The 57,671-nt window shown below is 49.3% G+C and carries 53 protein-coding genes, 2 tRNA genes and 2 pseudogenes (1 of these 57 running past the window's edge); 28 read left to right on the forward strand and 29 right to left on the reverse strand.

Annotated features, from left to right (window positions below; genetic code table 11):
- Positions 1-455: 455 nt before the first annotated feature.
- On the forward strand, positions 456-1,874 hold the full coding sequence (locus CAG64_RS07195) for a DEAD/DEAH box helicase (RefSeq protein ID WP_161457334.1): 1,419 nt from the start codon (positions 456-458) through the stop codon (positions 1,872-1,874).
- Positions 1,875-1,896: 22 nt separating this feature from the next.
- On the opposite strand, the gene CAG64_RS07200 is transcribed toward CAG64_RS07195, so the two are convergent.
- Entirely contained in the window at positions 1,897-2,085 is a 189-nt protein-coding gene (locus CAG64_RS07200) for a hypothetical protein (RefSeq protein WP_202600963.1), read from the reverse strand.
- 126 nt (positions 2,086-2,211) lie between these two features.
- Positions 2,212-3,132 carry a DMT family transporter gene (locus CAG64_RS07205; protein ID WP_161457335.1) on the reverse strand — a complete coding sequence of 307 codons (921 nt, stop codon included), beginning with the start codon at positions 3,130-3,132 and terminating at the stop codon, positions 2,212-2,214.
- Between the two features lie 93 nt (positions 3,133-3,225).
- Between CAG64_RS07205 and CAG64_RS07210 the strand changes: the two genes are divergently transcribed.
- The 4 genes from CAG64_RS07210 to CAG64_RS07225 all read left to right on the forward strand — a co-directional run bounded on the left by CAG64_RS07210 (position 3,226) and on the right by CAG64_RS07225 (position 6,107).
- Positions 3,226-4,128 carry a LysR family transcriptional regulator gene (locus CAG64_RS07210; RefSeq protein ID WP_161454608.1) on the forward strand — a complete coding sequence of 301 codons (903 nt, stop codon included), beginning with the start codon at positions 3,226-3,228 and terminating at the stop codon, positions 4,126-4,128.
- 84 nt (positions 4,129-4,212) lie between these two features.
- Complete coding sequence (locus CAG64_RS07215) at positions 4,213-4,947, forward strand: AzlC family ABC transporter permease (protein WP_161454609.1); 735 nt, start codon at positions 4,213-4,215, stop codon at positions 4,945-4,947.
- A complete protein-coding gene (locus tag CAG64_RS07220) occupies positions 4,944-5,252 on the forward strand; it encodes an AzlD family protein (RefSeq protein WP_021705144.1) in 309 nt (102 codons plus the stop codon). Before CAG64_RS07215 ends, CAG64_RS07220 begins: the two co-directional genes overlap by 4 nt.
- A gap of 291 nt (positions 5,253-5,543) precedes the next feature.
- On the forward strand, positions 5,544-6,107 hold the full coding sequence (locus tag CAG64_RS07225) for a porin family protein (protein WP_021705143.1): 564 nt from the start codon (positions 5,544-5,546) through the stop codon (positions 6,105-6,107).
- 250 nt (positions 6,108-6,357) lie between these two features.
- Here CAG64_RS07225 and CAG64_RS07230 read toward each other — a convergent pair.
- A tRNA-Cys gene (locus tag CAG64_RS07230) sits at positions 6,358-6,431 on the reverse strand.
- Between the two features lie 441 nt (positions 6,432-6,872).
- On the opposite strand from CAG64_RS07230, the gene CAG64_RS07235 reads away from it, so the two are divergent.
- Positions 6,873-8,453, forward strand: coding sequence for a BCCT family transporter (locus CAG64_RS07235; RefSeq protein WP_161457336.1), 1,581 nt, complete (start codon positions 6,873-6,875; stop codon positions 8,451-8,453).
- Between the two features lie 99 nt (positions 8,454-8,552).
- Here CAG64_RS07235 and CAG64_RS07240 read toward each other — a convergent pair.
- The 3 genes from CAG64_RS07240 to CAG64_RS07250 form a co-directional block, all read right to left on the reverse strand.
- Positions 8,553-8,626 (reverse strand) — tRNA-Cys (locus CAG64_RS07240).
- 148 nt (positions 8,627-8,774) lie between these two features.
- Positions 8,775-10,220 (reverse strand): ATPase RavA stimulator ViaA, encoded by a 1,446-nt coding sequence (gene viaA / locus CAG64_RS07245; protein WP_161457341.1) that lies wholly within the window; start codon positions 10,218-10,220, stop codon positions 8,775-8,777.
- A gap of 9 nt (positions 10,221-10,229) precedes the next feature.
- Positions 10,230-11,891 carry an ATPase RavA domain-containing protein gene (locus CAG64_RS07250; RefSeq protein ID WP_021705140.1) on the reverse strand — a complete coding sequence of 554 codons (1,662 nt, stop codon included), beginning with the start codon at positions 11,889-11,891 and terminating at the stop codon, positions 10,230-10,232.
- Between the two features lie 330 nt (positions 11,892-12,221).
- Between CAG64_RS07250 and CAG64_RS07255 the strand changes: the two genes are divergently transcribed.
- The 9 genes from CAG64_RS07255 (at position 12,222) to guaD (ending at position 22,299) form a co-directional block, all read left to right on the forward strand.
- Entirely contained in the window at positions 12,222-12,737 is a 516-nt protein-coding gene (locus CAG64_RS07255) for an NUDIX hydrolase (protein ID WP_021705139.1), read from the forward strand.
- A gap of 9 nt (positions 12,738-12,746) precedes the next feature.
- A complete protein-coding gene (gene ltaE, locus CAG64_RS07260) occupies positions 12,747-13,751 on the forward strand; it encodes a low-specificity L-threonine aldolase (protein ID WP_161457337.1) in 1,005 nt (334 codons plus the stop codon).
- A gap of 78 nt (positions 13,752-13,829) precedes the next feature.
- Positions 13,830-14,138 carry a c-type cytochrome gene (locus tag CAG64_RS07265; RefSeq protein WP_161457338.1) on the forward strand — a complete coding sequence of 103 codons (309 nt, stop codon included), beginning with the start codon at positions 13,830-13,832 and terminating at the stop codon, positions 14,136-14,138.
- 133 nt (positions 14,139-14,271) lie between these two features.
- Positions 14,272-15,000: a class I SAM-dependent methyltransferase gene (locus CAG64_RS07270; protein WP_161457339.1), complete on the forward strand. Its 729-nt coding sequence runs from the start codon at positions 14,272-14,274 to the stop codon at positions 14,998-15,000.
- A gap of 159 nt (positions 15,001-15,159) precedes the next feature.
- Complete coding sequence (locus tag CAG64_RS07275) at positions 15,160-15,894, forward strand: GntR family transcriptional regulator (RefSeq protein WP_161457340.1); 735 nt, start codon at positions 15,160-15,162, stop codon at positions 15,892-15,894.
- A 306-nt stretch (positions 15,895-16,200) separates the two neighbouring features.
- The gene (xdhA, locus tag CAG64_RS07280; RefSeq protein ID WP_161488559.1) at positions 16,201-17,649 is read left to right on the forward strand and encodes a xanthine dehydrogenase small subunit; all 1,449 of its coding nucleotides are present in this window, start codon (positions 16,201-16,203) and stop codon (positions 17,647-17,649) included.
- The gene (gene xdhB / locus CAG64_RS07285) at positions 17,642-20,023 is read left to right on the forward strand and encodes a xanthine dehydrogenase molybdopterin binding subunit (RefSeq protein WP_161488560.1); all 2,382 of its coding nucleotides are present in this window, start codon (positions 17,642-17,644) and stop codon (positions 20,021-20,023) included. Before xdhA ends, xdhB begins: the two co-directional genes overlap by 8 nt.
- A 58-nt stretch (positions 20,024-20,081) precedes the next feature.
- A complete protein-coding gene (gene xdhC / locus CAG64_RS07290) occupies positions 20,082-20,933 on the forward strand; it encodes a xanthine dehydrogenase accessory protein XdhC (protein WP_021705132.1) in 852 nt (283 codons plus the stop codon).
- 28 nt (positions 20,934-20,961) lie between these two features.
- Entirely contained in the window at positions 20,962-22,299 is a 1,338-nt protein-coding gene (gene guaD / locus CAG64_RS07295; protein ID WP_021705131.1) for a guanine deaminase, read from the forward strand.
- A 129-nt stretch (positions 22,300-22,428) separates the two neighbouring features.
- On the opposite strand, the gene CAG64_RS07300 is transcribed toward guaD, so the two are convergent.
- The 10 genes and pseudogenes from CAG64_RS07300 to puuE all read right to left on the reverse strand — a co-directional run bounded on the left by CAG64_RS07300 (position 22,429) and on the right by puuE (position 30,427).
- Positions 22,429-22,620 (reverse strand): hypothetical protein, encoded by a 192-nt coding sequence (locus tag CAG64_RS07300; protein WP_161448242.1) that lies wholly within the window; start codon positions 22,618-22,620, stop codon positions 22,429-22,431.
- A 152-nt stretch (positions 22,621-22,772) separates the two neighbouring features.
- Positions 22,773-23,216, reverse strand: coding sequence for a hypothetical protein (locus CAG64_RS07305; protein ID WP_161449016.1), 444 nt, complete (start codon positions 23,214-23,216; stop codon positions 22,773-22,775).
- Positions 23,209-24,963 carry a hypothetical protein gene (locus tag CAG64_RS07310; RefSeq protein ID WP_161449014.1) on the reverse strand — a complete coding sequence of 585 codons (1,755 nt, stop codon included), beginning with the start codon at positions 24,961-24,963 and terminating at the stop codon, positions 23,209-23,211. Before CAG64_RS07310 ends, CAG64_RS07305 begins: the two co-directional genes overlap by 8 nt.
- Positions 24,964-25,096: 133 nt before the next feature.
- Entirely contained in the window at positions 25,097-25,312 is a 216-nt protein-coding gene (locus tag CAG64_RS07315; RefSeq protein WP_161449012.1) for a hypothetical protein, read from the reverse strand.
- Positions 25,313-25,969: 657 nt separating this feature from the next.
- Positions 25,970-26,215: pseudogene (locus CAG64_RS24075) on the reverse strand (urate hydroxylase PuuD); the annotation flags it as partial.
- A 144-nt stretch (positions 26,216-26,359) separates the two neighbouring features.
- Positions 26,360-27,253: pseudogene (locus CAG64_RS07320) on the reverse strand (urate hydroxylase PuuD); the annotation flags it as partial.
- Between the two features lie 15 nt (positions 27,254-27,268).
- Positions 27,269-27,832 (reverse strand): ureidoglycolate lyase, encoded by a 564-nt coding sequence (locus CAG64_RS07325; RefSeq protein WP_161449008.1) that lies wholly within the window; start codon positions 27,830-27,832, stop codon positions 27,269-27,271.
- 20 nt (positions 27,833-27,852) lie between these two features.
- Positions 27,853-28,839, reverse strand: coding sequence for an allantoicase (alc, locus tag CAG64_RS07330; RefSeq protein ID WP_161449006.1), 987 nt, complete (start codon positions 28,837-28,839; stop codon positions 27,853-27,855).
- 147 nt (positions 28,840-28,986) lie between these two features.
- On the reverse strand, positions 28,987-29,502 hold the full coding sequence (gene uraD, locus CAG64_RS07335) for a 2-oxo-4-hydroxy-4-carboxy-5-ureidoimidazoline decarboxylase (protein ID WP_021705123.1): 516 nt from the start codon (positions 29,500-29,502) through the stop codon (positions 28,987-28,989).
- Position 29,503: 1 nt separating this feature from the next.
- On the reverse strand, positions 29,504-30,427 hold the full coding sequence (gene puuE, locus CAG64_RS07340; protein WP_161449004.1) for an allantoinase PuuE: 924 nt from the start codon (positions 30,425-30,427) through the stop codon (positions 29,504-29,506).
- 349 nt (positions 30,428-30,776) lie between these two features.
- Here puuE and uraH point away from each other — a divergent pair, with 349 nt between their 5' ends.
- The 4 genes from uraH to CAG64_RS07360 all read left to right on the forward strand — a co-directional run bounded on the left by uraH (position 30,777) and on the right by CAG64_RS07360 (position 35,661).
- Entirely contained in the window at positions 30,777-31,127 is a 351-nt protein-coding gene (uraH, locus tag CAG64_RS07345) for a hydroxyisourate hydrolase (RefSeq protein WP_040902503.1), read from the forward strand.
- Positions 31,128-31,229: 102 nt separating this feature from the next.
- Positions 31,230-32,573: an NCS2 family permease gene (locus CAG64_RS07350; protein WP_021705120.1), complete on the forward strand. Its 1,344-nt coding sequence runs from the start codon at positions 31,230-31,232 to the stop codon at positions 32,571-32,573.
- Positions 32,574-32,739: 166 nt separating this feature from the next.
- The gene (locus tag CAG64_RS07355) at positions 32,740-34,149 is read left to right on the forward strand and encodes a nucleobase:cation symporter-2 family protein (RefSeq protein WP_161449002.1); all 1,410 of its coding nucleotides are present in this window, start codon (positions 32,740-32,742) and stop codon (positions 34,147-34,149) included.
- A 150-nt stretch (positions 34,150-34,299) separates the two neighbouring features.
- The gene (locus CAG64_RS07360) at positions 34,300-35,661 is read left to right on the forward strand and encodes an 8-oxoguanine deaminase (protein WP_161449000.1); all 1,362 of its coding nucleotides are present in this window, start codon (positions 34,300-34,302) and stop codon (positions 35,659-35,661) included.
- 79 nt (positions 35,662-35,740) lie between these two features.
- On the opposite strand, the gene CAG64_RS07365 is transcribed toward CAG64_RS07360, so the two are convergent.
- Positions 35,741-36,652: a LysR family transcriptional regulator gene (locus CAG64_RS07365; protein ID WP_161448998.1), complete on the reverse strand. Its 912-nt coding sequence runs from the start codon at positions 36,650-36,652 to the stop codon at positions 35,741-35,743.
- Between the two features lie 188 nt (positions 36,653-36,840).
- On the opposite strand from CAG64_RS07365, the gene CAG64_RS07370 reads away from it, so the two are divergent.
- Genes CAG64_RS07370 through CAG64_RS07380 form a run of 3 tightly spaced genes read left to right on the forward strand, consistent with a single transcriptional unit; the run spans position 36,841 to position 39,301 of the window.
- A complete protein-coding gene (locus CAG64_RS07370; protein WP_161448996.1) occupies positions 36,841-37,053 on the forward strand; it encodes a DUF1656 domain-containing protein in 213 nt (70 codons plus the stop codon).
- Between the two features lie 10 nt (positions 37,054-37,063).
- On the forward strand, positions 37,064-37,927 hold the full coding sequence (locus CAG64_RS07375) for an efflux RND transporter periplasmic adaptor subunit (protein ID WP_161448994.1): 864 nt from the start codon (positions 37,064-37,066) through the stop codon (positions 37,925-37,927).
- Positions 37,928-37,939: 12 nt separating this feature from the next.
- The gene (locus CAG64_RS07380) at positions 37,940-39,301 is read left to right on the forward strand and encodes an FUSC family protein (protein WP_161457713.1); all 1,362 of its coding nucleotides are present in this window, start codon (positions 37,940-37,942) and stop codon (positions 39,299-39,301) included.
- An 81-nt stretch (positions 39,302-39,382) separates the two neighbouring features.
- Here CAG64_RS07380 and CAG64_RS07385 read toward each other — a convergent pair whose 3' ends face one another.
- From CAG64_RS07385 to CAG64_RS07395, 3 genes are all read right to left on the reverse strand, one after another.
- Positions 39,383-40,051 carry a hypothetical protein gene (locus tag CAG64_RS07385; RefSeq protein WP_161457712.1) on the reverse strand — a complete coding sequence of 223 codons (669 nt, stop codon included), beginning with the start codon at positions 40,049-40,051 and terminating at the stop codon, positions 39,383-39,385.
- Complete coding sequence (locus tag CAG64_RS07390) at positions 40,038-41,219, reverse strand: hypothetical protein (RefSeq protein WP_161457711.1); 1,182 nt, start codon at positions 41,217-41,219, stop codon at positions 40,038-40,040. Before CAG64_RS07390 ends, CAG64_RS07385 begins: the two co-directional genes overlap by 14 nt.
- A 212-nt stretch (positions 41,220-41,431) precedes the next feature.
- Positions 41,432-42,013: a hypothetical protein gene (locus CAG64_RS07395; protein ID WP_161488968.1), complete on the reverse strand. Its 582-nt coding sequence runs from the start codon at positions 42,011-42,013 to the stop codon at positions 41,432-41,434.
- Between the two features lie 204 nt (positions 42,014-42,217).
- On the opposite strand from CAG64_RS07395, the gene CAG64_RS07400 reads away from it, so the two are divergent.
- Positions 42,218-42,697: an aminoacyl-tRNA deacylase gene (locus tag CAG64_RS07400; RefSeq protein ID WP_021705110.1), complete on the forward strand. Its 480-nt coding sequence runs from the start codon at positions 42,218-42,220 to the stop codon at positions 42,695-42,697.
- A 46-nt stretch (positions 42,698-42,743) separates the two neighbouring features.
- On the opposite strand, the gene CAG64_RS07405 is transcribed toward CAG64_RS07400, so the two are convergent.
- The 7 genes from CAG64_RS07405 to gcl all read right to left on the reverse strand — a co-directional run bounded on the left by CAG64_RS07405 (position 42,744) and on the right by gcl (position 49,421).
- Positions 42,744-43,124: a carboxymuconolactone decarboxylase family protein gene (locus CAG64_RS07405; RefSeq protein ID WP_021705109.1), complete on the reverse strand. Its 381-nt coding sequence runs from the start codon at positions 43,122-43,124 to the stop codon at positions 42,744-42,746.
- 58 nt (positions 43,125-43,182) lie between these two features.
- Positions 43,183-43,539: a MerR family transcriptional regulator gene (locus tag CAG64_RS07410; RefSeq protein ID WP_021705108.1), complete on the reverse strand. Its 357-nt coding sequence runs from the start codon at positions 43,537-43,539 to the stop codon at positions 43,183-43,185.
- A 34-nt stretch (positions 43,540-43,573) separates the two neighbouring features.
- The gene (locus tag CAG64_RS07415) at positions 43,574-44,185 is read right to left on the reverse strand and encodes a TetR/AcrR family transcriptional regulator (RefSeq protein WP_021705107.1); all 612 of its coding nucleotides are present in this window, start codon (positions 44,183-44,185) and stop codon (positions 43,574-43,576) included.
- A gap of 196 nt (positions 44,186-44,381) precedes the next feature.
- Positions 44,382-45,680: a glycerate kinase type-2 family protein gene (locus CAG64_RS07420; protein ID WP_161488969.1), complete on the reverse strand. Its 1,299-nt coding sequence runs from the start codon at positions 45,678-45,680 to the stop codon at positions 44,382-44,384.
- Between the two features lie 199 nt (positions 45,681-45,879).
- Positions 45,880-46,776: a 2-hydroxy-3-oxopropionate reductase gene (locus CAG64_RS07425; protein WP_021705105.1), complete on the reverse strand. Its 897-nt coding sequence runs from the start codon at positions 46,774-46,776 to the stop codon at positions 45,880-45,882.
- Between the two features lie 25 nt (positions 46,777-46,801).
- Complete coding sequence (hyi, locus tag CAG64_RS07430; RefSeq protein ID WP_021705104.1) at positions 46,802-47,578, reverse strand: hydroxypyruvate isomerase; 777 nt, start codon at positions 47,576-47,578, stop codon at positions 46,802-46,804.
- Between the two features lie 67 nt (positions 47,579-47,645).
- Positions 47,646-49,421 carry a glyoxylate carboligase gene (gene gcl / locus CAG64_RS07435; RefSeq protein ID WP_021705103.1) on the reverse strand — a complete coding sequence of 592 codons (1,776 nt, stop codon included), beginning with the start codon at positions 49,419-49,421 and terminating at the stop codon, positions 47,646-47,648.
- Positions 49,422-49,734: 313 nt separating this feature from the next.
- Between gcl and aceB the strand changes: the two genes are divergently transcribed.
- Positions 49,735-51,360: a malate synthase A gene (gene aceB / locus CAG64_RS07440; RefSeq protein WP_161488970.1), complete on the forward strand. Its 1,626-nt coding sequence runs from the start codon at positions 49,735-49,737 to the stop codon at positions 51,358-51,360.
- 21 nt (positions 51,361-51,381) lie between these two features.
- Positions 51,382-51,819 carry a GlcG/HbpS family heme-binding protein gene (locus tag CAG64_RS07445; RefSeq protein WP_021705101.1) on the forward strand — a complete coding sequence of 146 codons (438 nt, stop codon included), beginning with the start codon at positions 51,382-51,384 and terminating at the stop codon, positions 51,817-51,819.
- Positions 51,820-51,870: 51 nt separating this feature from the next.
- Here CAG64_RS07445 and CAG64_RS07450 read toward each other — a convergent pair whose 3' ends face one another.
- Positions 51,871-52,353, reverse strand: a complete 483-nt coding sequence (locus tag CAG64_RS07450) for a YbaK/EbsC family protein (protein WP_161488971.1) — start codon at positions 52,351-52,353, stop codon at positions 51,871-51,873.
- 245 nt (positions 52,354-52,598) lie between these two features.
- On the opposite strand from CAG64_RS07450, the gene CAG64_RS07455 reads away from it, so the two are divergent.
- The 3 genes from CAG64_RS07455 (at position 52,599) to CAG64_RS07465 (ending at position 57,176) form a co-directional block, all read left to right on the forward strand.
- Positions 52,599-54,341 carry a SulP family inorganic anion transporter gene (locus tag CAG64_RS07455; RefSeq protein WP_161488976.1) on the forward strand — a complete coding sequence of 581 codons (1,743 nt, stop codon included), beginning with the start codon at positions 52,599-52,601 and terminating at the stop codon, positions 54,339-54,341.
- Positions 54,342-54,617: 276 nt separating this feature from the next.
- Positions 54,618-55,625 carry an HlyD family secretion protein gene (locus CAG64_RS07460; RefSeq protein WP_161488972.1) on the forward strand — a complete coding sequence of 336 codons (1,008 nt, stop codon included), beginning with the start codon at positions 54,618-54,620 and terminating at the stop codon, positions 55,623-55,625.
- Positions 55,626-55,637: 12 nt separating this feature from the next.
- Positions 55,638-57,176 (forward strand): MFS transporter, encoded by a 1,539-nt coding sequence (locus tag CAG64_RS07465; protein ID WP_161488973.1) that lies wholly within the window; start codon positions 55,638-55,640, stop codon positions 57,174-57,176.
- Between the two features lie 60 nt (positions 57,177-57,236).
- Here the strand turns inward: CAG64_RS07465 and CAG64_RS07470 are convergent, their stop codons facing one another.
- On the reverse strand, positions 57,237-57,671 hold the 3' portion of the coding sequence (locus tag CAG64_RS07470; RefSeq protein ID WP_161488974.1) for a TetR/AcrR family transcriptional regulator. The gene runs 174 nt beyond the window's last position; 435 of the gene's 609 nt are visible here — the last part of the coding sequence; its start codon lies beyond the right edge, outside the window — the gene reads right to left on this strand; its stop codon occupies positions 57,237-57,239.

Consider the following 57,671-nt stretch of genomic DNA (forward strand, 5'->3'; position numbering starts at 1 on the left):
CTATAAAAGTATGAAATCAACACAATATGAGAAAAATCAGGCGCACTAAATCCTTCTTTTACTATGTGTAATCATTTACTTGTCATTTTACTGATAACAACCTGACGTTGATCTAACAGAAACCATCGATTCATTTTGTTACTATCGAGTCCTTTGTCTTCCCCCGCTTCCGCTGGACACCGACAAACAACGCTCACTGCCACATGATCATAAATTGTTACCAGCCCTAACTGATGTGTAACGAAGGTGTGTGTAAGACGTGTGTTAACCTTGTGAGTGTGACGCATAACGAGCGCAATTTTTTAGTCAGAAAGCCCTTTATATTGTCAATAAAACTCAATTATTGGTTGCCGCAGACTCATAAACCCATCAGAATGTCGCACTTTGTCAGTGATCGCTTATCGCGCTCAAGCAACTCGATCGCTGCGTTATATCTTCAACTGAGAATCAAATTTATGGGTTTTACCTCTTTAGGCCTCTCCGCTCCAATCCTTAAAGCCATTCAGGAAAAAGGTTACGACACTCCTTCCCCGATACAAGCTCAAGCCATTCCGGCAGTGATCGAAGGGAAAGACGTCATGGCAGCGGCTCAAACCGGCACCGGTAAAACCGCAGCATTTACACTACCAATTCTTCAGCGTCTGGATAACGGTCAGCGTGTCAAAGGGAATCACGTTCGTGCTTTGATTCTCACGCCAACGCGTGAACTGGCAGCACAGATTCAGGACAACATCGAGACATACAGTCGTCATCTATCTTTAAACTCCACCGTCGTATTCGGCGGTGTGAAAATTAACCCTCAGATGCTACGTCTGCGTAAAGGTGCAGATATTCTGGTGGCGACACCAGGTCGACTGATGGATCTGTACAATCAGAATGCCGTCAAGTTCGACCAACTGGATGTACTGGTTCTCGACGAAGCAGACCGTATGCTAGACATGGGCTTTATCCGCGATATCCGCAAAATTCTCGCGCTATTGCCTGAACAACGTCAGAACCTACTGTTTTCGGCTACCTTCTCCGATGATATTCGTGGGTTGGCGAAAGGGCTGGTCAACAACCCAATTGAAATTTCCGTCACGCCAGCAAACTCCACCGCAAAAACAGTAGAACAGTGTGTGTACCCGGCCGACGCTAAGAAAAAAGCACCGATGCTGGTGAAGCTGATCAAGGACGGAAATTGGCACCAGACGCTGGTGTTCAGCCGCACCAAACGTGGCGCTAACCGCCTGTCGCATTATCTGAACGAACAAGGTATTACCTCAGCCCCGATTCACGGTAACAAGAGCCAGGGCGCCCGTACTAAAGCGCTGTCCGAATTTAAATCCGGCGACATTCGTGTACTGGTCGCTACCGATATCGCAGCGCGCGGTATCGATATTCCGCAACTGCCACAAGTGGTGAACTTTGAACTCCCTAATGTAGCGGAGGATTATGTTCACCGTATCGGCCGGACCGGCCGTGCTGGTGAAGCAGGCAAAGCCATTTCGCTGGTCTGTGCTGCAGAAGCGGATGATTTGTTTGGTATCGAGCGTCTGATACAAACCGTGCTGCCCCGAATCGAGCTTGACGGTTACCAACCAACTAATACGGTTCCGGAATCCAAACTGGATACACGACCAATTAAGCCAAAGAAACCGAAGAAACCTAAAAAGCCAGCAGCGGCACACGCAAATAAGCCGTCGACTAACGAGGGCAACAAAGGTAACCCATCAGCGACACCAAATAAGCGTCGTCGTCGCAAGCCAAATAGCAACGCGTCCGGCAACAACGCCAACGCGACCAAAACAAACGGCAACTCTGGTAAGCCAGCAGGTAAACCCGGTCAGTCACGTCGCAGAGCGGCACCAAAGCCGGCTGTAAAAGCCAATTAAAACGGAAGGTGAGCCACTAGGCTCACCTTTTTTCTTCGTATTTCTTCGTACCCAAGTACAGCCATCCAGTGCCAATCAACATCCTGAGTGTCACTCCGATGCTGTACTCTTCATGCGCATGCTTTGCATAACTGAACTCTTTCATCCGTGCGGAAAACGCACTGATTCCTGCCAAGTGCTGACCGGGGCTGTCGTTGAATTTATCTTCCATGGCATCGGCCTGCGTTGCTCATTTATTGAGAACAGTATAGAAATACCACTGTTCAGCGAATAGAACAAAATGGCTCAGTGGGTTTGAAAAAACGTCGCCGGATGAGTTTCCCCATCCGGCGCTGGTTCAATTGGTCTGTGGCGTCCGGCGCAACATCGCAAGACGAGGCAGTAATAATCCCGCAATTACGACCGCAATCCCGACTAATTGAAGCTCTGTAACAGATTGCCCCATCAAAAATGCTGTCAATACAGCAAACACGGGGACAAAGTTAAAGAACAGAGACGCATTCGACGAACCTAAATGACGCACACCATTGAGCCACAATAGATACCCCGCCACAGTGCCGAACACACCAATATAGACCACCTCCGTTGTTTCTAACCAAGAACTGTTCCACAGCTCTGAAAAAGGATGTACTCCAGGCGTAACCACACACATCAGGCCAATTACGGCGGCGCCACTCAGCATGCCTAAGAAAGTGTATGGAATCACTGGCAACCAGCGGCTGATCCCCTGGCTGCAATAGGTATAGAAGCTCCAGGCCAGCATACCGGAGAACACCAGTTTGTCACCGTGGTTAAACTTCATGTTCACTAACGCTTCCAAATGACCGTTCGTGATCACAAGAAGTACGCCGGTAAGGCTGACGATCAGGCTGAAACATTGTGCCGCCGTCGGGAGTTTTCTGAGCATCAGGCAGGCGATCAACGATGTCATCAGCGGGCTCAACGCCATAATCAACGAACCGTTCGTCGCCTCGGTATATTGCAGACCAGTGAAAAGCCCCAGATTCAGCCCGCCGACGCCGACAGCACTGACCGCAATCACCCATGACCACTGGCCGATACTCAAGTCTGGTAACCGACTGCGAGAGGCTTTCAGATACACCGCCAAACAGGCCGCCGCGATCACAAATCGCCAGAAAACCAGCGTCAGCGCATGCACCTCATTCAGAGCATGTTTGCCAATGGGAAAGCAACTGCCCCAAAAGAAGGTGCAGATGATCAGCAAGATGACCGCTTTAATGGAAGAAGAAGAATTCATAGTCACTCCAGATGACTTGTAAAAGAATGTTTCATAGTGTATTGATTTCAAAATATGGATAAATAAGCATTATTAAGACGGTAAATACCAAAAATGAAACCTAGCTACTCTTTCGACGATTTGCGCTTTTTCTGCACAGTAGCGCGTTTGGGCAGTTTCAAAGAAGCCGCACAGGAGCTGGACATGCCATTGTCCACGTTGAGCCGGCGCATCCGTCAATTAGAAGAAGATTTACAACTCAGGTTGCTGAACCGCGACGCGCACCGAGTTTCGCTGACACATACTGGTGAACAGTACTTCCAGCGCTCCAATGCGCTGTTCGACGAACTGGGGGATATCAGCGAAGATCTGCACAAAGAGAAGCACCAGCCCAAAGGTAAAATCCGGATCAGCGCGCCGATTAACGCCGGTTCCCAGTTTCTTCGCGCTGTGTTCTATGATTTTCTGCTTACGCACCCGGATATACAGTTGGATCTACGCTTTTCAAATACGCTGATTGACATTGAAGCTGAGGGAATGGATGTGGTGTTTCGTGTCGGTAACCCAGTCGTGGATTACTGGATCGCACGCCCGCTGAAAGACATCCACTTTATTTTGTGTACCCGGCCAGACAGCTGCACGGACACCATTTTGCAACCCACTGACTTATGTGGACATCCTGTTATCGTTTGTCATCCGATGTCGGTCTGGCAACTGGTGAACCAACAAACAGGACAAGAGTTTGATTACCAGCCGCAAAAAGATATTCGCCTGGAAGTGGATGAAATTAAGATGCTTACGCACGGCGTAAAAACGGGTCTGGGAATCGGATACATTCCGGATTACTTTGCCAAACCCATGATAGACAGTGGTGAGCTAAAACGCGTATTGCCAGACTGGCACAGCAAAGCAAGGACGCTGTTTCTACTCTACCGGGACAGGGATAACCTGCCACTTCGTGTTCGCTTATTTATTGAATTCGTTATTGCACGTTTTGAAAAGACACCCATTTCGTGATAATGATAGCCTTTACATAATGATAACATTCATATTCTGACCCTAAATGTTTCTTCATCGGGGTTACTGGCTAGGAAAAAAATTATGCACAGTCATGCTCAAAACGCTGCGTTGCCAGACGACAGATTGCACGAATTTACGCGCAAAGATGTCTGGAACGGCTTTACTCATTTAGTGCCTTTATCCTTTTTTGTCGTCATTTTCGGTATTGCTTTTGGTGTGGCGGCCGTCCAAACCGGATTGGATCCTTTTTCCATTGTTTTAATGAGTACGCTGGTATTTGCGGGGGCCTCCCAATTCGCCACGCTCGATATGTGGGGCGCACAGGTACCACTGATTCCGGTATTGATTACGGTTTTTGCCATCAATGCCCGGCACCTGCTCATGGGCGCAACACTTTACCCCTGGCTTCGTCAGCTCTCTCCGATGAAGCGCTACGGCGTTATGTTGTTCGCGTCTGACGCAAACTGGGCGCTCTCAATGAATGCATTTGGCCGCAAAGAACCCGGATTGGGCCTTCTACTCGGGGGCGGCATCGCCCTGTGGTCTTTTTGGATCGTTGGAACCTGGCTGGGGTTTTATTTCGGTAACGCCATTCAAGATCCCGTCAGTCTGGGACTGGATATGGTTATGGGGTGCTTCCTGCTGTCTATGGTGGCTATCGGGCCTAAGAACCTGCGCATTTTTGTTATCTGGGCAGTGGCGGCTGGCTCTTCCCTGTTTGCCTACTGGTATCTGCCAGAAAACACACACGTCGTCGTGGGAGCACTAGCCGGAGGCACATTAGGCGCCTTCTGGACGGAGAAAAAGAAAGTATGAATATTGAAACCAGTTTTCACGGTACTTTATTGATCATCCTCGCGATGGCGGTAGTCACGTTGATCACCCGTTGGGGTGGCGTGTTCGTGATGTCATTTATTCCTATCGGTTACCGCGTACAACAATTTATCACCGCAATGTCCGGCTCTGTTCTGGTGGCCCTACTCGCCCCGTTAGCAGTGGAAGGCGACGCTGGCGCCAGATTAGCGCTGCTGTCGACGGCTGTCGTGATGCTGCTGTTCAAAAAGCCGCTGCCTGCCATTGCGGCCGGTATTCTTGCGGCAGCCCTTACTCGCGCTATATAACTCTCAGGAAGCAGAGCTTTCATCGGCTTTGCTTCCTTTGTCTTCACTATGAAAGATTTGCACCCGCCCAGAAGAATTTACACACACGCCCAAAATACCACGCCTTCCCCTTCAACTTAAGATTCACCCAAGCATGTCGCTCTGCTGACAACGTACCTGACCCGCTAAAATAAACCTGACAATTATCAGAATATTTTCAATTAGTTAACCTGAGCTTCAAGTAAAAAAGTTGGCATTGTTTTTGACTTATACATAGTGAATTTCAACAACCAAGTAACTCAGGAGAACACAATGAAAAGTACTATTCTCACTCTGACCGGCCTGCTTTCTTTAGCCACTTTCAGCACGCTGTCTTATGCGGCCGATTCAAATGACAATGGAGTATACGTGGGTGCCAACTACGGCTATTTAAAAGTTGATGGTCAAGACGATTTCGACGATGAAAACGACGTAATGCAAGGGCTGGTTGGTTATCGATTTAACCAGTATCTGGCGGTCGAAGGGGGTTATATCAACTTTGGTAAGTACGGAAGCAGCGTGGCCAATGCTAAAACCGATGGTTACACCGCCGGTTTGAAAGTCACCGCTCCAGTGATGGATCGAGTTGATGTTTACGCTAAAGGGGGCCAGTTGTGGTACACCACCGATTATGACGTCGCCGGATTGTCTGGTAGCGAAGATGATCAGGGCGTATTCGCGGGGGCTGGTGTCGGATTCAAAGTGACTAATAACCTTCTGGTCAACGTCGAATACACCTGGTATGACGTTGAGCTCAACGCAAAAGATGTCGCCAATGGCGCAGACACGGAAACCGACTTAAAACAAGCGAGTCTGGGTGTTGAGTACCGTTTCTAATCAGTGGTCAAACGGAGTGCGGAGCCATCGGGCTTCGCACATCTCTTCACTCGCTTTTCTCGCCCCAAATGCCTCCAACACAGCTTACCAAAACATTCACTTCTTTCTGGCATGCAACTAAAACGTGACATCGTAACTGAAAGCTAAGATATTGAAATAACATGGATGATAGTGAGCATATGGCTTTGGTAAACGAGGCAGGAGCAATTACTCGAGGGGGAGAAGCAGCGAGAAACAGTATTGTGTGAAATGGAGGCGCGTCCCGGAGTCGAACCGAGGTCCACGGATTTGCAATCCGCTGCATAGCCACTCTGCCAACGCGCCTTTTTGTTTGAGTCGATGTGGATTACGAGCGAAACGTACCGACCATCAACTTCAGAACGAAGCGTACTCTACCGGATATCCTGAGCCAGTCAACCAAAGAATGTATTCAGCTTGTCTGAATGAACAAAATTCCGCCGCTCGCACAGACTACCTGGCTTCTGGCTTCTGGCTTTTGGGCCTGCCAGTTATTCAGCACAACTCAAAACCAAATAAATGTTTAGTGCACATATCATTAGACCATCTCAATCGAATACCAACTGCCTGACAAGCACGTCCAAATCGGGCAAAAACTTGGCCACATTTGATTTTATCTTAATATTTCTGCTAATATACGCCCCTCACAAACACTTCGAACTCTAAATAACGAACAACTATTCGATGTGTTCCGGTGCATTAGGATGAAAAAATGCATCGACGACAAAACATTTTTGAGACTTTTTTATGGAAGACGCTTTAAAAAAATACAGTATTGATACAACTGACTATCAGGTAGGTCAGGATAACATTCAGAAGTGGGGATTCGATGTTCATAACCCCGTCTTCGGGATCAGCGCAGGACTTATTATTTTATTTCTCGCTTCTCTGCTGCTGGTTGATCCGATCACCGCACGCGACGCACTGAACACATTGAAAAACGGAATCATTGAAGACTTTGATGCGTTCTTTATGTGGACCACCAACTTCTTTTTGTTCTTCACATTGGCATTAATGTGTTCACCATTCGGCAAGATTCGTATTGGTGGTAAAGACGCGACACCGGATCATTCACGCGTTTCTTGGCTGGCAATGCTGTTTGCCGCAGGTATGGGTATCGGCTTGCTCTTTTGGAGTGTTGCGGAACCTACAGCGTATTACACCGATTGGTGGGGTACGCCAATGAATGTTGCTGCTAATACACCAGAAGCCAAATCGCTGGCAATGGGCGCCACCATGTTTCACTGGGGTATTCACGGCTGGGCGATTTACGCCATCGTAGCTCTGGCATTGGCTTTCTTTGCTTTCAATAAAGGGTTGCCTTTGTCCATCCGTAGTGTCTTTTACCCGGTATTCGGTGACCGCGCCTGGGGCTGGTTGGGCCACGTAATCGATATTATGGCGGTACTGGCTACCTTGTTTGGTTTAGCGACATCGCTTGGTCTCGGTGCTCAACAAGCCACCAGCGGCATCAATTATATTTTTGGTACCGATGGCGGCATTGGTATGCAGCTTGGCGTGATCGTCTTTGTCACTTTCATTGCGATTATCTCGGTGATCCGCGGTATCGACGGTGGTGTAAAGGTACTGAGTAACATCAATATGGCATTCGCGTTTGCGCTGCTGATTTTTATTGTCTGTGTGAGTTATGACATCGCATTGGAGTCTATTCCTGCGACCTTTATGGCGTACGCAGAAAACATCATTGGTTTGAGTAACCCTCATGGCCGTGAAGATGAAGTATGGATGCACGGCTGGACGGTGTTTTACTGGGCCTGGTGGATTTCATGGTCGCCATTCGTCGGTATGTTTATCGCGCGTGTTTCCCGCGGCCGTACCGTACGTGAATTTTTGTTTGCTGTTGTCTTTATCCCGACTCTGCTGACGCTGATCTGGATGGCTGTGTTTGGTGGTATAGCTCTGGATCAGGTGGCCAACAAAGTGGGTGAACTGGGAACGAATGGTTTGACAGATATTTCGCTAACGTTGTTCCACGTGTATGAGCAGCTGCCGTTTGGTAGCGCAATCTCCATCATCTCGATTGTCCTGATCCTCATCTTCTTTATTACGTCGTCGGATTCAGGATCGCTGGTGATCGACAGTATCACGGCTGGCGGCAAAGTTGACGCACCTATCCCTCAACGTATCTTCTGGGCAAGTGTCGAAGGTGCCATCGCAGCCGTCATGCTTTGGATTGGTGGTAAAGAAGCCCTTCAGGCCCTGCAGTCTGGTGTGGTGGCAACCGCCCTACCATTCAGCTTTGTATTGCTGTTGATGTGTGTGAGCCTGATTAAGGGATTGAAAACAGAGCAAGCCCTGTATTCATAATACTTAGCGCAAAGAATAGAAGGGTCAGCACTCGCTGGCCTTTTTTGTGCCCGAATTCCAGACACAAAAAAACCAGCTTTAAGCTGGTCATTTGTAAAATGGAGGCGCGTCCCGGAGTCGAACCGAGGTCCACGGATTTGCAATCCGCTGCATAGCCACTCTGCCAACGCGCCTTTTTTATCAACGCTTTAGTTACCCACCGCTGCGTTCGCTGCATACTTTACGGATTGAGGCGAGAGAGTCAAACAAAATTCTGTAATTTCATTCTGTTTGCCGGTTTTTAACTCATTTTGCACAACTATCGTTCCAACTTACGGTTTTCTACCATTTTTTCATCAGTCGCCCAACGAGACTCGGATGGTATGCCCAGCAGTGATCAAACATCGACATTAATTCAGGGTTACCATATTTGGACAAACTGACCGCATGAAAACGGTTTTTCTTCGCCTTCAATTGCGCCACGGTATCAAGCACTTCGTCCGTCTGTTTCGGTGCAATAAAGTCGGACAACACCACCAAATCGGCGTTTCTGTACTTTTCGCTTTGCATGAGTTGTATGCACTTAACGATTACGGGCTCAAAGTCCGTTCCGCCATGAAAGCTGTAACTGAGAAAATCAGCGGCTTCACGCAATCCATCCGGACGTGTCAATTCATAGGTGATCTGCTCGGTAGAAAATAAAATCACAAAGCAATCACGATCTTCGGCCAACGCAATTTGCATCAAGGCATACGCCATCGCTTTAGCGCACTGCTCCGGAAAACCACTCATTGAACCGGAAGCATCAACACACAAGATGAATGGCCCCTTTTCAACATCCACTTGCTTGTTGTCCGGACGATGCGCTCTGATTTTACGTAGTGTGCGGCTTTTCCCCTGCATGCGGTAATTCATCAGGCGTTTATCCACCAAATGTTTATAAAACACCACTTCCAGTTCAGGGTATGCGAGAAACATGGTTTCGTTTGGCAGCAGTTTGTTCAGATCGTCGCTTTCATGAACACCAACGATGTCATCGGTAGCTTCATCGGATTTTTCTTCGACCATTTGCAACTCTTCGGCTGGCGCCCGGTTGAGATCCGGATCATCGACCTGACCCGCCATCCGGCCCAGTTGTTCCGCAATCTCCTGCAACCCTTTATTCTTTTTGAGAAACTCGGCATAACGTTTCATGACACCAAGGTCCGTTTTGCTCAGTTTCGCAGCGGCCATATCCCAAAGCCGGCCAACGCTGCCCTCATCCCCCACTTCCGCCACTTTATCCATGTTCTTCATGGTTTCCATGCGTTGATAGAGATCTTTAAGCAGCTTTTCTTTGTTCGCCTCTAATTCTGAAAGCTGAGCCTGCTGAATGGCTTCTGACAAGGTTTTATACCATTGATCACAGAAGTAATGCGGAAACATGGGGTTGTGCACCCCTTTGTTTTTTTCCAGTAAACGACGAGCCGGTAAGTAGAATGCCGAATGCCATTCAAGCTGCTTGACCACATCGTTGATCTTGTCGAAAAATTCCTCTTCGTCCCAGTGAATGACTTCCTGGTACAGCCCCAGCTCTTGTTGAAAGCGTTCGGTCTCACACACCTTTGTGATGCGTTTCTTTACACTGCCGCGCCATTTAAGCAAATGATTTTTCACCGAGGCACGCACACCGCGGTTTTCTGTCATCATAATCACCTGAGAGCGCCCCATCAGATCGTTCACGGCGGTATCGATAATACCGGAATCCGCAATCATCAACGCTAAGTTAAGGCCATCAGCACCCAGCATCATTCACTCCTATGAGAAGAACTGATTGAGGTTTTTGAAACGGAAAACTGTACGCTCGCATTCTGTCTGCGTGCTCTCCAATTGTTGCTGTAAGCTCTGCAGACTGCTTTCCATAATTCTTGGCAGCTCAGGATCAACAAAGTTGTGTGGCAAAGCACCATGAAAATCGGATCGGACTTTGCGCAAATGGTGCTCCGCCTGCGTCAGTTGAGCCACCGATTGTTCCGCTTTAGTCAACCACTCCTGATACACGCTCTCGTCCAATCCCTTTTGAGTCACGACAGCGACCAGTACAGCACGATTAGCGATATCTTTGATCACCAAGTTGTTGGATGCATCGACGTCAAAACGCAGTCGACATAAATTGGTGTTCTGGTTGACGTACCCGTACACATCTCCGTGTCCTTCTTTAATCACCCGCTCCAGTTCGTTCTTCGGCACATATACCCAGCGACTGTCGCCTTTCTCAGACTCAGAGACCGACATATTGCTCTGCAAAAGCACCAGTTTCACCAAATCAAACGCACTGCCGACTTTGTATGATTTCGCACCCGAAATGTCGTAGTGGTTAATTTGCTTTTTCAGAATCCCGGTCGTCGATTCGGTAGATAACGTAATCGCAAACTCAGACTCAAGCGCATCCTGAATCTCTTGTAACTCTTCACGGCAGAGCGTGATCTGATGCTCTACGTCCTGTTGATCAAAGGCATGCTTAAGCGCAAACTCGCGAACCACACCTCGCACCACTTCCCGAGACTCCGGGCTATTCCATAAACAGTCCTGTAATAACAATAGATCAAGTGGATTGATCGCATCGCGGCCGTTAAAGAACGCACTGGCTTTGAGCAGCCGCACGGATTTCTTCCAGCGGCGGTCAGACACGTACATATCAGTGTCTGCTGCATTCACACCCTGGCTCTCTACGGTCTGCTCCAGTAACGTTTTGAGCTGGAACAGCTTTTCAAACACATTGTCGGTCAGGAGCAGTTTGTCCAGTTGGGTCTGCCACTCGTGATACTCCTGATCAGTGATCGCCAGACCATCCGGGATTTTCGCTTCCTGTGGGGTGCCTACCGTCAACATCGACTTGAAGTTTTGCTTGTTCTGAATACGGTTAACAAAAATTCGTACCAGCATACGGTCGTACAGAGCTTCGAGTCCGCTATCTTCATCCGGCAGTTCATTCGAGGCTGACACCAACAGGCGCATCGGTACCCGTTCAATATCACTGCCGTTTTTAAAGGTTTTCTCATTCACGACAGTGAGCAAAGTGTTAAGAATTGCCGGACCGGCTTTCCAGATTTCATCCAAAAACACCACCTGCGCAGTCGGCAGATAACCGTCCGTCAATCTCAAATAACGGCCATTGTCTTTTAACTCTTGTATGCTCAACGGGCCAAACACTTCCTCAGGAGTCGAGAAACGAGTCATCAGGTATTCAAAGTAAGACGAATGATCAAACGCCTGAATCAAACGTTTGGCAATCAAACTTTTGGCAATGCCCGGAGGGCCAAGAAGGAAAACACTTTCGCCTGCCAAGGCAGCAAGCAAACATAATTTGATGGTGTCTTCTCGCTCATACACCCCATCGGAGAGGGCCTGAGCCAGTTTGTTAATTCGTTCCGAGAGCAGTGCTTTCTGCGCGTGGGATGCATGTGAAGGGCTAATCATTGCAGGGTTCCCCCGGAATATTTCTGCAGGTCAATTCGTCTACTTTTATACATTTGTTATCACTTTGTTACAAGTGCATTTTCCGTTGAACAGGCTCTTATATCAGAACCGTCACTTTGCATTTCATGTGCAAACTTTGATTTCATATTTGGCAATCCTGCCTGCCGCCTATCTTTACCAACGGCCAGTGGATTTCGTCTATAAATCAATCACTCGCGTCGGATAACCCTAGAAAGTCATACGTCAGTGTACCAGCTTAATCTTTCTTTATGTGATCTTAATCGTTAAGGTAGTGAAACCTACACTTTTATCACTGGCTGAAAAGGTTACATGAGCAAGATCATTCACACATGGAAGCGTATCTCGCTGATTGAACAAGATATTGAACTGCCTTCTGGTACGACCGTCACCCACACCACCATTCACCATCCCGGTGCAGCAGTGATTCTGCCTGTCGACGACAACGGCGATATCATCGTGATCCGCCAGTTTCGTCCTTCACTCAACAAATGGTTGATAGAACTGCCCGCCGGTACTGTGGAAACGGGTGAAAACGCACTGACCTGCGCGCAACGTGAACTGGAAGAAGAGACTGGCTTTAGCGCCGCTGAGTATCAATCGCTCGGACAACTCACGCCTATGGCTGGTTTCTGTGACGAAATCCAACATCTTTTTATTGCGCGTACGCTTAAGAAAACGCAGCGTTATCAATGTGATGAAGATGAAGAAATTGAAGTAGAAGCGCTTCCACTCAGCACACTGGAGCACTATATTGTTGACGGTACAATTACCGATGCCAAAACCATCGCCAGCCTCTACAAAGCGCGTCTGGGTGGCTACATTTAGGAGAAGAATATGGACTTTAGATCAGATACGGTCACTCAACCGACCCCGGCAATGCGTGAAGCCATGGCCCATGCTGTGGTTGGCGATGACGTTTATGGTGATGACCCAAACGTCAACGAGCTTGAGCAATGGGCAGCCCATCGCCATGGATTTGAAGCCGCGCTGTTCACAACATCCGGTACACAAGCGAACCTGCTCGGATTGATGGCGCATTGCGAACGTGGTGACGAATATCTATGTGGCCAGCAAGCCCACAACTACAAGTACGAAGCCGGTGGCGCCGCAGTATTGGGCTCGATCCAGCCCCAACCAGTGGAAAATAACCCAGATGGCACCATCGACATTGCAAAACTGAAAGCCGCCATCAAGCCAGACGATTGCCACTTTGCCCGCACTCGCCTACTGAGTCTTGAAAATACCATCAACGGGAAAGTCCTGCCGCTCAGCTATCTCGCTCAGGCACGAGAATTTGTCGATCAGCATCAACTTGCCCTGCATCTGGATGGTGCCCGTGTATACAATGCCGCAGTGGCACTGGACGTAGACGTAAAAGAGATCGCCCAATACTTCGATTCGATGACAATCTGCCTTTCCAAAGGTCTGAGCGCACCCATCGGATCTCTGTTGCTTGGGTCTGCCGCTTACATCGCCAAAGCTCGCCGCTTGCGTAAGATGGTTGGCGGTGGCATGCGCCAGGCCGGTATTCTCGCGGCGGCTGGTAAACTCGCTCTGACTGAGCAGGTTGCACAGTTGCAAACGGACCACTCCAACGCAAAAAAGCTTGCGCACGGTCTGGCGGCGCTACCTGGCTTTGACGTGAACCCACAGTTCGTACAAACCAACATTGTTTTTGCCAAACTGGATGAGCAGATCGATATCGCCGCCATCGCGACAAAACTCAAAGCTGATGGCATCACCATTACTCCCGGTAACCCGATACGTTTCGTGACTCACAAGGATGTTTCGTCAGCCGACATTGACACCTTACTGAGCAAACTCAACGACTGTCTGTAACGGTTAAACAAAAAGATTGAGCTTCCCTCTAGGGGAAGCTTTACTCTTTATCAAAACCGACATGAGAGGCTGGTATCGATGAACTTCACTGCTGTACTTTATTCACTAGTGCTGACTTCGACGCTCGCTCACGCTGGCGGCGACCCACAATTGGGGCAGCTCAAAGCGCCGAGTTGTGTGTTCTGCCATGGCCAAAACGGTATTGCTGACAACCCAGCCTACCCGCATCTCCAGGGACAAAACGAGCAGTACCTCTATCAAGCCATGAAAGCCTACCAAGATGGTCAGCGCATTGGCCCAATGGCGCAAATGATGCGTGATCAACTCCGTCAGCTCAATGACGAGGATCTCAGAGATGTCGCTGCGTTTTTTGCAGCTCAGGAATAAGCATCGTGGATATGCAAATTGGTTTTCAATTTGCGTGTGCTGCCATCTTGCTTCCGTAACCTATTGATCAATAAAGCGCTAAAAACTGGCTTGAATTTTGAACCGTACTCTTCATAGCCATGGAGGTGCGACAATGACAATCAGTGTAAGAAAACTGGCAGCTTCACAGACAGAAGCGTTTGATGTTGAGTACATCAGCAATGAGATGTTCGAACTGGTCGCCAAACCAATCGTCGAACGTTATTCCAACGATAGACCTTTCAACCTGTTAGACGTTGGTGGTGGCAACGGGATTTACGCAGACAAAGTACTGGAGCATTTTCCTGCTGCTAATGTCACCGTCATTGAACCAGAGCAAACCCTGTTAGACAAAAACCGTCCCCACCCCAGAAAATCATTGCTGGCCTGTACTTTTCAGCAAGCCAGCCAACAGAATCAGCAAGATATCATTCAGTTTAACTGGGTCTTACATCACTTTGTCTCCAACAGCTACGAACTTACGCTGCAAGCGCAGCGCGCCGCGCTCACGGAAGCTTATCAGAATCTTAAACCGGGCGGCATGGTGTTCATCTTTGAGAACTTTTATGAAGGTTTGTGGGTGAGTGATATGCCTGGTCAGGTTATTTACCGTTTAACCGCATCGGACTCTCTCAAATCAGTCGTTGCCAGAATGGGAGCCAATACCGCAGGTGTTGGGGTCTGTTTTCACTCGGAGAGTGTCTGGAAATCAATGCTCAGAGAGGCGGGCTTTCAAGAAATGTACGTCACCCACTGTTACGAATTTGGCAACCTTAGCCCAGTGAAGAAAGCCTGTCTGGGCCTGAAATCACAACAAGTGGGTTTTCTGGTTGCAGTGAAATAGCATCGATATTTTCTCCGACTGAAAACTAATTTGGGTGTGACTGGATTCACGTAACGTTTAGATAACTTGCTGTTCTCGGGGCAATAGTAGCCATATGTATACAAACTGAAGTATTATTGTTTCATTATGTAATGTTAACAATGAGGGTTCGTTACACCCATGGCCAACCTGAAAGACTCTGTATCCAGAAATATAAAAACCAAAGTGGTGGGTCAGACTCAGGACGACGTCGTCTACTGCCACATATTTGATGCCATACTTGAGCAACGTTTGCCGCCTGCGACCAAGCTCAACGAAGAAGCGTTAGCCGAAATTTTCAGCGTCAGCCGCACCATTATCCGCCGCGCCCTGCTGCGACTCTCCATGGAACAGGTTGTCAGCATCCGCCCGAACCGCGGAGCAATGGTGGCTGCACCAAGTAAGGAAGAAGCCAAGCAGATCATCAAAGCCCGGGAAGTGATGGAGCTGGCGATCATCGAACTTGCCGTGGAAAATGCTACCTCAGGCAAAGTTGAAGAGTGTCGCCGTTTGGTGGAAAAAGAAAACCAGGCGTTCGCTAAAGGCGATTATGGACGCGGGTTACGCCTTTCCGGTGAATTTCATATTCGTCTGGCGGAGATGGCGGACAATGCGCCCCTGTTGGCATTTCAGCGCAGTCTGGTATCTCAGACATCACTTCTGATAGCCCAATACGAAGCCGGTAATCACTCGAATTGTTCTCAGGACGAGCATACCAATTTGCTGGACGCCATAGAGTCTGGCGACCGCGATCTCGCCATTGAGCTCATGCAAGAGCATTTAGATCACATTCGTTCAAAGCTCAATCTTGACAGCAATTCTGCGTCCAGCGATCTGCATGTGGTGTTTTCAGATTTTCTGAAGCGCAAAGCATAAACCAGTCTCCCATCTCATAGCCCGAAATTCTTCGGGCTTTTTTGTACCTATCACTCTTTGTATACAATAATTGCATACAAGATTAAATTTTTTAACAACCTACAAAGTCAGCCTAAAGATCAAACATAATCCAATAATTACATATGGTTATAAAAACACAACCATCAGAACATCAAGTTAGAGCCGACTTTAATTGTTGCATTTTTGTAATTTTTTAGTTGACCACATGGTCAAATTATCCAATTATTGACCCAAAGGTCAGAAAATAATTACTGGAACTATAGTGTCAATGTACAAGGAGGTCTCTTGATTACTTTCCTTCTCAATCAAGAACTCAGACAAGAAAGCGAACTGTCCCCCAATATGACGGTACTTAATTACCTACGTAATCAAGTAAACAAAACGGGAACCAAAGAGGGATGTGGTTCGGGTGACTGCGGGGCGTGTACCGTCGTATTAGGGGAAGTCCTTGACGGGCAACTGCATTATCGCTCCGTCAACTCTTGTCTGACGTTTGTTTCCGCACTTCACGGAAAGCAGCTGATCACAGTGGAAGATCTACAAAACAGTGATCGTTCATTACACCCTGTGCAGCAGGCGATGGTCGAGTTTCATGGCTCGCAATGTGGCTATTGTACGCCGGGCTTCATTATGTCCATGTTCGCGCTGAGTAAGAACAAGCCCGCCGCGACTAAAGCCGATGTGATGGAATCGCTGGCTGGCAACTTGTGCCGCTGCACCGGCTACCGTCCGATTGTCGATGCGGCTCTGTCGCTGGCATCCAACGAACCTTTGATGGATCAGTTTACTCATTTCGAGCAACAAATCATCGCCAAATTGGAAAGCATACAAGCACAACCCGCCAGTCTGAGCTTTGGAAAACTCACGGCTTACTCGCCTCGTTCGGTTAACGAACTGGCCCAGTTGTATGTGACCAATCCCAAAGCCAAACTGGTTGCCGGCGGCACCGACTTAGCGCTGGAAGTCACGCAATTTCATCGTGAAATCGAAACGCTGATCAGCGTCAACCTGGTCGACGATATGAAAGTGTGTGAACAGAGCGACACCAACCTGCATATTGGTGCGAATGTCGCGATCAGCGATGCATACCAATTGCTCACTCAACACTACCCAGACTTCGGTGAACTATTACACCGATTCGCCTCGCTTCAGGTGCGGAACCAAGGCACGCTGGGAGGGAACATTGCCAATGCCTCACCGATTGGCGACGCACCGCCGCTACTGATCGCACTGAATGCACAAATCAAGCTTCGCCGCGGTCAACAGACCCGTATCATACCGCTGGAAGACTACTTCATCAGCTATAAAATCACGGCCCAGCAGGAAAGCGAGTTTATCGAGCAAATCATCATTCCTAAGCAAGGCACCGATGAAACCTTCCGTGCTTACAAACTCTCGAAGCGGATCGACGATGACATCTCTGCGGTATGCGGTGCTTTCAATTTACACATCGAAGACAACAAAGTCGTGAACGCACGTATTGCTTTTGGTGGCATGGCCGCGACACCCAAACGTGCCAGTCACTGTGAGAACGCCTTGATCGGGCAAACGTGGAACGAAGACACGATTCAACAGGCGATGCAGGCGATCAATCTAGACTTTGAACCATTGAGCGACTTCCGTGCCAGCAAAGAGTACCGTTCGCTCACCGCAGCCAATATGCTGCGTCGCCTTTTCATCGAAGAGACTCAACGCAACCATCAGATCGAAACAAGGGTAACGTCTTATGTCTAACGCACACACAAATACAATGAGCCATGAAGAAATGATCGCCATTGTTAAACAGGATCTAAAAACCGGCGTTGGCAAAAGCGTTAAGCATGACAGCGCACCTAAACAGGTCACTGGTGAAGCAACCTATATTGATGACCGGTTGGAGTTCCCCAATCAACTGCATGTCTATGCCCGTCTCAGCACACAGGCACACGCCAAAATCACCAAGCTGGATGTCTCACCCTGTTATGAATTTGAAGGTGTAGCCATTGCTATTACCAGTCAGGATGTGCCAGGACAACTTGATATCGGTGCGATTCTCCCCGGCGATCCTCTGTTGGCAGACGGCATTGTCGAATACTACGGACAGCCCGTTATCGCCGTCGCGGCCAATGATATGGACACTGCTCGCAAGGCCGCACAAGCGGCCATTATCGAGTATGACCCCCTGCCCGCGATTCTGGATGTTAAAGAAGCGTTGGCTAAACAACACTTTGTTACGCAGAGCCACCAGCAAAAACGTGGGGACTCGGCGCGAGCACTGGCGAATGCAAAACACGTCCTTGAAGGCGATCTCGAAATCGGCGGTCAAGAGCATTTTTATCTGGAAACTCAGGTCAGCAGCGTGATGCCAACTGAAGACGGCGGAATGATTGTGTACACCTCAACGCAGAATCCGACCGAAGTCCAAAAGCTGGTTGCTGAAGTTCTTGGCGTGCCGATGCACAAAGTGGTCATTGATATGCGCCGAATGGGGGGCGGTTTTGGCGGCAAAGAAACGCAGGCTGCCGCTCCTGCTTGTCTGGCAGCGGTGATCGCTCACCTGACCAAGCGCCCGACCAAAATGCGCCTTCCACGCATGGAAGACATGACAATGACGGGAAAACGCCATCCATTTTATAACCAATATAAAGTCGGATTTGACGACAATGGCGTCATTCAGGGCGCAGACATCGTTGTGGCAGGAAACTGTGGTTATTCGCCCGATCTGTCGAGCTCCATTGTTGACCGCGCCATGTTTCACTCCGATAACGCTTACTACCTCGGTGATGCGACCGTCACTGGCCATCGTTGTAAAACCAACATCGCGTCCAATACCGCCTACCGTGGTTTTGGCGGCCCTCAGGGCATGATGACCATAGAGCACATCATGGACGAAATTGCCCGTTATCTGGGTAAGGACCCGCTGGAGGTTCGCAAAGCAAACTACTATGGTGGTGAAGGACGAAACGTCACGCATTACTACCAAACCGTTGAAGACAATTTCCTTCCCGAGATCACAGAGCAACTTGAACAAAGCAGCGATTATCACGCGCGCCGCAAGGCAATCGCCGAGTTCAACAAACACAGCCCCATCCTGAAAAAAGGATTAGCTATCACCCCGGTGAAGTTTGGTATCTCGTTTACCGCGACTTTCCTGAATCAGGCCGGCGCATTGATCCATATTTACACCGACGGCAGTATTCACCTGAATCACGGCGGTACTGAGATGGGTCAAGGTCTGAACATCAAAGTGGCACAAATTGTTGCAGAGGAGTTTCAGGTCGATGTCGAACGTATCCAGATCACCGCTACCAACACGGACAAAGTGCCGAACACATCACCCACTGCGGCCTCATCGGGCACCGACCTCAATGGTAAAGCAGCCCAGAACGCCGCACTGACGATAAAACAGCGTCTGATTGAATTTGCCGCGTCACATTTCAACGTGTCGCAGGAAGACGTCGTGTTTAAAAACGGCATGGTGGTGATCCGCGATGAGATACTGACGTTCGAAGCGTTTGTGCAACTGGCGTACTTTAATCAGGTGTCATTATCGAGTACTGGTTTCTATCGCACGCCAAAGATTTACTACGATCACGAGCAGGCCAGAGGTCGACCCTTCTACTACTTCGCGTATGGAGCCTCCTGCTCCGAAGTGATTGTGGACACCTTGACGGGCGAATACAAAATTCTCCGTGCGGATATCCTGCATGACGTCGGCGCCTCCCTCAACCCGGCGATCGATATTGGCCAGATTGAAGGAGGCTTCATCCAGGGTGTCGGCTGGCTGACCACTGAAGAACTGATTTGGAATGAGCAAGGCCGATTAATGACAAGCGGCCCGGCCAGTTACAAGATCCCGGCGATCGCCGACATGCCGATTGAGTTCAACACTCAGTTGCTGGAAAACCGCGCGAATCCGGAAGACACGGTCTTTAACTCCAAAGCGGTCGGCGAACCGCCGTTTATGCTGGGAATGTCGGTCTGGAGCGCATTAAAAGATGCGATCGCCTCCGTGGCAGTCGACGGTGCTATACCTAAACTGAACACCCCGGCCACACCGGAGCGGGTATTGATGGCCATTCAACAGGTCACCCAGCCTCAGGCCGAGGCAACCGGCGCAAGTGCTTAAAAAGCATAACGCAAGCATGCCAGCTCGTTGAGAGCTGGCTGAATTCAAGGAGAGAGCTATGTTTAAGGACAATTGGATTCAAGAGCTGGCGCAACTGGAAAAGAACAGCGAGCCATGCGTCATGGTCACTGTGCTTGAAGATCGCGGTTCTGTACCCCGTGATGCCGGAACCAAAATGCTGGTGACACAGGATCGCGTGATCGCCACCATTGGCGGCGGACATCTGGAGCACCTCGCGACTCAGATGGCGCAAGACATGTTGCAGTCCGGCGAGCATGCGCTGAAAGTGGAGCGCTTCAATCTGGGCGCAAGACTCGGCCAATGCTGCGGTGGTATGGCAACACTCAGTTTCGAACCTATTGGTACCCAGCAGAAACACTTGGTTGTTTTTGGTGCCGGCCACGTAGCCAAAGCCCTTTTGCATATCGTCTCCACTCTTCCATTTCGCGTGACCTGGATTGATGAGCGGGAAGATGTCTTCCCGGATTCGCTCCCTCACGGCGTGCAGAAAGTGGTCAGCGATGATCCTGTCGGTGACGTTGCGGACCAACCCGCGAACAGTTATTACCTGGTGATGACGCATAACCACCAGCTCGATTTTGAACTGGCCAAAGCCATCATTAACCGAGCAGACAGCGCCTATTTCGGCATGATTGGCTCGGTCACCAAGCGCAAAAAATTTGATATGCGCCTGGCACAACGCGGCTACAGTGAAGCGCAAATTCACTCAATGATATGTCCGATAGGCATTAGTGCGGTAAATGGGAAACACCCGGCAGAAATCGCGGTATCGGTTGCGGGTGAACTGATCGCACATTATCAGGGTGTCACACTTGAACCAAAGCGCCCTGCCACACACAGTGAGCCAGAGTCGCAGCGCGATATCACCATGGAAGAGAAGATCGCTTAACTCGCAAGAGTTAAAAAGGAAGCAATCAATGACTACGCAAAGAAAAGCTTATCGCGCCAGCATACTGCACAGTATTGCCGACCCTAAAGATGTCGGGCTGGAACACTCTTATCAATATTTTGAAGACGGCCTGTTGGTGGTTGAACATGGACACATCATTGATGTTGGCCCGGCAACCGAGGTACTCAAACGCCAACCTCGCGGGCTGCATGTTACCCAGTACAAAGACAAGCTTATTACTTCGGGATTTATCGATACCCATATACACTATCCGCAGACCGGAATGATCGCCTCTTATGGCGAACAACTTCTTGATTGGCTTGAGAATTACACGTTTCCGGAAGAGCGGCGATTTAAAAATCCAGTGTACGCACATAAAGTCGCCAAACTGTTTTTGGATGAACTGGCCAGTAACGGTACCACCACGGCTCTGGTGTTTGGCACCGTACATAAAGAGTCTGTGGATGTGTTCTTTCAGGAAGCGGAACGACGCAATGTCCGGATGATCGCTGGTAAAGTTCTGATGGACAGAAACGCACCGGATTACCTGAGAGACACACCGGAATCTGGCTACGCAGACTCCAAAGCGCTGATCGAGAAATGGCATAAGCGCGGTCGCTTGTTATATGCAGTGACGCCCCGCTTTGCGCCCACCAGTACACCGGAGCAACTAGCGACGGTCGGAAAGCTGCTCGAAGAGTACCCGGATGTTTACATGCACACCCACCTTTCTGAAAACAAAAAAGAAATCGAGTGGGTTTTGGAACTGTTTCCTGAACGCAACAGCTATCTGGATGTGTACGATCATTACGGTCTCTTGCACAAACGATCCGTCTTTGCCCATGGCATTCACTTATCCGACTGTGAGTGCCAACGTCTGGCTGACACAGAGTCCGCCATCGCCTTCTGTCCAACATCAAACCTGTTTCTCGGTTCAGGGCTGTTCCGATTGCCCAAAATGGAGCAACATGGTGTGCGTGTTGGTATGGGCACCGATGTGGGCGCTGGTACCAGTTTCTCTATCCTGCAAACTATGAGCGAAGCGTACAAAATCATGCAGTTGCAACAAGAGAAGTTGCACCCGCTTAAATCACTGTTCCTCGCCACACTAGGCGGCGCCCGCGCGCTGCATCTGGATGATCAGATAGGCAACCTCAATGTCGGGAAAGAAGCCGATTTTGTTGTTCTGGACTTGCACGCGACGCAGCTAATGCGTTTTCGAATGAATCAGGCAACAACATTGGAAGAAAAATTGTTCGTACTAATGAGCCTTGGCGACGATCGAACTGTTTGCGAAACTTACATCTACGGCGAAAAAGCCTACGACTCCCGCGGCGGCATCCGGGATAAAAAGATCGCTAGCTAAACAGCCACTCTTTACGCCACGCTTTCTCGCGTGGCGCTTTGCTGCTTCCTCTCCAGGGGCCGGGTCTCAGGTACTCAAGGCATCAAAACACGAAACAACCCCATCATGATTTACTGTATATTTGTACAGTTAGCTATCTCGTATGAGTTGGCTAAGGTCGGGGTAAGGCAACTGGGCCAATTGCTCAATGACAAATGCAACATGGTGGATGGAATAATCAGGCAATGCTTCAGCAATAATATAAGGATCCGGCACACCCTGTCGGGCATGTTCCACAATAAGAAGGACCAGTTGTTGGGCATCAGTTTTGACAGGTAACATACGGCTATTCCCACTCTCGTTTTAAGGCGATACGACACTATTATGGTGTGCGGGGAATAGCTAGTGTTTTAATAAAAAGAGATGGGGTTAAGTTACCGCCTAAACCAAAACATAGGAAAATCACGACAGTATTTAATTAAACTATAACTCTATCATTCACATAAACTTAATGAGTTGACATAAACGTCTTTAGAGTAACGTTCAACAGCTCTATTTTTAGGGCAAATATCATAACCAAGATTTTGGTAAGTATTTGCAATGAAATATCGTAATGCTCCTCCCATAATGATAAATACTACTAAAATACTAAGGCCTAGAGTCAAAGCTTTTGGGAGATAGCCCTCTGTCGAGCGACCTTTCAATTTCACATCATAATAGGCTTTGGCAAAAACCGTTAAACACGCAATCAAAAAGCCAATAATGACAAAAAACACAATATAAGATGCGTAGCCATATACAGTAAATGTGCTCACACTCATAAAACCGTTTGTTAATAAGTTAAGGTGCGCTTTAAATTGATGAGCGTACCCCCATCCTAGAATAACAATGCCGATGATACCTACTGCATTCCAGAGTAGATCTTTAACTTTACTCATCTATCGCTTCCTTAATTGAATCAATCATTGGCTGTGTATACTTATAATCATTGTCAATTATATCTAGAACTTGCCCCACTGCATATGAAACGATCGCGACAGCTCCTAGTGTTACAACAATTGGTATAGAAGCCGAAGAAACTGTCACAAAGCCAGCAGCGACCGCACCTCGAATCACAGCGGACATGGCCACTTGAACAATTCTCGTAGCGATACCTGTCGACACAAGGGCTTTGGTAATATCTGCTGTTGAATGCCCTGCAACATCACCAAGAGTTTTCTCATCGTTTACTAGATAATCTATAACATTTATTCCGACGGCCAAAATGACTTCTAGTTGTACGGTGGTTCTTAGATATGCTAAGTGGCCTTGACCTTCAAGCAGTCCGATACCATATTTTAATACCTGTGGATTACTTGCTCCCCACTTTTGGCCTTTGAGTAAAGTCTTAAGGTGGCGTTTAAAGTTCTTTAGTATTAGCCAATCTTTGCCATTAATCTCTTTAACATAAGCAGTAACGCCAAGACCTCCTAGGGCTATAGCTGTATCCTCTGCTCCCTTTAGTCCATCATAGAGTCCATAGGTGTCTTTGATGGTAGTAAGATAGCTCTTCGTATTGTTGGTATCGAAGTTATCTTGAATAAACTGAGCGACATCTAGCCCAAGTTCTTCAACAAGATTAACGGTAAACTCAGTGGCCTCACTGATTGACATTAGAGCTATCGTTGTTTTATCTCCGACATATTTGATTTCTATCTCTTCCCCCGTAAGGAAGTTGTACGGAGGCCAGTACATATAGGTCGGATTTAATACAGGCACGTTATCTTTAATGCTCTTGCTTTCCGTGATGTTCACGGTCTGCGCATCAATTTCATGCTGATTGTAACGTCCCCAAGTGTCGCCGTACGGATGCACAGCCGCCAGGGTTTCTATCGGTGAGGGCGCTTCATTCTCTGGTGTAGGTTCGCCACTGCGTTCAAGCAGTGGTGTTTGCTTAGTACCGACCACCTGGTCCATATCCAGCGTCATAGCATGTTGGTTCAGCCAATCGACTCTGGCATCGGCCAACTCATCCGCAGTAAGCTTTTCTTCCCGATACAACAGGTGCTGCTCGGGCGCGGGCTGACCTTCAATCTTATAGGGCAGCAAAATGCTGGCGTAGTGATGCTCAGAAAGCAGCTCTTCAGTTAAGTTTGAAGCATCCGATCGCGTCACCTGGAACGTCCAACGACCGTCACCGACCACTTTGAATTCTTTTGTCAGTTTGCCTTCAGAAAGCAGGTAAAAATACCCGGCGGTCGGCCAGCCAAGGCGCGTTTCACTGACCTGAACAGCCAGCTTCACCGGTATAAATTCGGCATTGATTTTTTGGCTGTCAGTCGGGTTAGGTATGACCGTGTACGCGTCCGACTGGCCGCTGTGCAAAAACAGATCGTGATAGAGCGTCTTCTCTTCGGCCTCAAAACACTGAGCGGTCAGAATACAGTCGCCTTCATGGGTCTGCTGTTTTTTCCATTGGGCAACCGCTTTTTCGTTATCGGTCGCACCCAGCAACCAGACGCCAGTCTGTAAAGTATTGAGCTCATCCGGGGTGCAGTAGAGCTTGAGGTTCACTTCTTGTCCCGGCGCTTTCTCGGGTATGTCCTTGACGGGACCCTCCGCAGGACGGGTCAGTGCAGTCTCGTCCACAACGGGTTTATAACCTGCGCGTACCACCTTACGTGACGAATCAAAGTCTATTGACATGAGGGCTTCCCAAAAACGACATCACAAATCCGGTATTGTACGATGTGGGGAGGTGTCAGACGTAGTCGGAAAGGCTAGGCAAAATCACGGATTGACTGGTGATTTTGCCCTTTGTAGAAATTTGAGGAGAAGGTCACAGTGAGCTTAACCGGGCGGCGCTTTGTTTTGATAATCTCGGTGAATATTGCATCATCAATCGATACACATCGACGCTATCAAAGTCACTCGCGAGCAACGTATCATTCAATGCCAGAACAAATTGCAGTGCCGGCAAAAAGTCGCCATCGTTGAGTACATTAAAAACCAGACTCACTTCATCAAGAAAGGTCAGTTGCTTCTCCTGAATCATTTCACGGAACGGTTCAAGATCTGCGCTTTGTTGAGTGTCGCGGCTGACAGGACTTGTTTGGACACCAACTGGACTGGCTCATTCAGCATACGCTGACTTTGCAAAGAGCGTCGTTTAGAATGCTTTGTGTCAGACTGTATTCTTGCGCTCGCTGCATCATCGATGCGGGTAACGTTATCATCGATACCAATGGCTAGCTGGTGAACTGGTGGGTAACCTGAGTGATATGACTGTTGAACTAGTACCTTTTCTATACTTATCGTCAAGGACAATCCAGTATATACGAAGTCGAAATGATGACATTCAGCCTATACGCTATTTTCAGCGTAGGAGAAATAGAAAATAGTAAAAGCAGCCCAAAAGGCTGGCTTTACTTTATTAGTCAATTCGCAGTCTAGATAGACATATGACGTCTATATGTCGGAGTCTGAAACACTGGCGCTACTAGCATTCATAACAACACGTTCAGAAGCCAGTTGAGGTACGTTTCGTTGGTTATGCCTTAAACAAGGCTTTCTACACTCGCTTATTGGCTTAATATAAAAAATCCCCGGACAGGGGCCGGGGCGCAGAAAGGTGTGCGAAATGACGAGAGATTGTTAAGTGCGCTGCCAAGCAGCGCAATCTGCCGCCTAAGCGGCAGATCCTGAGCCGACGCTACTGGATACTCGCGCCCTGCTCTACCCAATTCCCGATGAGGGCTCGTTCATCATCGGTCATTTGAGTCAGGTTACCCAACGGCATTACCTTAGTGGCAACCGCCTGAGCAATAATCCTTGGTGCATTATTTTTGATCTCTTCCGGGGTATCCAGAATGACACCTGCTGGCGCCGTTTTAAACGCAGCGTGAGTCGGATTCGCAGAATGGCAGACTGAGCAGCGCTCCTGAATCACTTCATTGACCTTAGCAAAAGCGATCCCATGCTCGGTGACATCTGCGTCATGAGAAACCGGTTGAGCCTTGGTGCCTGCGGATGCTTGTGCCTCATCAGACACTTGACTGCTTTGTGTGGCCACTTTCGCAATCGGCGCTGATGATGACTGACTGGCATACGGTGACGTAATAAAAGCCAGTGTAATCATCCCTAATGCCGCCACCGGAATGGTCCACGCATACTTCTGACTTCCATGACGAGTGTTGAAGTAGTGACGCACCAGAATACTGAATACCGCCAGACCGGCCAGAATCGCCCAGTTGTATTCTGAACCGTAAGTACTCGGGAAATGGTTACTGATCATAATAAACAGTACCGGTAACGTCAGATAGTTATTGTGACGTGAACGCAACAAGCCTTTGGCCGGAAGCAACGGATCGGGCTCGCGGTTTTCTTCAATCGCTTTCACCAAGCCGCGCTGAGCAGGCATGATAACGCGAAAGACATTACCGACCATGATGGTGCCGATGATCGCGCCGACGTGGATGTAGGCACCGCGACCACTGAATACCTGAGACAATCCATACGCTGCGCCAACCAAAAGCACAAACAGCACCAGCCCCAGCAACGCCGGTGTTTTTCCAAGTGGTGAGTCACACAACAAATCGTATATAAACCAACCGGCAACCAATGCACCGACACCGATGGCAACGGCCGTGCCCGGCGTTAGCCCCGATCCTGGAGCGATCAGATAAATCTCTGCATTCAGGTAGTACACCACGAACAACAAAGCGATACCGGTTATCCAGGTGAAGTACGCTTCCCATTTAAACCAGTGCAGGTTTTCTGGCATTTGAGGTGGTGCCAGTTTGTATTTTTCCAGATGGTAAATTCCTCCACCATGGATAGCCCATAGGTCACCGGACAAACCGGTTTTAGGGTTAACCCGGTTGAGGTTATTCTCAAGCCAGACAAAGTAAAACGACGCACCAATCCAGGCGATGCCGACTATCATGTGAACCCAGCGAATCGCCAGATTCAACCACTCCGTGATATGTGGATCCATAATAAAACTCCTGTATTACAGCGAGACCACGTCTCGCTGTATCTCTTCCTTGTTGCTGTTGCCCGGAATGTCTTCCAGATGCAGTGACACCAAATCGGTGTCAAAGAATACTTCATCACAGTTATGCCCCTCACCAGCCCGATCAACGATCAGAAACTGATCCTGATCACTCAGCGCCAGAACCGGATGGTGCCAAACCCCTTTGTGGTAATTGACCCCTTGACGTCCGTTGCTAATGAACGCCCGGCAATGAGATAACTGCGGATGATCGCCTTTCGGCGCAACAACAATCAGATAAGGTCGCCCAAACAATGGAACGAACGCCTGAGAGCCTAAAGGATGGCGTTCAAGCATCCGTATCGTCAGCGGATACTCTAGCGGTGTGGCCTGAAAAATACTCAGGATGGCCTGACCACACTGATCTGCCACGTCCGCACTGGCAAGTTTGTGGTAACGGCGCGTTGAACCGTTATTGATCATGAAGTAATCACTGTTTTCGGTTTCAATCACATCCCCAAACTCAGCAAATGCATCTTTATTGAGAGGTTCTATTTTCAGACGGCGAATTCCATTGCTCATAGTGCTTCCCTTGCTGTGAATTAACCGGCTTTAGTGCCGAACAAACGTAGGCGGCTAACACCACCATCCGGGAAAATGTTCAGACGCACATGCGTCACAGGCCCGATATCGTTCACTTGCGACACAAACTCATGGATTTCATGTGCACTGAGTTTCTGCGCTGGTAACAATTCACGCCAGAACAAGCTTTGTGTCGCAACCTGATCGTCGGTACCACCTTTGACGTAGGCAGCCTGAATAGAACAGCTGTCCGGGTAGTTCCCTTTGAAGTGTGCGGTGTCGACAACCACTCGTTCGATATTCCCTGCATGACCTAAGGCCACGATCACCCAATCGTTACCAGGCGTGCGACGTCGTGCCGTTTCCCAGCCATCACCCATGTTTTCACCACGTCCCGGGCCAAGAATATTGGACGTTTTACCGTAATGTTCATCACTGCATGCCAGTGCACGACCACCATGCTCAACCGCAGCCAGGTCAATCTGTTGCTGGGTATCGATCGCTTCCCAATCCACGCTTGGAGTCCCGTAAATACGCAGACGTGCTACACCACCATCTGGGTAAATATTGAGGCGCACATGGGTGTACACTTTACCGCTCTCGATGTTACGCAGGTGATGGCTGTCGCCAGCCAGACTAAGTGACGGCAGGATCTCTTCCCATTGTGTGGCATCGTCCGGATCGCCTTGTGGTGAGTAACACGCATCCAGCGAGGCCGAAGGCGGAAAGTTACCAGTAAAGAAACTGGTATCGATATCTACGCCCGCAATCGTTCCGGCTAAACCTAAGCGTACAACACAGAAATCGTAGCCTTCTCCGCGTTTACGTCGGGTTTCCCAACCGTCCATCCACTTGCCATTGTCATCGAACACCGCTTCTTTCCATACTGGTGCTTCCCGACGTAACAGACGGCTTTTGTCTGCGAAAAAGTCATCGGTAGCGTACAGCGCCTGAGCGCCCAGTTTGTCGTCTGCGAGGTTGATGTATTGTTCAAAATCTAAGGACATTTCCGTCATCCTTCCAATTAATCCAATTAATAATAAAAACGAGTTTGTACCTGCTTCACGTCTGCTCAGACAGGTACCCCACAGCAGTGAACCAATTCGCTCCTCTGCTGTTTATGACTGGCATGAGATAGCTGCCGACTCTGCGACTTACATATCCCAGAGGCGGAAAAAGGCGATCTTGTTGATCTCTTTCAGCGCCGTAACAAACTCAGTTTCACTATCATTGCCTAATCGCATCTCGAACGATTCAAGAATTTGGTAACGATTGGCCCCTTTTACTGCCATGATAAAAGGGAAGTTGAAGCGATCCTTGTAGCTGTTGTTGTAATAAGTAAATTTTTCAAATTCCTCGGGTGAACACTGATCAATGCCCGCTCCCGCCTGCTCTGCGGTGGAAGCTGCCGTCAGTTCACCGTTGACCGCGGCGCGGCCGGCTAAATCCGGGTGAGCATTAATGAGAGCCAGTTGTTGTTCGGGTTGTGCCGTCAACAAAGTGGAGGCCATTTTCAGATGAAGATTCTCGATGTCATTGTCTTCTTGCGACAAGCCCTGGTCATAGACTTTTTCGGCCACCCACGGGCTGTGTTCGTACACATCACCGAAGTGAGACACAAACTCCTCGCGCGCCATTTGGGTCGGTTTGCAAAAACGAAATTGTGTCATGTTACTGCTCCTGATTCAGTTGATAAGGGTGATGTTCATGCCAGTGGCGTGCAATATCGATGCGTCGACACAGCCATACCTTGTCGTGCTGCTTGACGTAATCCAGGAAGCGGCGCAGTGATGCAATACGACCCGGACGACCAATAAGACGACAATGCAAACCGACTGACATCATCTTCGGCGCTGTCTCGCCTTCAGCGTATAAAGTGTCGAACGTGTCTTTGAGATATTGGAAAAACTGTTCGCCGGAATTGAAGCCCTGAACGGTCGCAAAGCGCATGTCGTTGACGTCCAGCGTATACGGGATCACCAATTGAGGGCGTCCAGCTTCGGTATGCCAGTATGGCAAGTCGTCGTCATAAGCATCAGAGTCATAGAGAAAGCCCCCTTCTTCCGCGACCAAACGTCGCGTATTCGGTCCGGTTCGTCCGGTGTACCATCCCAGCGGGCGTGACCCGGTAACGGATTGAATAATTTCAATCGCTTTCATCATATGGTCACGTTCTTGAGATTCATCGGTGTATTGATAGTCAATCCATCGATAGCCATGACTGCAAATCTCATGTCCGGCTTCCACCATGGCTTTTGCCACAGCAGGGTGACGCTCAAACGCCATGGCAACCGCAAACACAGTCAATGGAATGTTGTACTCATCAAATAACTTTAATACCCGCCACACACCGGCACGACTGCCGTATTCATAAATCGATTCCATGCTGATGTGTCGCTCCCCTTTCAGGGGTTGTGCGGAGGGAATTTCGGACAGAAACGCTTCTGACTCATCGTCTCCGTGAAGAACACAGCGCTCTCCACCTTCCTCGTAATTCAGGACAAACGAAACGGCAACTCGGGCATCCCCAGGCCATTTAGGATGTGGAGGATTTGGCCCGTAGCCAATGAGGTTTCTTGAATAGTCCTTATCCATTCAGGCTCTCCTTAATATGGGGCGAAACCGTATCGCCCAACCAAACCTTACCTAAACATTGTATACAATAATTTATCTTAATGTAAAGATTTTGTTGTTAAAGTTAACTTCTTCAACAACATCCTTTTATATCAAACAATTAGGGGTAAAGCATGATAAAATACTGCTTTGACACAGTTCACAAAGTCATCATACAAGCAAAAATACGCGTAACATTTACATAACAAACGACTTTACTAACCGAGTATTTTGTGTACATATATAGTTATCAGCAAGAGAAAAGCACCACCTCTTGTATACAAAGTTTTTCAATCAAAGCTAAGGAGAGCGCCACGCGCTGACGTAAATTATGGGAAAACTAACCACACATGTTTTGGATACAATGCATGGTACTCCGGGGGCGGAAATCAAAGTAGAACTGCATCAAGTAGACGGTAGTTCACTGGTATACATCAAAGATGTCACCACCAACTTCGATGGCCGGACAGACAGTCCAATGCTGGAGGGCAATGAGTTCGTCGCCGGAAAATATCAGCTCACCTTCTATGTCGCTGACTACTATCGCGCTAAAGGTGTGGATATCGGTGACATTGCTTTTTTAGATGACGTGGTGATCCGTTTTGGCATCAGTGAAGACAGTCACTACCACGTCCCGCTACTCGTCTCGCCTTACAGCTTTTCCACTTATCGTGGCAGCTGATTTCAATAACAACTAATAGCGTCAGGGACTAGATATCACTGGGAGAATTGAAGTCAGGTTGTATTCAATTTAAAGGAAATACATTTAAAAGGACTTGCTGACATGAATGAAAGCAAAGCGGATGTGCTGAGCGAGGGCCAGCCAGAGGGCTTTCTTGAGCGTTTTTTTAAGCTAAAGGCGCATGGGACCAGCGTAAAAAACGAGTTAGTCGGTGGTGCAACCACATTTGCCACCATGGCCTACATTATCTTCGTCAATCCACAAATTATGGCTGCGTCCGGGATGGATGCCGGCGCGGTGTTTGTCGCAACCTGTATTGGTGCTGCCATTGGCTGTTTGCTTATGGGTTTGTTTGCCAACTGGCCTGTCGGCTTAGCGCCGGGCATGGGGTTGAACGCCTTTTTCTCTTTCACTGTGGTCAGTGAAATGGGTTACAGCTGGGAAGTCGCACTGGGCGCCGTGTTTATCTCCGGGGTGCTGTTTGTCGGCATGAGCTTTTACAAAGTGCGTCAGTGGATCATTGAGAGCATTCCAGAAAGCTTGCGCTATGCAATGACAGCCGGGGTGGGCTTATTTCTTGGTCTCATCGGCCTTAAAACCGCAGGGATCGTCGTTGATAACCCGGCCACACTGGTGTCATTGGGTGACTTCACGAAACCAGAAGCTTTGTTAGCCGCGATTGCGTTTCTGATCACTGCCATCTTAAGTGAGCGCCGTGTGTTTGGTGCCGTACTAATTGGGATTCTCAGCGTGACGTTAATTGGCATGATGCTCGGGCTGGTTCACTACAACGGCTTTTTCTCTGCGCCGCCAAGCCTTGCTCCTACGTTTCTGGCGATGGACATCGCGGGTGCGATGAACGTATCAATGATCAGCGTGATCCTGGCGTTCTTGTTCGTCAATATGTTCGATACCGCGGGTACCTTAATGGGCGTGGCCGAACGAGCCAATCTGGTCAACAAGGAAACCGGTAAAATTGAAGGTCTGAGCAAAGCGCTCAAAGCAGACAGTATTTCCAGTGTTGCTGGCGCGTGTGTTGGCTGCCCTCCGGTCACAAGTTATGTGGAAAGTGCCGCCGGCGTTTCTGCAGGCGCGCGTACCGGTTTGTCTGCGATTGTCGTCGCGCTCTTATTTGTTGCTGCGATCTTCCTTTCTCCGATTGCCGGAATGATTCCAGCCTATGCCACGTCAGGCGCTCTGATTTATGTCGCCTTTGTCATGATGAGCAGTATGCAGAATGTCGACTGGAAAGACTTCACCAATGCCGCCCCAGCGGCGATCACTGCCCTGATGATGCCGCTGACCTTCTCTATCGCGAACGGTATTGCGCTCGGTTTTATCACCTACACGGTTTTGAAAGTGTCGACTGGTAAAACCAAAGACGTTTCAATTTCGATGTACGCACTGACGGTGATCTTCATCGCCAAACTGGTCTACATCGGTTAATTACAATCAAAAAATAATTCACACGTTCACCAGCCCGGAGTCTTACTCTCTGGCTGGTTTCGTGTACCCAAATTTCATGTACTACGCAGTTTGTAGTTCATAGATTGCCGACTCAACGAGAGAACAACAGAGAACCCAAACAGACTCACTCTCTGAGGAACAACATATGAAACTTCTGTATACGCTCAATCAACGTCCGCCACGCAGCATTACTCTGCTATTGGCACTCCAGCACATGTTGGCTTCCATCGGCGGCATCGTTGCCGTCCCTTTGATCGTCGGGGCGTCCATCGGCCTTCCGAATCAGGAAATCGTTTCTTTAATCAACGCAGCCTTGTTGGCTTCTGGTGTCGTCACCATCGCACAATGCATCGGCTTCGGACCTGTGGGCATAAGACTGCCTGTTGTCATGGGCTCAAGCTTCGCTTTTCTCGGTGTTGGTATCACCATAGGCAAAGAAGGTGGCGTCGGCAGCATCATGGGCGCGGCGCTGATCGGTTCATTCGTGGTCATTTTTGCCAGCTTTTACATGGATCGGGTGCGCAAACTGTTCCCTACTCTGGTCAGCGGTGTGGTAGTCACATTGATCGGCTTGACCATTCTGCCAGTGGCAATGAACTGGGTTGGTGACGCACCCGCGGCCAGTGACAAGTTCGCCACACTGCCGAAACTGTTCCTGGCGATTGTGTCTCTTGGAATTGTTGTTGCGGTTTCCGTGTACTGCCGCGGGGCGGTGGCGGCCTCTGCGATCGTGATTGGCCTGGCTGGCGGTTACCTCGTCGCTTTATCGCTGGGCATGGTCAATCTGGAACAAATCAACACCGCTGCCTGGATAGGCGGACCGGAACCCCTGAAGTACGGTCTGAGTTTTTCCACCAGCGCGATCATCAGTATGAGTCTGGTCTACATCGTCGTTATCGCGGAAGCGACCGGAGACTTCATGGCGCTGGCGAATAACTGTCACACCAAAGTAAGCGGCAAAGATCTACAACGCGGCCTGCTTGGCGATGGCCTTGGTAGCACGCTTGCGTCTTTGCTCACCGCCATGCCGCTGGCATCATTCAGCCAGAATGTCGGAATTGTAGGCATCACCGGCGTCGCCAGCCGCTACGTCGTTGCCGCCACCGGTGGCTTGTTGATCCTCGGAGGCCTGTTTCCGAAACTGGCCGCCATTGCGGTCACCATTCCCAAGCCCGTGCTCGGCGGTGTGGGTTTTGTGATGTTCGGGATGATTGCTTATGCCGGTATACGTATGCTGATCAAAGCCGCCGATACCAAACGCAACGCTCTGGTGGTGTGTGTCGGCCTGGCGTCCGGTTTGGCGGTGACCTTTGAACCGCGTCTCTTGCAGCATCTGCCTCATGATCTGGCCAACTTCCTCCACTCCGGGATTACGACTGGCACAATCGTGACTGTATTGCTGCATCAGTTACTGCCAAAATCGACTCGCAAAGAAGAGCGTGAAGCGTTGAAAGAGAGCCGCGCTCAGGTTCAGGAAGCCATTGCTCGCAAGTCACAGGCAGCCGAAGTATCGGATGCACAGAACGCAAATACGCTGAAACCACAACAAGATTAGTTGCTCATAGCAACTACGGAGCCATCGGGCCTTCTGGCCCGTTGGCAAAACTCACTGACTATTCACTCCCGACACTGGTTCATTATCGCCAGTCTAAGGAGCAAAGACCGTCTCCCCTGCAATGGTTGATACGGCTAAGGATATTTATGAATGGAAACCATTTGGATTAAGAATCCACTCGCCATCTACACGGGCAACTCTCAGGATGCGCGTGGTGGCTTGGTAATACGAGGCAATCAGATCATCGAATTGATTGCCAAACATCAATCTCCCTCTCATACCATTGATTACACTGTCGATGCATCGCATCATGTGATCACGCCCGGTCTGATTAATGCCCACCATCACTTCTATCAGACACTTACCCGCGCCTATCCGGACGCACTCAATAAAGAGCTGTTCCACTGGCTAAAAAGCCTGTATCCCGTCTGGGCTAATCTGGACGAGGAAATGATGAGCGTCGCCACCGAACTGGCACTGGTTGAACTGATGCTGTCTGGCTGCACCACCGCGTCTGATCACCACTACTTATTGCCCGGCGGTTTGGAACACGCTATCGACTTACAAGTCGAAGTGGCTCAAAAGTTGGGAGTGCGCGCTATTTTTACCCGTGGCTCCATGAGCCTGGGGGAAGACGATGGTGGTTTACCGCCTCGTCACACCATTCAGACCGAACAAGCGATTGTCGATGACAGCTACCGTCTGATTCGCCAATACCACCAACATCATGACGGTGCGATGACCCAGATTGCACTGGCGCCCTGCTCACCGTTTTCTGTTACCACGGATTTGATGAAAGAAACCGCATACATCGCCTCTCAGGAAGGGGTTATGATGCACACCCATCTGTGTGAAACACTGGATGAAGAAGATTTCTGTATCGAGCGTTTTGGCATGCGCCCCGTCGATTATCTGGAAGATGTCGGGTGGCTAAATCAGCGCACCTGGCTGGCGCACGGTATCCATTTCAGCGCTGAAGAAATTCGCCGCTTAGGCAAGGCCGGGGTTGGTGTCAGCCACTGTCCTACATCCAATATGATGCTGGCATCCGGCATCTGTAAGAACAATGAGCTGGAAGCCGCCGGAGTGAAAGTCGGCCTTGGTGTCGATGGGTCTGCATCCAACGATGGTTCCAATATGATCGCGGAAGTACGCATGGCCATGTATCTGCAGCGGCTGCAATACGGTTCGGCGAATGTGTCTCACCTTGATGCGCTGCGTTGGGCGACCAAAGGCTCAGCGCAGGCAATGGGCAGAAGCGATATCGGTGAACTAGCGATCGGTCTGCAAGCCGACCTGGCAATGTTCAAGCTTGATGACATTCGCTTTTCCGGCAGCCATGATCCTCTTGCCGCGCTGCTGCTGTGTGGTGCTCAGCAAGCTGACCGGGTGATGATCGCCGGTCACTGGCGCGTGCTCAATGGTGAAGTGATCGGCGTTGATCTCAACCAGTTAATGCGACGCCACCGGGCGGCTGCCCAACGTCTAGCAGAAAAAGCCCTGCAATCCTGATTCAGATAAACGAAAGCCGCGCAAGCGGCTTTTACTGCCTTATCAACCATCACCGCACCCAATCGGTGTCTCTATCAGACTACGCATTCAAATCTGTCAGCAGTTTTTGACGATACTCTTCCACCACCTTAATGATCGACGGCTTCACTTCGCTGATCTGCTTGGATGGCGGGCACCAAAGCCCCACCGCCAATTTGTACCCCTCTAACATGGCCGATGTGTTCACTGGCTGGATAGCGTGATCCGAGAATTCCGAATGAGCGAACGTTTTCGGCAGAATAGACCACCCTAACCCGGCTTCGACCATTTTGATGATCAAGGCGAGTTGGTCCACTTCTTCGTAGTTGGAACTGACAATGATTTTTTCGCTCATGCCCTCTTGCAGCAGAGAGCGCAGTACAAATTGTTTGGAATTTCGCAGCGCCATCAATACCTCATCAGGCGCCAGAGCCGCCAAATCCCCGTTTTTCTGCACGAAGGGGAGAAACTCGAAATGCCCCAAAAACGTGGAGTCTAAACTGTGCATGGCCTGACTATCGTGTACGTTCACCAGCCCGAAATGATACTCACCACTTTGCAGGCCCTGTTTTATCTCACTTTTATTACGGACCAGAAAGTTCACCCGCATCATCGGAAAGTCAACCGCCAGCTGCATTCGAATCAACACCAGAAAGTTATGCGGAATGACGCTGGAGTATGCAATGTTGATATTTTCCAGCCCGCCATACGCCAGACTTAATGCAACTTTGTCAAAAGTACGCGCCTGTTCGATGGTCTGCTTGGCATAATGATACAGCAAATGCGCATCCTCGGTGGGTTCGACAGAGCGCCCCACTCGCTCAAACAAACGGACCGCCAGCAAATCTTCGAGGTTTGTGATCACCTGGCCAATCGTTGTTCGGTGCTTACTTAATTTTGCCGCTGCCTTACTAAAAGAGCGCACATCATACACTGTGACAAACGCGAGCAATTGTTCAAAACTAAACTGCATTTTTCTTACTCCATCTTTCTCACATCCAAACCAAGTCAAAACGCATATTCTTGGGTTAAAAAGCGATCAAAACCCTCTCTAATGGTCAATATAACATCATCATGTAGGATTGGATCCTACATATGCGATTATCATATCAAGGATAAATGGCTTTATCTTTCTATTCATCAAACCAATAGAGAAAAACCATGAACTCAATGCCACATGAACTCGTCTGGGGAGAAGTCTACTTTCCCCCCTTATTGCTGGTTGTCGCATTAGCGTATCTTCTGACCATTTTGGTCGGTACCACCGCCGCGAAGCTTGGGTTGTACAAATACATCGCTTTTCCCGCTCTGGCAGAACTGAGCTTAATCGTCATTTTTATTGGTGTTATTGGCCAATTCATTACCATTTTTTGAGGCAGTTACTGTGATTAAACGTTATCTCTTCACTCTGATACTGATGTGCACCGCAGGTGTCGTAGGCTACAACCTGTACCAAACGTACTCCAGCCACCCTTGGACACGCGATGGTCAGGTCAGCGCTTATATCGTTTCTGTGACTCCTCGAGTAACCGGGCAAGTCACACAAGTCTATGCCCAGGACAACTCACAAGTAAAAAAAGGCGACCTGCTGTTTGAAATTGATGCCAGCCTCTACAAAGCGGCCTATCACAAAGCACTGGCCAGTGAAAAACAGGCGTTAGCGCTACTGGCAAAAGCAAAAAATGAAGCACAGCGTGCACGGAAACTGGAGAAACGTACTCCAGGTGCAGTGCCAGTACTGACGTTGAACAACCTGAACAACGCCGTAGAAACCGCCGCGGCCAATGTGGAGTTAGCCAAAGCGAACGTCGAAGAAGCGCGCCTGAACTTAGATTTCACGCAAGTGCATGCGCCAACAGATGGCTACATTACCAATTTCAACCTGCGTGTCGGCTCACAAGTAGTGGCCAATACTCCGGTGGTTGCTCTGATCGATGAAAACAGTTTCTGGATTGAAGGTTACTTCAAAGAGACCGATTTAGTTGGCGTGGATCCGCAAGACAGCGCGTACGTGACACTGATGACGCACGACGACATCGTGCTGGAAGGCAAAGTGAAAAGTATTGGTTACGGCATTGCAAAGCAAGATGGCAGCACTGGCAACGATCTGCTCCCGAACGTCAACCCAAACTTCCAGTGGATTCGCCTGGCCCAGCGTATACCGGTTAAAATTCAGCTTGAGCAAGTGCCTGACACCTTGCAACTTCGAGTTGGCATGACCGCATCCGTTAAAATCATCAAACACTAAGTGGAGATGGCCATGTTGAGTGCCTCAACCAAAGAAGCGATCAAAGCCGCGCTCGCCATCGTGCTATCCATCAGCCTGGCGTTATGGTTTCAATGGGAAAAACCCTACTGGGCAGCGATTGCGGTCGCCGTGATGGCATTGAACGAAAGCTTTGCACACTCAATAAGCAAAGGGCATAACCGACTGGCAGGCACGGTACTGGGGACCGGTTACGCTTTCTTCCTGATTGCGCTGTTTTCACAGAACCAGTTCTTGTTTCTGACCTTCTTCACGCTGTTTCTCGCGCTATGCCTGTTTATGTCCAGCGACGAAAAATACGGTTATATCTTTTCTATCGGTTTTGCGGTGTGCTCAATCGTTGCCTGTATGGGCGGGTTCGATAACCAGGCAACATTCCACTTTGCGGTGCTGCGCTTACAAGAAACTCTGCTGGGCGTCGCAACGTTTTCGCTGGTGTATCGGTTGATGTGGCCTGTGAATACAGAGCAGCATTTCTTTCAACGTTTCGAAACCAGTCGGCAAACGTTACTCGATGCGATCAACAGTCGCCACCAAATAGACATTCAGGCACTGGAAGCCAACGCCGATAACATCAATAAGCTGTCTCAACTGATTCGTTTGCCTAAAACCGGGGCTTATCGGCTAAAACAGCATCAACGCAGTTGGAAAACACGTATTGATGAAATGGCACAACTTCAGGCACGCCTAAGCGATATAGCACACCAAGAAGAGCATAATAACGACGATCACAGGATCGACTGGACCACGCTAGCCAAGCAGATAGAAAGCTTCGACATTACTGCGCCTCAAACCTCGCTGGTGGGCCACTTTCTGGCCGAAGCGAACAGCCAACGCACTTTGTGCTGGCATCAAGAGCACCGAAGCTTTGTACAACATCTCAACGAAGACGGACGCAAAGTGTTGCAGGGCGTCGCCATGTTCGTCGTGTCGTTAATGATTTGGATTTATTTACCGGTGCCCGGTGGGTTTATTTTTCCAATGATTGCCGGTGTGTTTGCGTCTATTGTACCGACATTGCCGCCTAGCGTGATAAAAGACGCCTTTTTCGGCGTGATAGGCACAGGATCGGTGATCTTGTTGCAATACATTTTTATCATGCCGTTGATGACCGAACTGTGGCAGTTGGCTTTGTTTTATTTCGTTAACGTAGTGGTTATCTGGACGGTGTTTTCTACCCCAAAACTGATGATCCACCGGATTCTCGGCGTTAACCTGCTGGTGGTGCTGACGTCTGGAGCCCTTAATCTCACGCCCGTATACCGAATAGAAACACCACTACTGATGCTGACTAATATTTTAATTATTTTGATGGTCTCTAAGTTGTTCACTGATCTCTTTCGCCAGTCAGCGTAAACCCACACCCGAGCAGCAAACACGAGACTGATTATCCAAGTAACGATAAACAAAAACCTCAGGCTAGCCTGAGGTTTTATTTCAAAACTGATGCGTTAACGTCAGTTTTAGCATGCCTTCAGTGGTGTGGTATTCAAATCCTTCATACACAGCACCAAATTCAACGTACGCATTCCAACGCTCGGTCACAGTAAACTGTTGTTCGATTGAGATTCCCATTTCCCGGATACCAGACTGTCTCTTACGTATGTGCTGGTCTTTGTCGTACACCCTCTCAGACTTATAACGCAACCAGGTATTCAGTGACATGTCAGGCAGCATCGGGACACTGTTATCGATAAACCATTCCGGATCCTGCGTTTCACTCACGTCATACAATATTCCGGTACTCAAGTATCCGTTATCATTGAGGGTGACACCAAGTCGCCATACCGCCCCAGCAGATAATGTCTCGTTGCGCTGATGGCGACCTCCGCTGATAACATGTTGCTCGGCAAACATCGGGCTAACAGCGACACTGGTAAAAAGCGGAGACCAGAGCGGAAAAGCCACACCAAATTCCGTTGCCTGGGCATACAACAAACCGTAGTCGGTCACCTTCTCAATATCGAAATAAGGCAGCCATTCTGTTTCGCCGCCTTGCCACTGGTAGGTGATCCCCACCTCCAGCGGTTCAGACGCACTGTGAGTCTGAAAACTCCCCAGACTCACAGCCAACCAGATTGCTGCACTAAGGTTATGCCGCTTCATGTTCCGGTGCCGTCGTAGCGGCGGGCTTTTTAGCGGCGTATACCGCTTTCCAACTGTTGTCCTGATGTAACCCCATCAAATGACAGATAATGCCGGAACGTTTAAAGCCGTAAATCATCAGAATCGACAGAGAGCTCAACGTGAAGATCACAAAGAAGTTGTTCACTAGTGTCATCCCAAGCTTCGCAGTGATCAAAGTCATCAACGGCCCCCATAAGAAAATGAAGATCGACTTATGGAAGATAAACACCGTCAGCGAGAACATACCAATCCAGTTCAGTGGCTTCCAACTGACATCAATGCCTTTTGAGTGCAGCCACAACAGAGTGGAGATCACCAGGAACTCGGTTCCCCAGATACCCATACGCCCAAAAGTATTCTCAGCCAGGGAGTGCTCTTCGGCATAAACGTCCGCCAGAGAAATAGTTCCAATACTGTCAAACGTAAAGAAAAGCGCCAGAGCCAGTACCGACAGCAGCATTACCCCCTGATTCAGCATGTCACGCATGTGTGGTTTGTGGTGCCAAACCCAGCCATACATAAAGCCAAGACAACCACTCGCCATGAACAAGTCCAGTCTGGCGTCCAATTCATAGTCAGGGTGAACGTAATGACGAACCATTGCTTCAAATGAGCTTAATGCGTCCGGAATACCCAATTGAGCCACAAAGAAGCTCAATACCGTCACCACCATCATGCCGCGAATACCGAACAGCCCGTACACCAGTGAGAACAGCGCAAGCAGCACCATCCACAGCATCACAGGGTAGAATGAAATCGCTTCACCAAAGTTTGGCGCAATCACAAATCCTTCGACATACAGTACACCGATGATCGATGCAAAAAGGAGTAGTTTTTGTGCCAGTTTCGCCCGAACCTGTTCCTGAGTCTTCATCGCCAGGTTGAAGGCGGCAAGCGCCAGATAGATTTGGCTGACCCAGGGTACAAGCCACAGACACATATTGGCGGTAATGCTATCCATCGGAAGCAGCTTTCCGATCATCGGTAGGTGGGAGGTATATACCGTATCCCAGCTTTCATATTCGCGGATAAAAAAGTCCTTATACCAGTAGTTCAGATAGCCGGTGTAGTGTTCAAACACCGCCATAAAAATCACCAGTCCGCGAAGAAAATCCAAACTCACGATTCGTTGTTTGTTTGCTGTCATTTGACGTTACTCTTACAAGTAGAAATTGCGCTAATTGAACACCGTTTTTATTTGTGAGAACAGTAAGTAAATGTACAGAATTGTATGCAATGCGATTTAAATTTAACTATATGTTTTTAAAATGATTAATCAGAATTTGTAATTCGATGGAAGAGAAATCAGACAAAAAAAGAGCCTGTATCTGACACAAGCTCACGAAACATTTTGGCGATTTAATATTCAAGTTCAATGTGATGCAGTTTAACAGCGCCCTGATCCCAGGTGGTACGACACTTCGCTTCCAGTGCCGTTGAGCGTTGAAACTGGTTGTCCACACTTTGAGAGTACGTCACAAAACCATCGTTTCGGGTGAGATCTCCCCACCAGAATCCACCGGGTTCAGCGAAACGTAAAATTTTCCACCCGCCACCATCACTGATTCGTCGAACTCGCGAGAATGTACATCCTCCAGGACGACCAGAATTGATGTTATCCAGGGAAGCGTGCATGTTGACCTGAAATTGCCCGATCTCATCAGACAAAGGGATCGTACAGGTAAAATAGCGTTCTGTACGTCCGTAGGCAGGCTCAAAAATGAACGAAGATGAGGCGGCATCTGGCCCGACTTTCTCACTCATAGCAATGCTCATCGTCGCTTCAAAGCTTCCCTTCTCGCTCTTCAGTTTGGCAAACTGAACGTTTCGTTCCGCGATACTCTCTGCGCAGTATGACACTGCTGGGTAGGTGACAACTTTGGCTTGAACCCCTGACGAGACCGCACAACAGGCGGCCGTTAACAGAAATAATTGTTTCACTTTATATGCTCTTGGTTTTATATAAGAAAAACGCATATTAAGGATTACGAATACAGGTTCAACGTTAAGTAATTGAATTTAGAGGCGGGTCACGTTCACTCTATTCATCTTGCAGCGTTACAGCGACTTAATGAATTCACAGCCTAATGGGGACATATTTCCTATAATTAAGAGGACAAAAGCCACCTCAGACAGGAGGTTTCTATGACCATGGCAACCCGGCTGAGTCACTACCTGAATGAGCACCATATCCGCTTTCAGACACTCAGCCATGAACACAGCCACAGCTCTCTTCACAGCGGAATTGCCGCTGGAGTTCCTCTTAACCATCTGGCGAAAGGAGTAGTACTGGAAGATCATGATGGCAAGCATATGATGGCCATCCTACCCGCTAACGCCAAAATCAATCTGGCGATATTGAACGACGAGATGAATGCCACATTTCACTTGGTCAAAGAACAAGAGATTTACCGGATGTTTAATGACTGTGAAAATGGCGCCATTCCGCCAGTCGGCAGGGCCTATCATATGGCGATGGTGTGTGATACATCACTGACAGATTTGGATCATGTCTACCTGGAAGCAGGTGATCACGAAACACTGATCATGCTCGATAAAACGGCGTTCAGACGGCTAATGGAGCACAGCAAGTTCATCCATTTCAGTAGTCAGGTTTTCCATTAAGCGGCACACAACAAAAAGGCTTGCACCTGGTGCAAGCCTTTTTTGATCACGCAGATTTTCGCGCAGAAAGGATATCTTTCAGCGCAAACATGCCATTAAGAGCCGCCGGAAAACCAGCATAAACGGCCATCTGCAGAATAACCTCTTTGAGTTCCTCTTCACTACAACCGACATTCAATGCTGCTTGTAAGTGCACCTTCAATTGTGGCTGACAATTGCCCATGGCAGTCAGTGCCGCGACCGTAGCAATTTCGCGAGATTTCAAATCCAACCCGGGGCGGGAGTAAATGTCACCGAATGGAAACTCAATCGTCAACTTTGCCAGATCCGGGCAGATGTCTTCCAGACTGGTGATAACATTATGCCCGGCTTCGCCGTCAATCTCCGAGAGTTTTTCTAACCCAATTTCAAATCTTGATGAATGCATGATGCGTTCCTTTTTTACTTGTTGGAACATCACCTTACAAGTTAGAGCTTACTCTAAGTCAAGAACTAAGTTTATCACGGTAAAATTGTATCTTTACCTCAAGTGCGTCGAGATGTTCGAGTTGCTCATCAATATGTTGCTGTAATTCGCGCCGATGCTGTTCGAGCAACTGTTGTCGGGCTTGCATTGTTTTCTCCCCCCGCTCTCGTAGCTCAGCATAACGCTGAATTTGCTCTAACGGCATACCGGTGGATTTCAAACGTACAATGAATCCAACCCATTCGCGCTCTCTGGCAGTATAAACCCGATGACCACTGGCATTTCGCTGAACATTTTTTAGTAAACCGATCTTCTCGTAATAACGCAAAGTGTGGGCAGACAGTCCCGTCTGAAGGGAAAACTCTTTCATATTCATCGAACAACTTCTCTAGGAAACGCTGAGTCACTGCTCAGCGGGAACGAACATGACAACCTTGAATCACCAGTTGAGTGATAAACTGAGCTGCTTGTTGATAGTCATCATTATCAAGCTGTGGTTTCTGCATGACATTGCAAATCTGCCAACCAAAATCGGCGTACGTTTGCGTAGCGGCCCAAATAGCAAACATAAGATGATGCGGTGGCACCGCGTCCATCAACCCCTGCTCCTGCCAGGTTCGAAACTTGTTCAGAATCATCTGGGATTGTTCAAACAGCTCTTGGCCAATGTCCTCTGGTAATGCTTTAGCGCCCGACATCACTTCATTCGCAAACACCTTCGAGGCATGGGGGTGATCGCGAGAAATTCTGAGTTTCGTTTCAATATAACGGCTCAATGCTTCAACCGGGTCATCAAGTTCTTCGATGGGCTTAGAGGCTTCCAGCAGAGGCTGAGTCACCGTTTGCAATACCGCGTAATAGAGTTTGTCTTTTGAGCTGAAATAATAAAATACATTGGGTTTGGGCAGCTCAGCAGCTTTGGCAATATCGGCCATTGTAGTGGCTGCATACCCTTGCTTTGCAAACTGCTCGCTGGCCACTTCGATGATCAAATCCTGATTTTTGCGTCTGATGCGCGACATGCTTCACCCCCGAGTCATCCTAATAACGTCTGATGTTAAACAATGGCTCGGGTAACACCAAGAATTCGTTATAAAAAATAGCGAGTAGCACGACTTTTGCTGTCATTTTTTGCTCTCCTATACCCGAGAAATAAAAAAGCGGCACACCGCTCATGCCCTTCAGTGTGCCGCAAAGCTTCTCGTAACAGGAGTCTGGTCAGAGAATCAGAATTGCCCTGAAATCATTTACGTTGGTCAATGTCGGACCGGTGAACAGTAACTGTCCGATCTGCTCGAAAAAGTCATAGCTGTTGTTGTCAGCCAAATAGTGCTCTGCATTGAGCTTCAGGCTAGAAGCATTTAAAACACTGTCTGGCGTTATCCAGGCTCCGGCGTTATCTTCCACACCGTCAATGCCATCGGTATCGGCCGCCAGAGCATAAATACCCGGCGTTCCATTTAATTCTTGATACAGACTGAGCAGGAACTCACAGTTCCGTCCTCCTCGCCCATTTCCTCTGACTGTCACCGTTGTTTCACCACCGGAGATGAGTACACACGGTGCGCTGAATGGCTGGCTTTTCCGCGCGACTTGCTTGGCCAGCGCTGCGTGCATTTTGGCGACCTCACGAGCTTCACCTTCGATACAGTCACTGAGAATGTGGGCTGTAATTCCGAGCCCTTCCGCTTCGGCCGCCGCCGCCTGCAACGCCATTTGCGGCGTCGCAATCAAATGAGTGACACACTGTGCCCAACACGCCTCCTCGGGTTTGACCGTTTCAGATAATGGTGAATTGAGCCATTCAAAGGCACTGGCAGGAATGTCTATCTGATACCGTTCGAGGATAGCCAGCGCATCAAAGCGAGTGGTCGCGTCTGGCACCGTCGGCCCTGAAGCAATCACACTGAGCTCATCCCCGGGCACATCCGATATCGCCAGTGTGACCACCTGAGCCGGATAAGCCAGCTTTGCCAAACGCCCCCCTTTGAGCGCCGATAAGTGTTTGCGCACGCAGTTCATTTCGTCGATGGCGGCACCAGATTTCAGCAACGCTTTATTGATCGCCTGCTTCTCGGCCAGCGAGATGTTGCCCGCAGGCAAGCTCAGCAATGCGGATCCCCCGCCTGAAATAAGGCATATCAGGGTATCGTTTTCTGTCAGTTCATCGAGTAGAGCCACCACTCGTTGTCCCACATCCAGACCCATGGCATCCGGCACTGGATGAGCTGCTTCGATGACCTCAATTCGTTCGCAAGCCTGAGTATGTCCGTAACGGGTAACCACCAAGCCTTCCAATCGCTCCCAATGGGATTGACCACGCGCCTGAAATACCGCTTCCAGCTCCGCCGCCATCGACGCGCCAGCTTTCCCGGCCCCTACGACAACGATGCGACCTTTGGCCGGTGAGGTGAACAACTCATCCGGCAAATGCTGAGCGATGTGCCCCTTGGGCAAAGCCTGATTAACCGCACTCTGGAACAGTTGGTGTAAAAATTGTTTTGGTTCGATGTCCATCAGCCACTCCTTAGATGACAGAAAAGAAAAATCCCGAAGTAAGGCGCCGGGCGCCTGCAGTTCAAAGCGGCGAAAGGAGTCCGCTCTGTCCCTTTGCCTTACGACGGGAACGCGTATAAAAGGAGACGAAACTACGCGATTTAGTAAGGAATTGAAGTCGGCAGGCGAGAGGAAGCACCTGCCGTTATCCCACCAGGGATTAGTCGCGGATTGAGTGACCAGAACGCTTTTCGATCGCTTTGATCAGCGCCGAATGGTCCCAGTTTTCTCCACCCATCGCCGCACAATCTTCAAACAGCTCCTGCGCGGTAGCTGTATTGGGAAGTGCAACGTCAAGTTCTTGCGCACCGGTCAGTGCCAGGTTCAAATCTTTCTGGTGCAGTGCTATCTTAAAGCCAGGGTCAAAGGTGCCGTTCACCATGCGTTCGCCATGAACTTCCAGGATCTTTGAGCTGGCAAAACCACCCAGTAAAGCCTGACGCACGCGCGCCGGATCCGCGCCTGCTTTAGAAGCAAACACCAGTGCTTCAGATACAGCTTCGATATTCAATGCCACGATAATCTGGTTCGCCACTTTGCAAGTCTGACCTGCGCCATTTTCTCCCACCAGAGTGATGTTCTTACCCATCACCTCAAATAGCGGACGGGCTTTATCAAACGCACTCTGACTACCACCGACCATGATACTCAGCGCCGCATTAATTGCGCCGACCTCACCACCGGAAACCGGTGCATCCAAATAGGCTGCACTACTTTCGTTGATGCGAGCCGCAAACGCCTTGGTCGCGATAGGTGAGATAGAGCTCATATCAATCACGAGCTTACCTGCTGCACCACCTGAGTTCAGACCTGCTTCAATGCCGTTGTCACCAAACAGAACCTCTTCGACCTGCGGCGTGTTTGGCACCATCAAAATCACTACGTCCGCCAACTCAGTTGCTTGAGCAGGGGAATGACACACCAACGCGCCAGCCTCAACCAGCTCACTCGGTGGCTGATTAAAGTGGTCTGAAAGGATGATGTCGTGTCCGGCTTTTTGCAGATTCTGCGCCATAGGCTTACCCATGATGCCGGTACCGATAAATGCAATCTTCATATTCTGTTCTCCTTAACTGTATTGGTTAGCGATACTGATTCATCCAGTTCAGTCCATCAGTGGTGGTGGACTGCGGTTTGTATTCACAGCCCACCCAGCCCTGGTAACCCAGTTGATCGAGCTGACTCAGCACAAACGGATAGTTGATCTCACCAGTGCCCGGCTCATGTCGGCCAGGGTTATCTGCCAGTTGCACATGCGCAATTTGGTTGATGTTAGCGCTAACGGTTGGCGTGATGTCACCTTCCATGATCTGCATGTGGTAGATGTCGTACTGGATGAACAAGTTGTCGCTGCCAACGTCGTTGATGACCGCTTTGGCCTGCTCAGTGGTATTGAGGAAAAAGCCCGGGATGTCACGGGTATTGATGGCTTCAATCACCAAATTGATACCTGCTTTTTTCAGCTCTTGTGCGGCATAACGCAGATTAACCACAAAAGTTGCATGCGCATCTTGCGGGGTAACGCCCTTTGGCGTGATCCCCGCCAGACAGTTGATTTGGGTATTGCCCAGCACTTTTGCGTATTCAATGGCCATCGCGACCCCGGCCTGAAACTCCTCTATCCGAGTTGGGTCAACGGCAATTCCTCGCTCACCGGCGTCCCAGTCTCCGGCTGGTAAATTAAACAACACCTGAGTCAATTGGTTATCATCAAGCTTTCGCTTAATCTCTCCTGCATCAAAGGCGTACGGGAACAGGTATTCCACGCCCTGAAAGCCAGCTTGTGCGGCCGCCTTGAAACGATCGAGAAAATCGACTTCGGTAAACAGCATGGATAAATTTGCAGCAAATTTTGGCATTGTGATGTCCTTTTCAGGCTGGCTCCCGAACAGAGAGCCAGCAGATTGTTTGGTTTGTCGATGGAAATTATTGCTGATGTGCCAGTGCCGTTGGTGCATCATTGATGCCCTCGGCAAGCGACTCGAATTCGTTAATCGCATTGATTTCCACACCCATTGAAATATTGGTCACACGCTCTAGGATTACTTCGACCACAACCGGCACCTGGTGTTTGTCCATCAGTGTCTTCGCTTGTGCAAATGCGTCCTGCATCTGCTCGGGATCCGTCACGCGGATAGCCTTACAGCCCAAGCCTTCAACAACCGCCACATGGTCGACACCGTAACCATTCAGCTCTGGCGCATTCTGGTTTTCAAACGCAAGCTGTACACAGTAGTCAATGTCAAACTGGCGCTGGGCCTGACGAATCAAACCCAGATAGGAGTTATTCACCAGCACATGGATATACGGCAAGTTGAACTGCGCACCGACCGCCAGCTCTTCGATCATGAACTGGAAGTCATAGTCCCCTGAAATGGCCACGATATCTCGACTCGGATCTGCAGCACGTACGCCCAGAGCCGCCGGTGTTGTCCAGCCCAGCGGGCCCGCCTGGCCACAGTTGATCCAGTTGCGCGGCTCATACACGTGCAGGAACTGAGCCGCAGCAATCTGAGACAAACCAATCGTGCTGACATAGCAGGTGTCACGACCAAACGCTTTGTTCATCTCTTCATACACACGCATAGGCTTGATAGGCGCTTCGGTGTAATGCGTCTTGCGCAGCATGCTTGCTTTACGCTGCTGACAATCACTGACCCAGTCACCACGAGCTGGCAATTTACCGGCGTCGCGCCATTCACGGGCGATATCGACAAGTAGTTCAAGGGCCGCTTTAGCATCCGACACAATGCCTAAGTCCGGACAGAAGACACGCCCAATTTGGGTAGGCTCAATGTCTACGTGCACAAACGTGCGGCCCTTGGTATACACATCCAATGAACCGGTATGGCGGTTCGCCCAGCGGTTGCCGATACCGAAAACGAAATCAGACGCCAGTAGTGTCGCATTCCCGTAACGATGGGCAGTTTGTAATCCCACCATACCCGCCATCAGTTCATGGTCATCCGGAATCGATCCCCACCCCATCAGCGTTGGAATAACGGGTACACCCGTAATCTCAGCAAATTGCTGCAACAAATCTGACGCTCCGGCATTGATGACACCGCCACCGGAAACGATCACCGGTTGCTTGGATGAACACATCATCTCCAATGCTTTCTCCGCCTGCGACCTTGTCGCTTTCGGCTGATAAGCGTCCAACGGTTCATACGTCTCGATATCGAATTCAATTTCTGCCAGTTGCACGTCTAAAGGCAGATCAATCAATACCGGGCCTGGTCGGCCAGAACGCATCAGATGAAACGCCTGTTGAAAGGCTCGTGGTACCTGAGCGGGCTCAAGCACTGTGGTCGCCCATTTTGCGACTGGCTTAGCAATCGACTCAATGTCAACAGCCTGAAAATCTTCTTTATGCAGTCGGGACGTCGGAGCCTGACCCGTAATACAAAGGATTGGAATCGAGTCTGCAGCTGCAGAGTACAACCCGGTGATCATATCCGTCCCTGCCGGGCCTGATGTTCCGATGCAGACACCGATATTGCCCTGCTTAGTACGGGTGTAGCCTTCCGCCATATGCGAAGCGCCTTCCACGTGACGCGCTAACACATGATCAATGCCACCCAGCTTTTTCATCGCCGCGTACATGGGATTGATCGCCGCACCCGGAACCCCGAAGGCAATGTCCACGCCTTCTTTTTTCAGCACTTCTACTGCTGCTTCGATTGCCTTCATTTTAGCCATTCGAACCTCCTTTTCGATTGTATACAATTCAAAAGAACTTTGTGTACTATGAATCATCTTCAGAAATTCGCAACCCCTGATCGCAACATTTTTTCAACATCGAGCAATCATTCTAAGCATCTGCTTACCCCGCAATCCTTAGAAATCATTACTTTACATGAATTATCTTTACGTAAAAATATTTTCCCAAAATCACAAATGAAAAATAAATGTTAAATAATCTTTGATTGTTTACATCGAATAAAATATAAGTATTCGTACAAGATTATTTTTGTACACAATATCAATCAGTATTGTTTAAAGGAGACAAACAATGGGTTTGAACGATGTGGCGGAACAAGAACAAACAGGCTGTCTGCACGTAACGGGAAACATGGATAACTCTGACTATCGCACGATTCTGTCTCAGGACGCACTGGCATTTTTGCACACGCTGGTGAACGAATTCGCGCCGAGACGTGATGCTTTGTTACAGGCTCGCTCTGAACTGCAGCAGCGGTTTGACAGCGGTGAACTGCCGGACTTCAGAGAAGACACACGAGCCATCCGTGAGGATAAAAGCTGGAAAGTGGCGACGCCTCCACCGGAACTTTTAGATCGTCGGGTCGAAATCACCGGCCCCGTAGATCGAAAAATGGTGATCAACGCGCTGAATTCCGGTGCCAAGGTTTTTATGTGCTGCTTTGAGGATGCCTCTTCTCCAACATGGGCAAATATGGTGGAAGGCCAGATTAACCTCAGAGACGCCAATCAGGGTACCATCAGCTACTATGATGAGAACAAAAATAAACACTATCAGCTGACGGACAACCCTGCTCTATTGATTGCTCGACCACGCGGCCTGCACCTGCCTGAGCAATCTATCCAGTTTAACGGCAAACCGATCCCCGGTTGTCTGATGGATTTCGCACTGTACTTCTTCCATAACCACCAAGTTCGCGCCGAAAAAGAGCTGGGTATCTATTACTACATTCCTAAGCTGGAAAGTATGGAAGAAGCACAATGGTGGGACGATGTATTTCGTTTTACCGAAGATCGCTTCGGCGTTGCCAGAGGGACTATTCGTGCCACGGTATTGATCGAAACCTTACCTGCAGTGTTCCAAATGGACGAAATGTTGTATGCCATGCGTGATCACATCGTCGCTATGAACTGCGGGCGCTGGGACTACATCTTCAGCTACATCAAAACATTGAAAAATCACCCAGATCGTATCCTGCCGGATCGTCATGTCGTTGGAATGGATAAAGCCTTTCTCAATGCCTACAGCCAGTTGCTGGTGCGCACTTGTCATCAGCGCGGCGCACTGGCCATGGGGGGAATGTCTGCGTTTATTCCTGCTAAGGACCCGGCTGAAATGGCACGCGTAACCGCAAAAGTCATAGAGGATAAAGAGCGCGAATCACTCAACGGGCACGACGGCACATGGGTTGCGCACCCTGCACTGGTGGACCTGGCCATGTCTGTGTTCGAGAAAAATCTATCGGGTAAACTCAATCAACTCGATTTTGTCAGCCCGACCCACGAGATCAGCGCAGCCACCCTGCTGCAACCTTGCGACGGTAGCCGTGATGAAGCCGGTGTACGGAAAAATATCCGCATCGCGTTGTATTACATCGAGGCCTGGATTCAGGGCCACGGCTGTGTACCTATTTATGGCCTGATGGAGGATGCCGCAACCGCGGAGATTTCACGGGCAAACATCTGGCAATGGATTCATCACGGCATCACGCTGGATGACGGCCAGCAATTTACCAAACAACTGTTCCATACATGGCTGTATCAGGAACTCGACACCATCAAACAGGAAGTGGGTGAAGCTCGTTATGCTGCTGGCCGCTTTGAACAAACTGCTGACCTTTTCTTCAAGCTGTCTACAGCCAGCGAGTTCGCCACCTTCCTGACCCTTCCAAGTTACGAGCTCTTAGGAGCCGTGTAGAAGAGAAAATCAGGAGATAACATGGGAAGTTTGACTCTACAACAAGCGCTAGCCATCATCGATGGCACGTTTCAGGCTGGCCTGAAAACCCAAAGTGCGCCTCTGACCGTCGCAGTACTCGACAGCGGAGGTAAATTGATTTCGCTACAGCGTCAGGACGGCTCAAGCATGATGCGCCCAGACATTGCGATAGCTAAAGCCTGGGGCGCACTGGCACTCGGTTGTTCATCGAGAAAGCTCGCTCAGGATGCAGACAATCGACCCGCGTTTATCTCCGCCGTCAATGTACTCGCACACGGAAACATGGTTCCGGTTCCCGGCGGGCTGCTGATCCGCGACGCTGAAAAAAACATTCTTGGCGCGGTCGGGGTCAGTGGTGACGTATCTGATGTTGACGAAAGTTGTGCCATGAACGGGATTGGTTTCGCCCATCTTTTCTGCGATGAAATGGTGGCATAACTTCTCCCCGACAAACACTGGCAACCAGAGCCCGGTGATCTGCCGGGCTTTTTATTCCGTAATTTCCAACCAGCGTCCTTGCGTCATCTCCTCCAGATGGCAGGTGTCTAACGCAAACACCGAATTGGGCGTGCCCGCGGCTGCCCAAATTTGTGAATACTGTTTAAGATCCTGGTCAAGAAAGGTCGTTACCGGACGAAGGTGCGCGACCGGCGGAACGCCACCAATGGTAAATCCAACGGCTTGTTTTACAAACCCGGCATTGGCTTTACCAAGCGTTAGGCCAGTGAGTTCGGTCAGTTTATTCATGTCGACCCGATTGCGGCCAGACGCGACCACCAGCACTGGTTCTCCCGTTGTTTCCGAGCGAAAGATCAATGATTTCGCAATCTGACCCACATCGCAACCAATGGCTTGCGCCGCTTCCAGAGCAGTACGGGTTGAACTGGGAAATTGCCTGATCACTAACTCATAACCCCGATCAGCCAGAAAGGCTTGCACGCGCTGCGCGCTGGTATTGGGTTTCTCGTTCATGGTTTGTCTTCCTTTTCAATCAGCTACGTTGTGCTTATACCTGTGTTCACTCTAACACTGTACGCTCGTCAATCACCATGCTGATTATCACGCTCGCGACACGTTTGAAACTTACCATTTAGGAATCAGTAAATTAGCTATCTGCCTTTGTGAATCTTGAGTTATGCTTAAATCATACTTTGTGCATTCATCTAATTGGATAAGGATTAGCAGAATTGAAAACGGCGTTGTTGTTGCAGCAGTGGATGCCCGGACTCTATCAACTTAAACACTATGAACGGAAGTGGTTAAAAGACGATGTGCGCGCGGCATTTTCCGTCGTGGCCGTCGCACTGCCCGTCGCCATTGCCTACGCGCAGCTGACTGGCGTATCGGCCATCGTCGGCCTCTACTCTTGTATCCTGCCGATGATGGTGTATGCGTTATTCGGTACTTCCCGTCAGTTGATTGTTGGACCGGATGCCGCAACCTGTGCAGTTATCGCAGCCGTCGTCACACCTCTAGCGGCCGGTGACGCCACCAAACACTGGCAATTGGTCATGACCATGACCGCCATGACAGGTCTGTGGTGCGTACTGGCGAGTCGTTTTAAACTCGGCATTCTCGCTGACTTCCTGTCACGCCCCATTCTGCTAGGTCTACTCAACGGTGTGGCGCTCACGATCATTGTCGGCCAGTTTGCTAAGGTCTCTGGATTGAATTTTGAACAGCGTTACTTGCTTGAGCGGTTAATTGAAGCGCCCTCTTTGCTGCTGGATGTGCACTGGCAAACGCTGATGATCACTCTGGTGACTACCGCCATCTACTTTGCTTCCAAACGTTACCGACCAAACTGGCCTGCGGCGATGATCGCCATTATCGTTGCGACGTTTTTGGTTTGGTCAACGCAACTGGATACCATGGGCGTGCAAGTGGTCGGCGCGATAGAAGGAGGCTTACCTATTTTTCAGGCACCGATTTTTGATATCGGTGTCAGTCGAGAGCTGGTCATGCCCGCACTCAACCTGGCTCTGGTCAGTTTCGTCAGTATGATGCTCACCGCACGCAGTTTCGCTGCTAAAAACGGGTACGATATCGATGCTGACAGGGAGTTCCGCGCTCTCGGGTTTGCCAATCTGGCCTCGGCGTTTTCGCAAGGATTTGCGATCAGTGGCGCTGATTCCCGCACCGCCGTGAACGATGCCAACGGAGGCAAATCACAACTGGTCCAAATCATTGCAGCGGTTGTTATTGCTCTGGTTGCGATATTTATCTATCAACCGTTGCAATACATCCCTATCGCGGCGCTCGGTGTGGTGTTGATTATTGCCTCGACATCTCTGCTCGACCTGAAAGGCATCTGGTCGCTCAGAAAGCGCGATAAAGATGCGTTTATTCTTGCCACCATCACCTTTGTCTCTGTGCTGGTGATCGGCGTTATCCCGGGCATTACTCTGGCCGTGCTCCTTGGCCTGTTTCAGTTTATCCGTGTGGTGATGCGACCGAGCGACCAAATGCTCGGGCTGGACGATGCTGGCACCATCCGCACGATCGATGATTCAGGCAAAGCCACTCCGATCCCGGGCATCGTTATTTTCCGCTTTAACTCCCCCCTGACTTACTTTAATGCGCCATATTTCAAACGTCGCATCCTGGAGCAGGCGGAACAAAATAGAGCCGATACTGGGTGCGTCATCATTGACGCCGTGGCCAGCTTTACTCACCTCGATTTGAGCGTGATGGCCATGCTGTCGGATGTTCAAAGTATCCTGCGCAAAAAAGGAATACGACTGATCCTGGCCGGACGAAAGCGTAGTCTGCGTCAGTGGTGCGAGCTAAGCGGTGTCCCCGTCGGTGAAAGTGGTGTGATTCTGCGGGCCGATATGTACTTGGCCATTAAACTCAGCGGCTGCTACCAACATGCCGTTGAAGAAGGTCAGATTGCTCCCGTCAAAAAAGAGCCCGATCCGCTGGACGAAATCCACAAACCCGTCCCCGAAGTGGCATAAAACAGAGTCACAACGCCCGCCAACTCGGCGGGCGTTGTGCTTGCGTAGCCACCGACCTCCGTGACCAATGCTTCAGTCACAGCCTGCAGGCCTTTCCCTTTTCGCTACGTTTTTTCAATAAATTGCTCTAAATAACCCTCCCTCACCTGCCTTACACATCAACCTTTCGAACTCACCATCTTGTGGATCTTCTCCTCCAGAATGATCAAAAGTCACTTTACTAAAACTGTACCGTACAGTACAGTTTGTCGGAGTTATTTAATTCAGGTTCTCCAAATGAAGAAAAAAGTTATCGCACTCTCACTCATTGTCGGTTCACTCATTACTGCCGGAATAGCGTTCTATCAACCCAACATAGTGAACACCGATAATGCGTACATTCACTCCGATGTCACCGCGATATCACCAGAGGTCGGTGGCCAAGTCAGCCAACTTTTTGTCGAGGACAATCAGTGGGTCAGCAAAGGCGATCCCCTATTTTCTATTGACGATGAAGACTTTGTTGCGAATCAACAAATTGCGCGCTCTGCGCTGGAGGTCGCCAATACCGCGCTAAGCGCGAATCAGACAAAAACCGAGATGCAACTGGTAAAGATCGAACAAGCACAGCAGACAATCCACAGTGCTGATGCTAACGCCCGCCACCAAATGGCCGAGTTCAAACGATTGTCTCGTCTCGTACAAAAGCAGTCGGTAAGCAAGAACCAATACGAAGCGCAAAAAACACGCGCCATTGAAGCCAACAGTCGTCTGGAAACAGCCAAACTGGCGGTTACCGCCGAGCAAAAGCAGTACGAAGCGTTGTTGGTCAATAAGCAGCAACTCACTGCGCAGAAGCAACAGGCTGAAGCTAACCTGCGTTTGGCAAACATCGCATTAGAACGCACCATCATCCAAGCGCCTTTTGACGGATTTATTGCCGACAGACAAGTACAGGTAGGTAAGCTCGTCCAACCCGGAATGGGGCTGATCGTGATGGTCCCAGACTACATTTGGGTGGAAGCGAACTTCAAAGAAACCCAACTGGAACATGTTTTGCCTGGGCAAGGCGTTGAAGTAACGTTAGACATGTATCCCGACAAGCCACTGCGTGGGCGAGTCACCTCCATTACGCCAGCAACCGGAGCACAATTCAGCTTACTACCGCCACAAAACGCGACCGGTAACTTTGTGAAAGTCGTGCAGCGAGTGCCCGTGCGTATTGAACTGGATATCCCGGAATCACTGAAACAACGTATTTATCCGGGCCTTTCCGCGGAAGTTTCCATTGATATCTCTGAGTAAGGTTAAACGCCGATGAAAAATCGAACCCCTTTGCTACTTCTGGCTCTGTTTGCTTTGGCAGCGTTTGGCATTAACTCCGTAATGTTCACTGAAATGTCTCACGAAATGGCGGTAACATTCAGGCTCTCTTTGGATGAAACAGACCGCGTTAAAATCGCAATGATGATCGCTCAAGTCCTCGGTTATCTGTTTTCTCCACTCTTAGTTCGGCACTTTGGTGCGTACCGCCTTTTAATGTTTGCGCTGGGAGGCGGGCTGGCCTGCAACATTGTGTTGTATTTACCAATGCCACTTCCTGGACTGTTTTGGCTGACTTGGGTATGCGCCGGCTTTTCCATGAGTATAATGTTGGTTACGATCAACTTGCTTTTACTCCACACCTTTGACGCACGTTGGATGCCGGCCATCATTGCGTTGACCTTACTGTTCTCAACGTTGCTTCCAATGGGAGCGTATCCCTGGTTGGTGGCAGATGTCCTGGAACAATTCAATTGGTCACTGTTTTGCGTGTTGGCATCATGGCTGTATTTCTCAGCACTGATCATCCTCAGCCTGTTTAAGCCCATATCCGTGACGCTCAAAACCAAAAAGAAATCGGGGGCGCTATTTTATGTCCCTGCCACCGCCGCAATCAGTCTGACCATTTACCTACTCATGCGCGGCGGCTTTTACAACTGGTTCGACTCTGTACAATTTGCGCATTTAGCGGCCATCACCGCTGCTTTAATTCTATTAGTCGTATACCTACTCGTCAGACACCGTCACCAGAATACGGCCTCCATGCAGATACACGCCAGATTCAAAACGAATGTGTTTATGTACAACGCTTTTCTGGCCGGGTTTGCTGTGATGGCAAGCTCCGCGCTGTTTTCTAACTTTCTTAAAAAGGCGCTCCACTACAACGCGCTCAGTGCAGGACACGCCCTGCTGCCCTCTTTCGTCGCGATGGTAGCAGGGATGCTGGTGAGTGTTCTGGTTTACTACTTTCGACGTCAGCTTGCTGATGCTGTAGTCCCCTTCGGTGTGTTGATGATCCTGATATCCGTAAAACAGTTCAGTGAGTTGCCAAGCTATGCCGGTGCGGAATCCTTGCCTTTGCCAATGCTACTGCGTGGCTTTGGCGTTGGAATGCTCAACGTATCAGTAACGATAGCAGTATTGATGTACTTTAATGCGGATGATCGCCTGGAAGGCATCGCCAATTTCTATCTGTTTCGTACCATGGGTGGTGTGATTGGCGGCGCATTTTTATCACGTGTAACTCAACAACATAGTGCTCAGGCCTCAGGAGAGCTGGGAAGAACTCTGGAGGCATCCAGCCAAAGCTTCTCCGCCTACCAACACGCACTGAATAGTGAGCTACTCACCAATGGATATCTGCCTCAACAGGCTCTTGGTATGAGTCAAATTCATGGTGTAGTGAAAGAGCAAACCATAACATTAGCATTGAACAATTCGCTGATTATGTTCATCGTATCAATACTGGTGCTCGCCCCTATTCTGCTCGTGGGCAAGAAACTGGTAGCCAAGAAAGAATCAAACATGCGGTAAAGATAGGAAGGTTACGCCCATACTCAGAAATAGTAAAAGGGAGCGAATCGCTCCCTTTTACTATTTCTCGCGTTGATAGAGCGCCAGAAATGCCTTCACCGCTTTACTTACATGACAATTCAACTGCTCATCGCTCAGAAACTCAAACCCCAGTAACGCCATGTTCTGATAATCCAACTTAATCAAAGCGAGAAGCTGTGCGCACGCCAGATCCGCATCCTCAATGTCCAAATGCTGGCTAACTGTGTCGGTTTTCAGAAACTCAATCAAATACTGATGGATGCGAACCGGGCCATCCTGCCAAAACTGATTTGGCACAGAATCATGCTTGTTAAAATCCGCAGAGATAATGCGATACAACGATAAGATCGGATTCGAGCAGATACCTCTCAGATACTTCCCGGCAAAATCTTCTAACGTCCCCTGCAACGATTCGTTTTGCCGCTCGAACAACCGAAAAGCCGACTCCAAACTGGTTTTCGTATTGTGTGCCAA

The sequence above is a fragment of the Vibrio sp. V38_P2S17PM301 genome, assembly GCF_009904845.1.
GTDB lineage: Bacteria > Pseudomonadota > Gammaproteobacteria > Enterobacterales > Vibrionaceae > Vibrio > Vibrio proteolyticus.

Coding starts and splice junctions, on each gene's coding strand:
- puuE (WP_161449004.1), bottom strand. CDS start 30,427: ATGGATAAGGACTATTCAAGAAACCTCATTGGCTACGGGCCAAATCCT.
- CAG64_RS07415 (WP_021705107.1), bottom strand. CDS start 44,185: ATGTCGCGCATCAGACGCAAAAATCAGGATTTGATCATCGAAGTGGCC.
- CAG64_RS07405 (WP_021705109.1), bottom strand. CDS start 43,124: ATGCATTCATCAAGATTTGAAATTGGGTTAGAAAAACTCTCGGAGATT.
- guaD (WP_021705131.1), top strand. CDS start 20,962: ATGACTACGCAAAGAAAAGCTTATCGCGCCAGCATACTGCACAGTATT.
- alc (WP_161449006.1), bottom strand. CDS start 28,839: ATGTCCTTAGATTTTGAACAATACATCAACCTCGCAGACGACAAACTG.
- uraH (WP_040902503.1), top strand. CDS start 30,777: ATGGGAAAACTAACCACACATGTTTTGGATACAATGCATGGTACTCCG.
- CAG64_RS07400 (WP_021705110.1), top strand. CDS start 42,218: ATGACCATGGCAACCCGGCTGAGTCACTACCTGAATGAGCACCATATC.
- CAG64_RS07445 (WP_021705101.1), top strand. CDS start 51,382: ATGGGAAGTTTGACTCTACAACAAGCGCTAGCCATCATCGATGGCACG.
- CAG64_RS07380 (WP_161457713.1), top strand. CDS start 37,940: ATGTTGAGTGCCTCAACCAAAGAAGCGATCAAAGCCGCGCTCGCCATC.
- CAG64_RS07365 (WP_161448998.1), bottom strand. CDS start 36,652: ATGCAGTTTAGTTTTGAACAATTGCTCGCGTTTGTCACAGTGTATGAT.
- CAG64_RS07250 (WP_021705140.1), bottom strand. CDS start 11,891: ATGATTAGCCCTTCACATGCATCCCACGCGCAGAAAGCACTGCTCTCG.
- CAG64_RS07410 (WP_021705108.1), bottom strand. CDS start 43,539: ATGAATATGAAAGAGTTTTCCCTTCAGACGGGACTGTCTGCCCACACT.
- viaA (WP_161457341.1), bottom strand. CDS start 10,220: ATGCTGGGTGCTGATGGCCTTAACTTAGCGTTGATGATTGCGGATTCC.
- hyi (WP_021705104.1), bottom strand. CDS start 47,578: ATGCCAAAATTTGCTGCAAATTTATCCATGCTGTTTACCGAAGTCGAT.
- CAG64_RS07200 (WP_202600963.1), bottom strand. CDS start 2,085: ATGGAAGATAAATTCAACGACAGCCCCGGTCAGCACTTGGCAGGAATC.
- CAG64_RS07425 (WP_021705105.1), bottom strand. CDS start 46,776: ATGAAGATTGCATTTATCGGTACCGGCATCATGGGTAAGCCTATGGCG.
- CAG64_RS07205 (WP_161457335.1), bottom strand. CDS start 3,132: ATGAATTCTTCTTCTTCCATTAAAGCGGTCATCTTGCTGATCATCTGC.
- CAG64_RS07225 (WP_021705143.1), top strand. CDS start 5,544: ATGAAAAGTACTATTCTCACTCTGACCGGCCTGCTTTCTTTAGCCACT.
- CAG64_RS07275 (WP_161457340.1), top strand. CDS start 15,160: ATGGCCAACCTGAAAGACTCTGTATCCAGAAATATAAAAACCAAAGTG.
- xdhB (WP_161488560.1), top strand. CDS start 17,642: ATGTCTAACGCACACACAAATACAATGAGCCATGAAGAAATGATCGCC.
- CAG64_RS07300 (WP_161448242.1), bottom strand. CDS start 22,620: ATGTTACCTGTCAAAACTGATGCCCAACAACTGGTCCTTCTTATTGTG.
- CAG64_RS07360 (WP_161449000.1), top strand. CDS start 34,300: ATGGAAACCATTTGGATTAAGAATCCACTCGCCATCTACACGGGCAAC.
- CAG64_RS07420 (WP_161488969.1), bottom strand. CDS start 45,680: ATGGACATCGAACCAAAACAATTTTTACACCAACTGTTCCAGAGTGCG.
- CAG64_RS07305 (WP_161449016.1), bottom strand. CDS start 23,216: ATGAGTAAAGTTAAAGATCTACTCTGGAATGCAGTAGGTATCATCGGC.
- CAG64_RS07355 (WP_161449002.1), top strand. CDS start 32,740: ATGAAACTTCTGTATACGCTCAATCAACGTCCGCCACGCAGCATTACT.
- CAG64_RS07220 (WP_021705144.1), top strand. CDS start 4,944: ATGAATATTGAAACCAGTTTTCACGGTACTTTATTGATCATCCTCGCG.
- CAG64_RS07310 (WP_161449014.1), bottom strand. CDS start 24,963: ATGTCAATAGACTTTGATTCGTCACGTAAGGTGGTACGCGCAGGTTAT.
- CAG64_RS07350 (WP_021705120.1), top strand. CDS start 31,230: ATGAATGAAAGCAAAGCGGATGTGCTGAGCGAGGGCCAGCCAGAGGGC.
- CAG64_RS07455 (WP_161488976.1), top strand. CDS start 52,599: ATGCCCGGACTCTATCAACTTAAACACTATGAACGGAAGTGGTTAAAA.
- CAG64_RS07370 (WP_161448996.1), top strand. CDS start 36,841: ATGAACTCAATGCCACATGAACTCGTCTGGGGAGAAGTCTACTTTCCC.
- CAG64_RS07385 (WP_161457712.1), bottom strand. CDS start 40,051: ATGAAGCGGCATAACCTTAGTGCAGCAATCTGGTTGGCTGTGAGTCTG.
- gcl (WP_021705103.1), bottom strand. CDS start 49,421: ATGGCTAAAATGAAGGCAATCGAAGCAGCAGTAGAAGTGCTGAAAAAA.
- CAG64_RS07450 (WP_161488971.1), bottom strand. CDS start 52,353: ATGAACGAGAAACCCAATACCAGCGCGCAGCGCGTGCAAGCCTTTCTG.
- CAG64_RS07315 (WP_161449012.1), bottom strand. CDS start 25,312: ATGATTCAGGAGAAGCAACTGACCTTTCTTGATGAAGTGAGTCTGGTT.
- CAG64_RS07465 (WP_161488973.1), top strand. CDS start 55,638: ATGAAAAATCGAACCCCTTTGCTACTTCTGGCTCTGTTTGCTTTGGCA.
- CAG64_RS07195 (WP_161457334.1), top strand. CDS start 456: ATGGGTTTTACCTCTTTAGGCCTCTCCGCTCCAATCCTTAAAGCCATT.
- CAG64_RS07390 (WP_161457711.1), bottom strand. CDS start 41,219: ATGACAGCAAACAAACAACGAATCGTGAGTTTGGATTTTCTTCGCGGA.
- uraD (WP_021705123.1), bottom strand. CDS start 29,502: ATGACACAATTTCGTTTTTGCAAACCGACCCAAATGGCGCGCGAGGAG.
- xdhC (WP_021705132.1), top strand. CDS start 20,082: ATGTTTAAGGACAATTGGATTCAAGAGCTGGCGCAACTGGAAAAGAAC.
- CAG64_RS07325 (WP_161449008.1), bottom strand. CDS start 27,832: ATGAGCAATGGAATTCGCCGTCTGAAAATAGAACCTCTCAATAAAGAT.
- CAG64_RS07210 (WP_161454608.1), top strand. CDS start 3,226: ATGAAACCTAGCTACTCTTTCGACGATTTGCGCTTTTTCTGCACAGTA.
- aceB (WP_161488970.1), top strand. CDS start 49,735: ATGGGTTTGAACGATGTGGCGGAACAAGAACAAACAGGCTGTCTGCAC.
- CAG64_RS07270 (WP_161457339.1), top strand. CDS start 14,272: ATGACAATCAGTGTAAGAAAACTGGCAGCTTCACAGACAGAAGCGTTT.
- CAG64_RS07460 (WP_161488972.1), top strand. CDS start 54,618: ATGAAGAAAAAAGTTATCGCACTCTCACTCATTGTCGGTTCACTCATT.
- CAG64_RS07265 (WP_161457338.1), top strand. CDS start 13,830: ATGAACTTCACTGCTGTACTTTATTCACTAGTGCTGACTTCGACGCTC.
- CAG64_RS07235 (WP_161457336.1), top strand. CDS start 6,873: ATGGAAGACGCTTTAAAAAAATACAGTATTGATACAACTGACTATCAG.
- ltaE (WP_161457337.1), top strand. CDS start 12,747: ATGGACTTTAGATCAGATACGGTCACTCAACCGACCCCGGCAATGCGT.
- CAG64_RS07255 (WP_021705139.1), top strand. CDS start 12,222: ATGAGCAAGATCATTCACACATGGAAGCGTATCTCGCTGATTGAACAA.
- CAG64_RS07215 (WP_161454609.1), top strand. CDS start 4,213: ATGCACAGTCATGCTCAAAACGCTGCGTTGCCAGACGACAGATTGCAC.